General features: G+C 49.3%; 39 protein-coding genes and 1 CRISPR repeat array. Of the genes, 31 read left to right on the forward strand and 8 right to left on the reverse strand.

Going from position 1 to position 41,059, the window contains the following annotated elements; all coding sequences use genetic code 11:
• The first annotated feature begins 137 nt into the window (after positions 1-137).
• The 9 genes from BGP75_RS17370 (at position 138) to cas2e (ending at position 7,565) form a co-directional block, all read left to right on the forward strand.
• Positions 138-779 (forward strand): DUF3800 domain-containing protein, encoded by a 642-nt coding sequence (locus BGP75_RS17370; protein ID WP_076720139.1) that lies wholly within the window; start codon positions 138-140, stop codon positions 777-779.
• Positions 780-1,042: 263 nt separating this feature from the next.
• On the forward strand, positions 1,043-2,626 hold the full coding sequence (casA, locus tag BGP75_RS17375) for a type I-E CRISPR-associated protein Cse1/CasA (protein ID WP_076720140.1): 1,584 nt from the start codon (positions 1,043-1,045) through the stop codon (positions 2,624-2,626).
• The gene (casB, locus tag BGP75_RS17380; RefSeq protein WP_083704893.1) at positions 2,623-3,246 is read left to right on the forward strand and encodes a type I-E CRISPR-associated protein Cse2/CasB; all 624 of its coding nucleotides are present in this window, start codon (positions 2,623-2,625) and stop codon (positions 3,244-3,246) included. The genes casA and casB overlap by 4 nt, the downstream gene beginning before the upstream one ends.
• 10 nt (positions 3,247-3,256) lie before the next feature.
• Positions 3,257-4,441, forward strand: coding sequence for a type I-E CRISPR-associated protein Cas7/Cse4/CasC (gene cas7e / locus BGP75_RS17385; RefSeq protein WP_076720141.1), 1,185 nt, complete (start codon positions 3,257-3,259; stop codon positions 4,439-4,441).
• A gap of 9 nt (positions 4,442-4,450) precedes the next feature.
• Entirely contained in the window at positions 4,451-5,263 is an 813-nt protein-coding gene (gene cas5e / locus BGP75_RS17390) for a type I-E CRISPR-associated protein Cas5/CasD (protein WP_076720142.1), read from the forward strand.
• Positions 5,263-6,099 (forward strand): type I-E CRISPR-associated protein Cas6/Cse3/CasE, encoded by an 837-nt coding sequence (gene cas6e / locus BGP75_RS17395; RefSeq protein WP_076720143.1) that lies wholly within the window; start codon positions 5,263-5,265, stop codon positions 6,097-6,099. Before cas5e ends, cas6e begins: the two co-directional genes overlap by 1 nt.
• A 138-nt stretch (positions 6,100-6,237) precedes the next feature.
• Entirely contained in the window at positions 6,238-6,315 is a 78-nt protein-coding gene (locus BGP75_RS17400; RefSeq protein WP_143821102.1) for an SEC-C metal-binding domain-containing protein, read from the forward strand.
• Between the two features lie 26 nt (positions 6,316-6,341).
• Complete coding sequence (cas1e, locus tag BGP75_RS17405; protein ID WP_076720144.1) at positions 6,342-7,274, forward strand: type I-E CRISPR-associated endonuclease Cas1e; 933 nt, start codon at positions 6,342-6,344, stop codon at positions 7,272-7,274.
• Positions 7,275-7,565 carry a type I-E CRISPR-associated endoribonuclease Cas2e gene (gene cas2e / locus BGP75_RS17410; protein WP_076720145.1) on the forward strand — a complete coding sequence of 97 codons (291 nt, stop codon included), beginning with the start codon at positions 7,275-7,277 and terminating at the stop codon, positions 7,563-7,565.
• 85 nt (positions 7,566-7,650) lie between these two features.
• Positions 7,651-8,290: direct repeats of the CRISPR family, unit length 29 nt; unit sequence GTGTTCCCCACAGGCGTGGGGATGAACCG.
• A 162-nt stretch (positions 8,291-8,452) separates the two neighbouring features.
• Here the strand turns inward: cas2e and BGP75_RS17415 are convergent.
• The gene (locus tag BGP75_RS17415) at positions 8,453-9,508 is read right to left on the reverse strand and encodes a DUF4214 domain-containing protein (RefSeq protein ID WP_076720146.1); all 1,056 of its coding nucleotides are present in this window, start codon (positions 9,506-9,508) and stop codon (positions 8,453-8,455) included.
• Positions 9,509-9,903: 395 nt separating this feature from the next.
• Here BGP75_RS17415 and BGP75_RS17420 point away from each other — a divergent pair, with 395 nt between their 5' ends.
• Positions 9,904-10,092 carry a hypothetical protein gene (locus BGP75_RS17420; protein WP_076720147.1) on the forward strand — a complete coding sequence of 63 codons (189 nt, stop codon included), beginning with the start codon at positions 9,904-9,906 and terminating at the stop codon, positions 10,090-10,092.
• A gap of 48 nt (positions 10,093-10,140) precedes the next feature.
• Here the strand turns inward: BGP75_RS17420 and BGP75_RS17425 are convergent, their stop codons facing one another.
• Both BGP75_RS17425 and BGP75_RS17430 read right to left on the reverse strand, forming a co-directional pair.
• A complete protein-coding gene (locus tag BGP75_RS17425; protein ID WP_076720148.1) occupies positions 10,141-10,821 on the reverse strand; it encodes a response regulator transcription factor in 681 nt (226 codons plus the stop codon).
• Between the two features lie 35 nt (positions 10,822-10,856).
• Positions 10,857-12,206 (reverse strand): cache domain-containing protein, encoded by a 1,350-nt coding sequence (locus tag BGP75_RS17430; protein ID WP_076720149.1) that lies wholly within the window; start codon positions 12,204-12,206, stop codon positions 10,857-10,859.
• Positions 12,207-12,586: 380 nt separating this feature from the next.
• On the opposite strand from BGP75_RS17430, the gene BGP75_RS17435 reads away from it, so the two are divergent.
• Positions 12,587-13,633, forward strand: coding sequence for a GlxA family transcriptional regulator (locus BGP75_RS17435; RefSeq protein WP_076720172.1), 1,047 nt, complete (start codon positions 12,587-12,589; stop codon positions 13,631-13,633).
• Positions 13,634-13,773: 140 nt separating this feature from the next.
• Here BGP75_RS17435 and BGP75_RS17440 read toward each other — a convergent pair whose 3' ends face one another.
• Positions 13,774-14,904 (reverse strand): hybrid-cluster NAD(P)-dependent oxidoreductase, encoded by a 1,131-nt coding sequence (locus tag BGP75_RS17440; RefSeq protein ID WP_076720150.1) that lies wholly within the window; start codon positions 14,902-14,904, stop codon positions 13,774-13,776.
• A 526-nt stretch (positions 14,905-15,430) separates the two neighbouring features.
• On the opposite strand from BGP75_RS17440, the gene BGP75_RS17445 reads away from it, so the two are divergent.
• On the forward strand, positions 15,431-16,702 hold the full coding sequence (locus tag BGP75_RS17445; RefSeq protein ID WP_076720151.1) for an aromatic ring-hydroxylating dioxygenase subunit alpha: 1,272 nt from the start codon (positions 15,431-15,433) through the stop codon (positions 16,700-16,702).
• A gap of 121 nt (positions 16,703-16,823) precedes the next feature.
• On the opposite strand, the gene BGP75_RS17450 is transcribed toward BGP75_RS17445, so the two are convergent.
• Positions 16,824-17,453, reverse strand: a complete 630-nt coding sequence (locus BGP75_RS17450; RefSeq protein ID WP_076720152.1) for a TetR/AcrR family transcriptional regulator — start codon at positions 17,451-17,453, stop codon at positions 16,824-16,826.
• A 266-nt stretch (positions 17,454-17,719) separates the two neighbouring features.
• Between BGP75_RS17450 and BGP75_RS17455 the strand changes: the two genes are divergently transcribed.
• The 8 genes from BGP75_RS17455 (at position 17,720) to cobT (ending at position 28,538) form a co-directional block, all read left to right on the forward strand.
• The gene (locus BGP75_RS17455; RefSeq protein ID WP_083704894.1) at positions 17,720-19,453 is read left to right on the forward strand and encodes a trimethylamine methyltransferase family protein; all 1,734 of its coding nucleotides are present in this window, start codon (positions 17,720-17,722) and stop codon (positions 19,451-19,453) included.
• 109 nt (positions 19,454-19,562) lie between these two features.
• Positions 19,563-21,620, forward strand: coding sequence for an NADH:flavin oxidoreductase (locus tag BGP75_RS17460; RefSeq protein WP_076720153.1), 2,058 nt, complete (start codon positions 19,563-19,565; stop codon positions 21,618-21,620).
• 275 nt (positions 21,621-21,895) lie between these two features.
• Positions 21,896-22,897 carry a phosphotransferase gene (locus BGP75_RS17465; protein ID WP_076720154.1) on the forward strand — a complete coding sequence of 334 codons (1,002 nt, stop codon included), beginning with the start codon at positions 21,896-21,898 and terminating at the stop codon, positions 22,895-22,897.
• A 141-nt stretch (positions 22,898-23,038) separates the two neighbouring features.
• Positions 23,039-25,117, forward strand: a complete 2,079-nt coding sequence (locus tag BGP75_RS17470; protein WP_076720155.1) for a hydantoinase/oxoprolinase N-terminal domain-containing protein — start codon at positions 23,039-23,041, stop codon at positions 25,115-25,117.
• An 80-nt stretch (positions 25,118-25,197) separates the two neighbouring features.
• Positions 25,198-25,923 (forward strand): hypothetical protein, encoded by a 726-nt coding sequence (locus BGP75_RS17475; protein ID WP_076720156.1) that lies wholly within the window; start codon positions 25,198-25,200, stop codon positions 25,921-25,923.
• Positions 25,924-26,023: 100 nt separating this feature from the next.
• Positions 26,024-26,740 carry a glutathione S-transferase family protein gene (locus BGP75_RS17480; RefSeq protein ID WP_076720157.1) on the forward strand — a complete coding sequence of 239 codons (717 nt, stop codon included), beginning with the start codon at positions 26,024-26,026 and terminating at the stop codon, positions 26,738-26,740.
• Between the two features lie 209 nt (positions 26,741-26,949).
• Positions 26,950-27,471, forward strand: coding sequence for a bifunctional adenosylcobinamide kinase/adenosylcobinamide-phosphate guanylyltransferase (cobU, locus tag BGP75_RS17485; protein ID WP_076720158.1), 522 nt, complete (start codon positions 26,950-26,952; stop codon positions 27,469-27,471).
• A 17-nt stretch (positions 27,472-27,488) separates the two neighbouring features.
• Positions 27,489-28,538: a nicotinate-nucleotide--dimethylbenzimidazole phosphoribosyltransferase gene (gene cobT / locus BGP75_RS17490; protein WP_076720174.1), complete on the forward strand. Its 1,050-nt coding sequence runs from the start codon at positions 27,489-27,491 to the stop codon at positions 28,536-28,538.
• A gap of 170 nt (positions 28,539-28,708) precedes the next feature.
• On the opposite strand, the gene folD is transcribed toward cobT, so the two are convergent.
• Positions 28,709-29,602 carry a bifunctional methylenetetrahydrofolate dehydrogenase/methenyltetrahydrofolate cyclohydrolase FolD gene (gene folD, locus BGP75_RS17495; protein WP_076720159.1) on the reverse strand — a complete coding sequence of 298 codons (894 nt, stop codon included), beginning with the start codon at positions 29,600-29,602 and terminating at the stop codon, positions 28,709-28,711.
• Between the two features lie 669 nt (positions 29,603-30,271).
• Between folD and BGP75_RS17505 the strand changes: the two genes are divergently transcribed.
• The 6 genes from BGP75_RS17505 (at position 30,272) to BGP75_RS17530 (ending at position 36,426) form a co-directional block, all read left to right on the forward strand.
• Positions 30,272-30,979, forward strand: coding sequence for a B12-binding domain-containing protein (locus tag BGP75_RS17505; protein ID WP_083704895.1), 708 nt, complete (start codon positions 30,272-30,274; stop codon positions 30,977-30,979).
• 78 nt (positions 30,980-31,057) lie between these two features.
• A complete protein-coding gene (locus BGP75_RS17510; RefSeq protein WP_233152965.1) occupies positions 31,058-31,762 on the forward strand; it encodes a DUF1638 domain-containing protein in 705 nt (234 codons plus the stop codon).
• Positions 31,763-31,902: 140 nt separating this feature from the next.
• A complete protein-coding gene (locus BGP75_RS17515) occupies positions 31,903-32,376 on the forward strand; it encodes a methylenetetrahydrofolate reductase C-terminal domain-containing protein (RefSeq protein WP_076720161.1) in 474 nt (157 codons plus the stop codon).
• Positions 32,376-33,389 carry a methylenetetrahydrofolate reductase gene (locus BGP75_RS17520; RefSeq protein WP_076720162.1) on the forward strand — a complete coding sequence of 338 codons (1,014 nt, stop codon included), beginning with the start codon at positions 32,376-32,378 and terminating at the stop codon, positions 33,387-33,389. The genes BGP75_RS17515 and BGP75_RS17520 overlap by 1 nt, the downstream gene beginning before the upstream one ends.
• 2 nt (positions 33,390-33,391) lie before the next feature.
• Positions 33,392-34,294 (forward strand): dihydropteroate synthase, encoded by a 903-nt coding sequence (locus tag BGP75_RS17525; RefSeq protein WP_076720163.1) that lies wholly within the window; start codon positions 33,392-33,394, stop codon positions 34,292-34,294.
• Between the two features lie 29 nt (positions 34,295-34,323).
• Complete coding sequence (locus tag BGP75_RS17530) at positions 34,324-36,426, forward strand: ASKHA domain-containing protein (RefSeq protein ID WP_233152966.1); 2,103 nt, start codon at positions 34,324-34,326, stop codon at positions 36,424-36,426.
• A 36-nt stretch (positions 36,427-36,462) separates the two neighbouring features.
• Here the strand turns inward: BGP75_RS17530 and BGP75_RS17535 are convergent, their stop codons facing one another.
• A complete protein-coding gene (locus BGP75_RS17535) occupies positions 36,463-36,651 on the reverse strand; it encodes a hypothetical protein (RefSeq protein ID WP_076720164.1) in 189 nt (62 codons plus the stop codon).
• A gap of 759 nt (positions 36,652-37,410) precedes the next feature.
• Here BGP75_RS17535 and BGP75_RS17540 point away from each other — a divergent pair.
• The 5 genes from BGP75_RS17540 to BGP75_RS17560 all read left to right on the forward strand — a co-directional run bounded on the left by BGP75_RS17540 (position 37,411) and on the right by BGP75_RS17560 (position 40,311).
• The gene (locus BGP75_RS17540) at positions 37,411-37,983 is read left to right on the forward strand and encodes a hypothetical protein (RefSeq protein WP_076720165.1); all 573 of its coding nucleotides are present in this window, start codon (positions 37,411-37,413) and stop codon (positions 37,981-37,983) included.
• 86 nt (positions 37,984-38,069) lie between these two features.
• A complete protein-coding gene (locus tag BGP75_RS17545; RefSeq protein ID WP_076720166.1) occupies positions 38,070-38,609 on the forward strand; it encodes a nucleotidyltransferase family protein in 540 nt (179 codons plus the stop codon).
• 83 nt (positions 38,610-38,692) lie between these two features.
• The gene (locus BGP75_RS17550) at positions 38,693-39,109 is read left to right on the forward strand and encodes a hypothetical protein (RefSeq protein ID WP_076720167.1); all 417 of its coding nucleotides are present in this window, start codon (positions 38,693-38,695) and stop codon (positions 39,107-39,109) included.
• A gap of 103 nt (positions 39,110-39,212) precedes the next feature.
• The gene (locus BGP75_RS17555; RefSeq protein ID WP_076720168.1) at positions 39,213-39,845 is read left to right on the forward strand and encodes a hypothetical protein; all 633 of its coding nucleotides are present in this window, start codon (positions 39,213-39,215) and stop codon (positions 39,843-39,845) included.
• 106 nt (positions 39,846-39,951) lie between these two features.
• Positions 39,952-40,311, forward strand: a complete 360-nt coding sequence (locus tag BGP75_RS17560; RefSeq protein ID WP_076720169.1) for a hypothetical protein — start codon at positions 39,952-39,954, stop codon at positions 40,309-40,311.
• A gap of 82 nt (positions 40,312-40,393) precedes the next feature.
• Here BGP75_RS17560 and BGP75_RS17565 read toward each other — a convergent pair whose 3' ends face one another.
• The gene (locus BGP75_RS17565; protein ID WP_076720170.1) at positions 40,394-40,630 is read right to left on the reverse strand and encodes a hypothetical protein; all 237 of its coding nucleotides are present in this window, start codon (positions 40,628-40,630) and stop codon (positions 40,394-40,396) included.
• Between the last annotated feature and the right edge of the window lie 429 nt (positions 40,631-41,059).

Below are 41,059 nucleotides of genomic sequence, written 5' to 3' on the forward strand. Positions count from 1 at the left end.
TGGGACTGGCCACTTTGCTTCCACGTATCAAGATGCTGTTTCCAGGTCTCTCGAAGGGCTTTCAGTTCATTGGCAGTCATGATGATCTCCTTAATTCAGAGATCATGACCTTAGCTGGCGAGCAGCCCTGGTAACAGGTGGGGTTTATTTACCGCTTACTTTACTTCAACCGTATTACCCCCGAAATAAGAGCTTTGAAGGCTAATACCTTTGGGCATGAGCTTGTCGTTTTGCACGAGCACGACATACGAAAGAGAAACGGGCCGTTCAAAGCGCTGAATAAGGAAGCAAGAGCCCTATTTATGGCTGAGCTTGCAGGGGTAATGGAGCAGTCTGAGATGACTATTATTGCTGTGGTTATTGATAAGCCGAAGCATAAGGCGAGATATGCAGATCCCTATCATCCTTACCACCTAGCCTTACAGTTTGGCTTGGAACGTCTCGGTGATTTTTTGAAAATTCAGGACCAAGAGGAAAAAGTGACTCACATAATATGTGAGGCAAGGGGAGCGAAGGAAGACAATGAGCTGGAATTGGAGTTTCGTCGGGTCTGTGACGGCATGAATAAAGGTAGAAGAAAACTACCGTTTGAGATAGTTATTGCTCATAAGCAAACCAACTCGGAAGGGCTGCAATTGGCGGATCTTGTAGCAAGACCTATAGGGTTATCGGTCCTAAGACCTAAGCAGCCAAACAGAGCGTACGAGATTATTGAAAGAAAACTGTTTACAGGACGTAGTAATTGCATTGCTGGTAACGGACTAAAAGTTTTCCCCTAAAAGCAGAAGGGCCACCAAGAATAGTCTTAGCAGCCCCACGCCGGCCGGGTAGTCCCAACCCATTTGCCCTAATGATAAGGTTTAGGATTCATAAGATCAATAATGTTAGGTATCAATTTAAGCGCTATAGGTTCCTTAGGTTTGGTACTAATCAATTACCAGTTGTTAAGTAACCGAAACGCAGCTTAAAGACGGAATTATAGCAGTTATAACTGCATAGAAACTGATTTGGATTTAACAGGTAATCGACAAGGAGAGAAAAAGTGAACCTGATAACCGATGCTTGGCTACCAGTCATTCGCCGGGATGGACAGCGCGAACGGATTGCGCCCTGGCAGATTGCCGAGGCTGAAAACCCGATCATCGAATTGGATGCCCCGCGAGCTGACTTTCAGGGAGCGCTCTATCAATTTTTGATAGGTCTGCTGCAGACTACCTTTGCGCCGGAGGATGTTGAGGTCTGGGCAAAATTTTGGGAGGAGGGGCTTCCTTTAGATGAATTGAAAGTAGCTTTTGCTTCGGTTGGCAACGCCTTTGAACTGGATTCTCCAGATAAACCCGCCTTTTTACAAGATTATGATCTGGCCGAAGGAGAGCCTAAATCAATCTCAGCTCTGTTGATCGAAGCCCCCGGTGGAAAAACTCTCAAGGACAATCTTGATCACTTCATTAAGCGGGGTAGAGTTAAGTGCCTCTGTCCTAGCTGTACGGCTCAGGCCCTATTTACCTTGCAGACAAATGCACCTTCTGGTGGTGTCGGGCACAGGGTAGGTTTGCGTGGTGGTGGACCTTTGACCACTTTGGTGTTGCCATTGGAGGCTGATTCCAGTCTCTGGCAAAAGCTATGGTTGAACATCCTGGATCGGGAAAGCCTGTCAGTCGCTGGTGATGTAGCGTCTCCGGCGGTTTTTCCCTGGCTGGGACCTACCCGGCTATCCGATAAAAAGGGCTCGGAAACCACTCCAGAAGATGTTAGTCCTTTACAGATGTATTGGGGAATGCCACGTCGTATCCGTTTGTTGCAGCGGCGGGAAAATATCCATTGTGACCTCTGCGGTTTCGATGCCGCGTATGGTTTTGACGGCTACCGGAGCAAAAACTACGGTACCAACTACGATGGCCCTTGGTTGCATCCGTTAACTCCTTATCGATTTGACCCTAAAAAGAAAAACTTACCTCTCTCATTAAAAGGCCAGCAGGGCGGGTTGGGTTATCGGCATTGGTTGGGACTCACCCTACAAGATCGGGATAATGGAGATACCAGTGCCAAAGTTACCGAGCATTTTCGCCATGAAAAGAGTGAAGAAATAGAGGAACTGTGTTCCACCCGTCTGTGGTGTTTTGGCTATGATATGGACAATATGAAGGCCCGCTGCTGGTATGAACAGACATTCCCACTTCTTCGACTGGACAAACAGCAACAAAGCCAGTTGATGGAATCTGTTGGAGATATGTTGCGGTGCGCTCGCTTGGCTGTCTACCTTTTGAAAGCACACGTGAAGGAAGCTTGGTTCAATAGCCCAGGGGATGTCAAGGGTGATATGTCCCATGTTGAATCGCCGTTTTGGCAAGACAGTGAAGCCGATTTTTATCGTTTACTCTATGAGCTGGCAGAGCAGCCAGCTGGTGCCCCCTTTCCCTCTACTGTTTTTCAGCAATGGCCTCGTCTGCTATTCAAGCAACTAATGCTAGCATTTGATCGCTGGACGCTGGAGGCCCCGCCCGAAGACTTGGATATGAAACGTATCGTTCTGGCACGTGAGAAACTGAAAAAGCTGTTCTGGGGTAACAGAGTCATTAAATTGATGAAAAAACGGGCACTGCCCGCAGAGGAGGTGAGCCCATGATATTAAGGCTGAAAGAAAAGGATCTGTCTGTACTGGTCGACTGGTGGCAGTCTTTGGATGGTGACCGGAGGAGCAGAGCACGGTTACGCAGGGCGACAAGCCTCGATGATATTTTGTTGCAGGAGGCTTTTTTTCGATTTCTCAGCTATCGGATGGAGGTTAATGGTAAACAGATCGGACTGGGTGCAGAGTGGAGTCAGGCTGACAACCTGCATGCAGCGGCATTGATTTGTGGTCTGTTGGCACGGGTTAAGGGGCGCTCAACCGACACCATCAAATCTGAACAGCTGAATAACAACAAAGATGGTTTGGAGAAAAAAGAGAAACAGGCTACTTTTGCGGCCCAGTTGGCGATGCCCGGCAAAGGAGAACGTCCGTTGATGAACGAGCTGCGCTTTCAGCGGCTGCAAAAGAGCCACGATCTGGAGGAGTTCTTTTTACAGATGTGCCGAGCCATCGATCTGCTGAGTGGTATCGTTCACCTGGAATCGTTAATAGAAGATACATTGCACTGGCACCAAGAACATTATTATGGTGCGGATAAAAATCCACGGCGCCGGTTGGCGGTGCGTTGGGCGACTGATTATTTTTCGACCTTAAACCATTTCAAACTTGCGTGAGGGATTACCTGTGAGTCAATTTATCCAACTGCACCTGCTGACCTCCTACCCGCCAGCAAATCTCAATCGAGATGACCAGGGCCGACCCAAGACGGCTAAGATGGGGGGGGCTGATCGGTTGCGGGTCTCTTCCCAGAGCCTGAAACGGACCTGGCGGACTTCTGATTTATTTCAGTCAGCAGTTGCCGGTCATATCGGTGAAAGAACTAAGCTGTTTGGTGTAGAGGTTTTTAAGTATCTTATTGCTAAAGACCAATCCTTTAAGGATGCCTTAGCTTGGTCTACACAAATCGCGGCACAGTTTGGTAAGCCCGAAACGTTTTCTGATCTGAAGAAAAAAAGCGACGCAGATAAAGCTAAAATTCTCAATAAATTGAAGGCTCAGTGGCTGGCTTGGGATGATGAGGGGTTGGGTATTGCTGAGTACTCCCTGGAACAACTTAATAGCTTGTTGGCTGTTCAGATTTCACAACTGGCATTTATTAGCCCCGAAGAGCGTGAAGCTGCATTCTTATTGGCTGACCGCCTGGTCGCCGGTGAGGTTTCTGAGTTAAAAAACGACCTGGAGTTGTTGAGAGACACAACATCGGCTGTCGATGTGGCGCTGTTTGGACGAATGTTGGCCGATAGCCCTTCGAAAAACATCGAAGCCGCCTGTCAGGTAGCGCACGCGATCAGTGTCCATCCTGTGGTGATTGAGGATGATTATTTTACCGCAGTGGATGACCTGAATGATCGCAGCGTAGATGCCGGTGCCGCTCATATCGGTGAAACCGCTTTTGCCGCCGGTCTTTTCTATTCCTATATCTGTATCAATAAATCCCAGTTGATTGATAATCTAGGCGGTGGAGCTGAGGGTAAGAAACTGGCTGATAGAGCCGTTTCCGCGCTAGCTGAAGCTGCCATCAAAGTCGCCCCGCAAGGTAAACAGAACAGCTTTGCCAGTCGTGCTTATGCATCCTATGTGCTGGCGGAGGTTGGTGAGCAACAACCGCGCTCGCTGGCCGCTTCCTTTTTGAAGGCAATAACACAGCGCGACACGGAAGACTTTGCCGTCGCTGCCATTGCTGCCCTGAAGGCACAATATCAGGCGTTTGATCAGGTCTACGGTGACTGCGCTGATCATCGTTATGAGATTAATGTTCCTGAACGCACCGGAACGCTTAAGAATTTGTTAGCTAGTATTAGTGAATAGGGAGGCGCCATGGACTATTTGGTTTTTCGCCTCTATGGCTCAATGGCTAGTTGGGGCGAGGTGGCGGTAGGAGAATCTCGCCATAGTGCCAATCACCCCGGCAAGTCGGCATTGCTGGGACTGCTTGCTGCTGCGTTGGGGATTCGCCGCGATGATGAACGACAGCAGGCAATGCTGTCCCAGAACTACCGATTTGCTGTTAAACAACTCAGTGCTGGCCAATTGATGCGGGATTATCACACCACACAGGTACCGGACTCGGTAGGTAAGTACCGTTATCGGACCCGGCGTGATGAGGTAGTGATGGGGCGTAATCGTTTGGGGACGGTTCTCTCTACTCGCGAGTATCGCAGCGACAGTCTTGCGTTGATAGCGGTACAGGCAGATTCTGATGCTCTAGCTAGTTTACCTGAATTAGTCGAAGCGCTGCGTAAACCTGTTTTTCATCTCTATTTGGGTAGAAAATCCTGTCCCTTGGCGGCGCCGCTGGCTCCCCTGCTGATAACCGGGGTAGCGAATCTCATGGCTGCTTTTGACAGTTATCCAGTACTGCCGGTGATGCCTTCGGGTGAGCCCCTGAAAGGTTGGTCTAGTGCTATGCCTGAAAGGGATAAGCAGTGGCTCTCGTTGCCTGAACTGCAGCAGTATTATTGGGATGGAAAACTCAGTGATCTGGCTGCAGCCGGGCCAGATTTTGATCCCGACAAGGTACAGACCCTGACACGAAATGATCAACCTCGCTCACGTAAACGTTGGCAATTTAGCCCACGATTTGAGCATTTCTATCAGGTGCGGGCAGAACAGACAAAGGAGAGTGTTTGATGTATCTATCGCGTGTACGGCTGCACCCGTCAATGGACTCCACCCAGTTGGCGAGTCTGTTGCGAGATCGCAAAGGTTATGGGTTGCATAGATTATTCTGGGGACTTTTTGATAGCAAAAAACGTAACTTTCTGTTTCGTGAAGAGTTGGCTGCTGAACAGTTAACATGTCAGGGAAAACGCAGGGCAGATCCGCTCTATTATTTGCTGTCGGCTCAAGAGCCACAGCAGGATAGCCCGCTGTTACAGGTCGAGTCTAAGCGCTATGAACCAAAATTAAGTACAGGAGATCGCCTATCGTTTAAATTGCGCGTCAATGCCGTAGTCAGTCGCAACGGTAAACGCCACGACATCGTGATGGATACACAGCGAAGTTGGCTGCAGCAAGAGCTTGCCGCTCTAAATCTTTCCGGTGAAGGTGATAAGGGTTCCTGTAAACGACGCTTGCTTGAGCATGCCGATGATACTCGCCTCATAGCGTGGAAATCCCAGATTGAAAAAGGTCCATTCGGTCATCGACTGGAGTATAGGCTAAAACGCTCTGAGCTGCTGGAGTGGGCGATGAAAACGGCAGTGGAGGTAGCTATTTTTCGTTGGTGGTTACGTCAGGGAGAACGGCATGGTTTCGGCCTGCCAGAGAACGAGACATCATTGCAGGCTATGGCATACCAAAAGCATCATTTACCGGAAAAGAATCGAAATGCTGGGTTTAATTCACTGGATCTTTCAGGTGAGGTAATTGTACGGGATGTAGACAAATTCAAGGAGTTGCTATTTGATGGTACAGGTCCTGCCAAGGCCTTTGGCTGCGGTTTGATGATGATTCGTCGGGTTTAATCAGGCAGGAAAATTAAATGGTTGATTACCCTTAGGTTCTGCTGTCAGGGACGCTGAGTGTAATGAGAAAAATTCGGACTATGCGGATTGGGATGAATCAGCAACTGAATTTGTCGACGATGAGGAGCCGATAGTTCGTTGGAACCCAAAGTAGGCCGTAATGATCCATGCCCTTGCGGTAGTGGCAAAAAATATAAAAAGTGCTGTTTGAACTGAAATTTTAACGCAACCGGAGACAAGGAATGTCAACAACTCTGACGCCAAAAGCCCCTTTAAAGCCTATCCCAATCAAAGACCGTACCTCGCTGATATTTCTTCGTTATGGTCAGATCGATGTGATCGATGGGGCTTTTGTACTGTTGGACAAAAACGGTGTCCGTACTCACATCCCCGTTGGGTCAGTGGCCTGTATTATGTTGGAACCCGGTACACGTGTTTCTCATGCGGCGGCTAAACTGGCGGCCACGGTAGGAACTTTGCTGGTCTGGGTTGGAGAAGCTGGTGTCCGCTTGTACGCTTCCGGTCAACCTGGAGGAGCCCGCTCCGATAAGTTGCTTTATCAAGCGCAGTTGGCATTGGATGAGCAGCTGCGCTTAAAGGTCGTTCGAAAAATGTTTGAACTACGTTTTGGTGAAGCTGCGCCAGAACGTCGTTCTGTCGATCAGCTCCGAGGGATTGAAGGAGCGAGAGTTCGTAAAACCTATGAGCTGCTGGCGAAGCAATATGGTGTCAAATGGAGAGGGCGGCGTTATGACCCCAAAGACTGGGCTAAGGGTGATAAAACCAACCAATGCATTAGTGCTGCCACTTCCTGTCTGTACGGTATTTCAGAAGCTGCTATTTTGGCAGCGGGCTATGCGCCAGCGATAGGTTTTTTACACAGTGGGAAACCTCTCTCTTTTGTCTACGATATTGCCGATATCCTAAAGTTTGAAACCGTGGTCCCCATTGCTTTTCGAATTGCCGCCAAGAACCCTCAAAAACCCGATCAGGAAGTACGCATTGCCTGTAGAGATCTGTTTCGTAAGGATAAGGTGCTCAAACGCTTGATTCCGCTCATTGAAGAAGTACTGGCCGCGGGTGATATTGAACCACCCTTACCTCCAGAGGATGCTCAGCCACCTGCTATACCAGAGCCAGAATCGGTCGGTGATCAAGGCCATAGGAGTGGATAAATGAGCATGATTACCGTAGTCACTGAAAATGTTCCACCACGATTAAGAGGGCGCCTGGCTATCTGGCTATTAGAGGTTCGCGCCGGAGTCTATATTGGGGATGTATCCCGACGGATTCGAGAAATGATATGGGAGCAGATTACTGAATTGGCCGAAGAAGGTAATGTAGTCATGGCCTGGGCAACCAATACGGAATCAGGGTTTGATTTCCAGACTTATGGTGAAAACCGACGAATCCCAGTTGAGTATGAAGGCCTGAGACTGGTCTCTTTTTTGCCGCAAAAAGACTAATATCCGCTCTTTAAAAAAGTAGAAAATAGTTGGTAGATTTTGTGAAGGTGTTTTTTGTCTTTAAAAACAACTGTATAGTTTTAGAGTGTTCCCCACAGGCGTGGGGATGAACCGATGAGCAAACCCTTGCCCCCAGAGCTTTTCGAGTGTTCCCCACAGGCGTGGGGATGAACCGCAAACAAAGCCAAACCGCCCTCAAGGTTGTAAGTGTTCCCCACAGGCGTGGGGATGAACCGATCTGGAATTGATCGGGTTGGGGCATGATGAGGTGTTCCCCACAGGCGTGGGGATGAACCGTCGCAGCAGAGCTTGATATAACTCTACACGAGGTGTTCCCCACAGGCGTGGGGATGAACCGCCGTTATTATGGAAACCACGAATCTGGAGTTTGTGTTCCCCACAGGCGTGGGGATGAACCGATTAGTGGCAACTCGCCGTCCTGACAGTACATGTGTTCCCCACAGGCGTGTGGATGAACCGTTTTTCATGACTAGCTAGCCGCTCTTTGTTGTGTGTTCCCCACAGGCGTGGGGATGAACCGTAAGAAATTTCGAATCGCCACCGAGGGCGGTAGTGTTCCCCACAGGCGTGGGGATGAACCGAGAGACTATCCCAGCGTGTAGCAGCAATAGCCGTGTTCCCCACAGGCGTGGGGATGAACCGCAGGGCTAATCATGATGACTCATAACTCTGCTAGTGTTCCCCACAGGCGTGGGGAACTCTCGAAACCGGAATAAGTATAGATTTATATACCAAGTGTTTTAAAAAATATTAATCCCGAAGATATTTTGGAACATATCGTCTCCAGTCCCACTGCCCCCTAGCTGGCCCTCTGTTCTTTCTGTTATATAAATTTAGTCAGAAATATTATCAAATAGTGCCAAGTATTATCCGGCCCACTCGTCGTACATTATGCCATTAGCGATTAATTCAATAACGTTCTCCTGATTTTCTGCGCTCTCGCTAAATCCAGCCAATGCACCTTCACGGGTAAACGCCCCTGAGCCGAGGGAGTCTAGCCACCATAAATACCCCCCATCATCAGGGCCGCGATCAAGTACATTATTATAGAGAGCCGTCAGGAATTGCTCATCAGAAGGGTTTTCACCATACATATCTTGGAATTCAATACTGTTGATGAAGCCTGCCGCAACTTGCTCTAGAGTATGGCCATTGTCCATAACATCAATCCAATAACCTAACCCCCCTGAGTCAGGAGTTCGATCAAAGGCCGCCTTGTATATTCTATAGGCTTGACCTGCGTTTCCTTCAGTATCGAGGGCTAGGCTCTTATCAATAAAACGTAACCTTTCTACACTAACTATTTCAGCATAGCCTGCTTGCCCGCTGTTATCAGTCACGGAACCATTACTTCCGGTGGTTGTTATTGAATAATTAGCTAAGGATTTGGTATAAACCAGTGTGTCTATGCCCTCACCACCATCTATAACATCATGGCCTCCATAAGCCCCATAGTAATCAATCGAGATCAGGTCATTCCCGTTTCCACCATAAACTCTGTCGTCTCCAGAGGTATCAATGATAATGTCATCTCCTGAGTTCCCGTAGATAATATCATTTCCTTGAAAACCACTGAGGGTGTCATTCTCGTTGGAGCCGTTAATAGTATCTTCACCGGAAAAAATTACCTTGTCATATAACCCTTCTAAATCGTTATTGTTTATATATCTCTCTACTGATAGCGCCTGATACGGGCCGCCTGATGTCTTGTAGAATAACTCCCCGTATTCGTAAAACGAAGTCGCGTTTACTACTCCCCCGCTTAGCCCGTAAGAGTCATACGTAAACTGCCCTTGATAAACCTGCTCATATCGTCCATCGCTAATACGGATGGTGTTCGAGCTGGCTTCAATAACATCACCATAAAATACATTTGAATAAATCATGTCTACGGCGTGATATGCCGTTCCTATAGTAGCCATACATCCTTCTCCTTGGCTTATTTGGGTTATCGATCTTACTCCAACATCTTTTTAATTAAAACGATCGTGTATTTTTTTAGAGAATAATAACCATAAAGTAAGAAAAGTCATTTTACTTGTATGGCAGGATCTTTATATTAGAGAATTTGTGAATAATTTATTTATTAACAGGACTTTTGCAGTTATTAGTTGTTGCTGATAAATTCAGCAGTGGATTTTAGCGTTTTAGGATTTGATTGCTGGCAGGGCCAAGCGATAGTGCTACTCCCTTACTCCGCAATATTCAAACTCCTTCGGAATAGTTAGATAAATCATCTTAATAAGGATTGTTATCACCTGTGAAGAGTAGCCAATAAATGATTCAGACATCGTTGTGATTCGAGATGGGGTCGGGGATGGTAAGCAATGATGAGCTAATTAATCACATTCATGCCCATATGTTTGAGCGGGAAGTCGACCAGTCAGGCGCCCGCGAATTGCTTGACACTCTGGTAACCTCTGCGCCTCCCCGGAATCGGGAGGCTGAGGCTGTCAAAGCTAAACAGCGGTCAGTCCAGCGGTTTGGGTCAGCAGCGCCTGAGTAGAGGTCCCGATCGGTTTTGCACCTTTCAGTCCGATTAGTTGTGGGTGTTCTAAGATAACTGCACCAGGTTGTGTTCTATTGCATACTTGGCCAAACCTGCCGCGGTATGTATATCCAGCTTACCCTTGATGTTCTGTCGGTGGGTTTCCACTGTCCTGACGCTGATTTTCAATTCGTTGGCGATGCCTTTATTACTGTTCCCTTCTGCCAGTAGCTTAAGAACGGTTTCTTCTCGTTTGGTCAGGTTCTGGGTCTGAGGCTGCGCCGCTTCTGAATTGTTGAACAGGGTTTGAGAGGCGCTTTGACTGAAATAGGTGTTGCCTTGATAAACGGTTTCGATGGCTTTAATCAGTTCATCGGAGGATACATCTTTGAGTATATAGCCGCTGGCGCCGGATTGCATCAGCTGTAGAATGTACTCTTTATTGTCATGCATGGTGAGTATCAGAACCTTGATAGCGGGAAAGTCAGTTTGAAAACGTCGGGTTGCTTCCATCCCGTTCATTACAGGCATGCTGACGTCCATTAACACCACATTTGGCGATGAGTGCTTGGCGTGCTCCAGCGCTTCCAACCCATTATGTGCCTGGCCGATAACCTCGATACCGGGGACACCTTCTATACGCGCTTGAATACCGTCCAGTACCAGTGGGTGGTCATCAACCAGCAGTACTTTAATTGTGTGTTTCGGGGGCTGTTTCGGTGATTGCTGTTCTTGTTGTATTGACATCACTGCTTCCGCATTCAGGGCCGTCCACTGGCGGATTAACCATTAAGATTCATTTCCGCTTTTAGTAAGGTACCGTTCCCTGGCTCTGAGGCTGTGCTAAAGATACCACCTAATAGCTCCACTCGCTCGCGCATCGTGATTAAGCCAGCTCCCTGAGTTAACTCTCCTTCCTCAGGAGTGAATCCACAGCCATTGTCACTGATTTCCAACCGGATCATATCATCAACCTGAGTTATCACCAGTCGGATAACAGAGGCATCGGCATGCTGTTCGATATTTTTGAGAGACTCCTGCACAACACGGTAAAGTGTTATTTCAATTTGCTCCGGTAGCCGGTTGTTATCGATCTCAATCGTTCGTTGAACCCGGATATCCGTGCGTTGGGAAAACTGTTCCAGCAGGCTGTTAAGGGCGGCAGGCAGGCCCAGGTCATCAAGTACACTGGGGCGCAGATCATGGGAAATTCTACGGACTTCCTGAATAGCGTCATTCAGTACCAACTGGCCCTGCTGGAGGTCTTCAAACACTGCTGAATCGCCCTCGTCGATCCGTCGAATTGCCTGTTCAATGCGCAGTTGTACTGACACCATCAACTGGTTAATACCCTCATGCAACTCCCGTGAGAATCGACGCCGTTCTGCAATTTGGAATTGGATATAGCGTTGGGCCAGATCCCGCAGTTTGGCATCGGCCATCAGGTGACCGTGGAGGTTGAAGGCAACACCGATCAACACGATGATCACTACGGTGACCGAAGTGATAACCAGAACGGTAATAAAAGTCTCGCGAATATCCTTGTCCACCTCAGCTCTTATTTTTGCCACCTCATGGGCAATATCGTCTACATAGAGCCCGGTTCCCAGCATCCATTTCCAGTTCGGTAACTGGACTACATAGCTGAGCTTGTCGGCTTCCCCATCCAGCGAGGGTTTCCTCCAGCGGTAGCGGTGATATCCGCCACCGGCTCGGGCACTGGCCAGCAGTTTACGCATCAGGTACTCGCCGTTTTCATCGCGAATATCGATTAGGCTTCGGCCGACGATGTCTGGCTGTTGCGGATGAACCAAACCAACACCGTTATCGTCATAGACAAAAAAGTAACCGTCTTCACCAAAGGTCAGATTGTGGAGGATTGATTTTACCTGGGCCTGCGCATCTGTCGGGTCCAGCTTGGGAAGGTCGTGAACATGAGAAATGGAGGTGAGTGCCAGGTCAACATAGTGTTTCAACTCCGTTTTTTTGGAAGCCAGCAGGTTGCTCTCAAAAATCTGAATTTCCTGTTCACCTAGTTCTCGCGCCTGGTGGAGTACGATGACTGTAATCATCGCGGTGACCAGCAATAGAGGAAGTATCGCCAGCATCAGTATTTTTATTTTAAGGGACATTGGCTTGTCTGGTTGTGGTTATCGTTTTTGCGTTTGTAAATTCTGTATCCGTAACGCTGAATAAGATAATAAGAGCCAGATCCACTGATTTTTGTCTAGAACTATCCCCTGAGGTCTACGTACTTTCACGCTTTCTCTACGTACTAATTCGGAGTTTTGTCAGTGTTGTTGATTATACATCGATTAACGTATCCTAAGATGGCTATAGCGATATCAGATGCCTACAGCGGTATTCGATACTTGTAGCGCTCTACGGTGCTTATAGCGACAAAGGAAACACCTTAGCGACAAAGGTGACATTGCCGGTTCAGTCGACCTTAAAAGATCGATATTATGTATTGGGTTTGTTAGTCCGCTTATTTATTATCACGGTTGTTGTCATGAGTGAGTCCAAAGAAAAACGGCACTTCAATACGCTGATGCGTGATGCCAACAGTGCTTTTTTGCCTGCTCATGAAGGACGAGAGACGCCGGTAAAAGTCGGATTTGTCTTACTTCAGCACTTCTCGATGATGACCTTTACCGCCGCCGTTGATGCGCTGGTTACCGCCAATCTGGTGCGAACTGCTCCATTGTTCAGTTTTGCGACCTATGGACTGGACTCGAAAACGGTCAAAAGTGATCTGGCGATTGATATTTCTACCAGCGCAGTACTTGATCAGTTGCCCCTTGAAGGCGATGAGGCTGTTGAAGTTCTGATTGTTTGTGGCGGCTATCGTTGTTCACACCTGGAACACTCGCCGTTGAGTGCGCTACTGAAAAGTGCTGCCAAGCGCAATCTGGTTTTGGGCAGCCTGTGGAACGGGGCTATTGCGCTGGCTCAGGCAGGCCTCCTGGATAATCAGGAGTGTGCACTGCATCCGGACAATCATGCCTTTATGCATGAGCAGTTCGATAAAGTCCGGGTATCTGAACGGGTGCTGGTCGTGAGTGACAAGCGGGTCAGCAGTGCCGGGCCAAGCAGCGCTCTAGAAATGATGCTGGTTCTGATTGAACAAATTCGAGGTAAGGATATTGTCCGGGCTATTCGCGAAATTCTCAGCTGTGATCAGGTGGCAGAAAGCAGCGAAGCCAAATTGGTGCAGGCCACTGATGATCCCAGCTTTCCCAACAGCTTACGCAATATTTTACAGTTGATGAGCGCCAATATTGATGAGCCTCTCAGTGTTGATGAGCTTGCCTCCTATGTCGGCGTCTCGCGGCGTCGTATTGAGCGACTGTTCCAGGCTCATCTGGAAACCACACCATCGCGCTATTATCTCGAACTTCGTATTACCCATGCTCGACGGCTGTTATTACAGAGTAATGACTCTGTGGCGAATATTGCCGTGGCGTGCGGATTTCTGAGCACTACACATTTCAGCCGTTGTTTTAAGGATTATTTTGGCGCTTCTCCGAGCCTGGTGCGCCAGCGACATCGCAGTTAGGGTCGGCCTAGCAGGGCCGTGCGGGAGCAACAACGGGACAGCAACAACGGGACAACCAGCAAGGCAAACTCTTTTTCATCAGAGTCAGCCTTGCTTGATTAATAAGGGATTAGTTTTTCCGTGGTTACTTTAATAACACCTTAGCTTTCTACCGTGACATTTGTCGTGGGTACACTACAGCAGGACAGGATGTAGCCTGCTTCGAGGTCTTCATCGGTGATACCGCCATTGTGATCCATGGTCACCTCGCCACTGGTTTTTAGTACTTTACAGGTTCCACAGATACCCATACCGCAGGCTTTGGGGATATGCATGCCGAGTTTGGCAGCCGCTGCGTGTACTGTTTCTCCTGGTGCCACCTGAATGCTTTTTCCGGTATTGGTAAATTGAACTTCGAGCAGGTCTGCACTGGTTAGTGCATCGGCTTCTTCGGAGGCGATTTCCGCATGCTCCAGCGCTTCCTGTTCGATATCGTTAGGAGTGGCACCAAAAGACTCTTCATGGTAACGGCTCATATCAAAACCGTTAGCTTTCAGCAGCGCCTTGACAGCCGACATATAGGGCTCGGGGCCACAGCAAAACACTTCTCGTTCCATAAAGTCAGGAGCGATCATCTCTAATTTAGGCTGATCCAGATAACCCCGGTATCCGGCCCAGGATTGCCCGATTTCCTGACGTTCACAGATCAGGTGTAAGGAGAAATTATTAATCCGTGAACACATATGTTCCAGCTCACGATGGTAGATAATATCTCTTGGGGTACGGGCGCTGTGAACAAAGGTCATATCCACTTCGGCGTTGGTGTCAAAGAACCAGCGAGCCATCGACATAACCGGTGTGATACCAACCCCACCGGACAGCAACAAGACTTTTGTAGCTGGAAAATCGATACAGTTAAACTGCCCCACCGGGCCATGAACCGCAATCTCTTCTCCTTCGCTGAATTTGTCGTGCAGCCAATTGGATACCTCTCCACCGGGTACGCGTTTTACCGTGATGGAAAAGCTGTATGGCACTGAGGGGGAGCTGGATATGGTGTAAGAGCGCATCACCTGTTGTCCGTTTATCTCCAGTTCCAGTGTGACAAATTGCCCTGGCTTAAAGAAAAACATGACCGGCTGTTCAGCCATAAAGCAGAATGTTTTTACATCCTGAGCTTCCTCAATAATCTTTACACACCTCACGGCGTGGCGTCCGTTGGTCCAGGTATTGGTGTTGACGGCATTGAGGTATTGAGAAGTAGAAGATGTTGCTTCTGTTTGGCTGTTCATAAGTAGGAACCCCAGTCGTTATAAGGTTGGTACAACAGTGCAGGGGCCCAAAGCCGTTGCAAAACTGTCTATCTTCAAGCAATCAGAGCGGATCAACCTCTTATAGATGACATTCAGTCCGCAATCGTCAAACGGTTTAGTATCGTTCTGTCAGACTGGGTAATTGCTAAATATCAAAAAAGCCGGGAAGTTGATTTTCTATTGATGCTTCTGGGCGCCATTCTCTGCCGAGTGCTCAAGTGGTGTTTAACTGAAAACGACATCAATTTGTTCATCTGGCCCTCTGCGTGTATTCACCTGTGATGGAAAGGGTCTCTGCGTCGATAAAAACGTCGGTCTGTGTCGCAAATGGACAATTCCACTCCGGCAACTTAGTAGAGGATTGCGTCCTGTCGAGTTGCTGATAAATATCAATTAAATTTTTGGCTCCTCTGAAGATAAACACTGAATAAGATGGTTTGACTGGCGGCACCTGAAAATAAAAAGAGAAGAGCAACGCCAGCAAGCAACAATGAGGATAGGGTCGATGAACGAGCATGATCTGTTGAATATTAAATATAACAGTTACGATCAGGCGCGAAATGAAATGCACCAGTTACTGGACGAACGTGCCGGTAATTTGTCTCTTCCACAACCGTTTTATAATGATCCGCACATGTTTCGGGCAGATATGGAGGAGATTTTTCAACAGGAGTGGATTTTTGTCGGTATGAGCTCTGAAGTTCCGGCCAAGGGTGATTATTTCACTGTTGAAATCGGTCAGAATCCAGTGTTGGTAGTGAGAGATGCCGAAGGTGGTATCAAAGCATTTCACAATGTTTGTCGTCATCGTGGGTCAAAAATCTGTCGGGAGCATCGAGGTAAGGTTGCCAATCTGGTTTGCCCATATCATCAGTGGACCTATGACTTGCAGGGTAACCTGCTGTACGCCGGAACAGAAATGGGTGATGATTTTGACATGAAAGCCCATGGCCTCAAGCCTGCTCATTGCCGCACGGCCGGTGGATTTGTGTTTATCAGTCTGGCTGAAGGGGAGGCGCCGGATTTGGACCCTTTCCTGGAATCACTGGAAGCCTATATGGAGCCCTATGATATGGAGAACACCAAAGTAGCGGTGGAATCCAATATTCTGGAGGATGCAAACTGGAAGCTGGTCATTGAGAACAATCGTGAGTGCTATCACTGTGCTGGCAATCATCCTGAACTGCTGAATACTCTACTGGAGTGGGATGACACCAACGATCCCCGCGCCAGCGAAGAATTCTTGGCCCAGTACAACCGCCAGGCCGAAGCCTGGGATGCCGAAGGTATTCCTCACAAGCATGTGGAGCACGGGCTGCGTAATCGTATCGTTCGGATGCCGTTGAAAGAAGGTGCTCAGGTGATGACACTGGACGGTAGTCAGGGTTGTAAAAAGATGATGGGCCGGATTAAAAACCGGGAGCTGGGTTCCATGCGAATCCTGCACCTGCCCAACTCCTGGAATCATATGCAGGGGGATCATGCGGTGGTATTCCGAGTGCTGCCAATCTCTGCACAAAAGACACTGGTGACCACTAAATGGCTGGTCCATAAAGATGCGGTAGAAGGTGTCGATTATGATCCTGCAAAATTGCGTCAGGTTTGGGATGCCACTAATGAGCAGGATCGACGCCTGGCAGAAGAAAACCAGCAGGGTATCAACTCCATTGGTTATCAACCCGGGCCTTATTCCGAGACTTTTGAGTTTGGTGTAATTAATTTCATCGACTGGTATAGCGAAACTGTGCGCGACAATCTGAAGAAGCGTGCTTTATAAGCGTAGTGACAGTTAGTTTTCATAGAGCCTAAGGGATTGATGGCTCTTTGAGTTATAGACCGGTTCGCGCCGGTCTTTTTTTGATCAGGTCTGCTGTCTGTTTCTGTACTGTTGAGTTGTTTCAACCGGACTGCTTGGTTATGCGGCTTTGATGCCTGGATTCAAAACGGGCGATTTCTGATTCTGTTGGATAGCTGCCGGTAAAGGTTTCTATATAGGCCGGTATTCGTTTCAGGCGTCTGGACAGTGGTTCTTCCACCATCATCGAAATGTATCCGATCTGCGTATAGTAGACCGTATGGGCGCGGGTATCAGCCTGTTCTTCAGAAAAATCAAAGCGGGTAAACATGGCTCGAATGGCGTTGATTCTTTCCTGATCCGTATGTTCCAGCGTTTTTTTCAGGTCAGGAGCCTGTTGTGCCCAGTTGCGGATTGCAAAATCCATTCGGGCGTCGAAAAGATCCGGGTTTATCCAGCAATCGAAAAGATTCAGCACTGCCTCTGAGATCGATTCGGCATAGCGTTCCGTCTGGCTGATCAGATTACCGGTGTTCTTTTTTTCCCATCGTTGAATGAGGGCGTTCAGCAACGCTTCCCGGTGTTCGAAGTGCCAGTAAAAACTGGTGCGCGACATATTCAGCGCTTTCGCCAGTGGCATGACTTTTACAGACTCAACACCGGATTCCACCAGCATTTTATAGGCCTCATCAAGCCAGAGATCCTCAGATCCCCGCCAGCCACTTTGTTTCATTGCTACAACCTTTTCTATCAATTTTACAACTATTTACGCGATGCACTTTATTGGATGCGTTTTTTCGGCATCTACTTTAGCGCTTTCCATGAGTTAATTCATAGGGGTTTTATGAGGTTTTCTCGACGCCCGGCTAAAGAACCTGAACAGGACTCCCTGAGATCTTGGTTTTTAGATCTATAGTTAACACTTGTGTAATACGAGTTTGACATTAGTGTCGAGTTTGATAATCTGAGATTCGTTCACACTTGGTGATGGAGGATGAGATGTCTGTAAAACAACAATTAGAAGCATCGAATGAAAACCTGGGAAGGGCTGGTGGTAAAGCTGCCGGCACAGAAGTTGAGGGCACAGAAATTGAGGCTGTAAAAGCTGATACGGTAACGCTTGATGCTGTAAATGCTGGCAGCGCTGAAACAGAAGATGCAAAACCCGTCGGTACAGGAAAAAGTGGTGCCAGGCGTGGACGTACCTCACGAAGAGGAGCGGCCCGTCAGGACCGATCCGTGCCGAACAAACACCTTCAGGTGCCCTTTATCACCCGTCGCATACCTACTTATGATTTGCTCAGCGAAGAAAGTCTGATCAGGATTGAGCAGGCAGCAGATACTATTCTTGCAGAGATTGGTATTGAATTCCGGGAAGATCCCGTCACCGTACAACTCTTTCAGGAGGCTGGAGGGCAGGTTTCACAACTCACCGAATCCAGCTGGAATATCAAGTTTGCGCCTGGCTTGATTCGGGATATCTTAAAAACAGCACCGGCCCGATTTACCCAACATGCCCGCAATCCGGCCAGGTCGGTTGAAATTGGTGGCGATGCTATGGTTTTTGCCCCGGCCTACGGTTCGCCTTTTGTGATGGATCTGGATCAGGGACGGCGTTATGGAACCATTGCTGATTTTGAGAATTTCGTAAAGCTGGCCCAATCCAGCCCCTGGCTACACCACTCCGGCGGCACCATCTGTGAACCCACTGATATACCGGTTAATAAGCGCCATCTGGATATGGTTTATGCCCATATGCGCTATTCTGACCGACCCTTCCTGGGATCAATCACTGCGCCGGAAAGAGCGGCTGACAGCATCGAAATGTGTCGCATCCTTTTTGGCTCAGACTTTGTTAATGAAAACTGCGTGATTATGGGTAACTTTAACTCCACCTCTCCCCTGGTCTGGGATGGAGTGACGACTCAGGGAATACGCACTTATGCCGAAGCGGGGCAAGGCTCCATTCATCTGCCGTTTCTGATGGGAGGGGCGGTTTCACCGGTCACCATACCGGGTGCCATTGCTCAGAACCTGGCGGAGACCATGACCGGTTGTGCTTTAACCCAGCTTGTCCGACCGGGGGCTCCGACTGTGCTGGGATCTTTTATCGCCTCCATGTCGATGCGGACCGGCAGTCCAACCTTTGGGACGCCGGAGCCTGCGCTTGGCAGTCTCGTGATGGGGCAATTGGCGCGTCGTCTTGAAATACCGCTCCGTTGTGCGGGTAATTTTTCCACCTCCAAAATGCCGGATGCCCAGGCAATGACCCAAGGGGCTATGTCGATGATGTCGGCGATTCAATGTGGTGGAAATTTTATTCTGCACTCTGCGGGATTTCTTGACGGTCTGTTGTCCATGTCCTATGAGAAATTCATTATGGATACCGATCTTTGTGGGGCGCTCCACACCTACCTTAAAGGCTTTGACGTGAATGAGGATACGCTGGGCATTGATGCTCTGAGGGTCGGCGGTCCCGGGGAGCACTTATTTGGTACTCCGCACACTATGGCCCACTATGAGACGGCTTATTGGGACAGTGAATTCAACGACGATCAGTCTTTTGAAACCTGGTCTGAACAGGGCAGCGAAGATGCCATGACCCGGGCTAATCACAAATGGAAAAAGGTGTTGGCAGACTATCAGGCGCCGGCATTGGATGAAGTTACTGACCAACAGCTGAAAAACTTTATTGCTCAACGTAAGGCTTCTATGCCAGACAGCTGGTACTGATCGCCAGCTGTTCCATAAAGCCGGACCGTTTCTAAACAACGCTGCCCTGCTGTTGAGCTAACCTATGTAGAAAACCCAGTCAGACTGGTACAGATACACCGAGGCTATTATGTCCAACGATCCTTTACTGCAACCCTATAAATTGAAGCATCTTACGCTCAAGAATCGCATCATGACCACCAGCCATGAACCGGCCTATCCTGAAGAGGGGATGCCGAAGGATCGCTATCGGGCTTATCATGAAGAGCGGGCAAAGGCCGGAGTTGCATTGACCATGACGGCCGGGTCTGCTGCAGTGTCGAAAGACAGTCCGCCGGTATTCAATAACATTCTGGCATACAAGGATGAGGTGGTGCCCTGGATGAAGAAGGTCGTTGATGCCTGTCACCAGCATGACTGTAAAGTGATGATTCAATTGACCCACCTGGGACGTCGAACCGGTTGGAATAAGGGTGACTGGCTGCCGGTGGTTTCTCCTTCTCATCGTCGTGAAGCCTCCCATCGGGCATTTCCCAAGCAGCTTGAAGATTGGGATATTGATCGAATTGTCAGAGATTACGCCGATGCCGCAGAACGTATGTATGCTGCCGGTCTTGACGGGATAGAGCTGCAAGCCTACGGCCATCTGATGGATCAGTTCTGGTCGCAACGAACCAATACACTGGATGGGCCCTATGGAGGCTCATTAACGAACCGGCTGCGTTTTACCACCGATGTACTGCAGGCGATCCGTAAGCGGGTCGGGGATGAATTTATTGTTGGTGTTCGCTATACCGCAGACGAATGTGCTGAAGGAGGTATTTCAGCCGAAGAGGGGGTGGAGATTTCAAGACTGTTGCGTGATTCGGGAATGGTTGATTTTCTCAATGTGATTCGTGGGCATATTGATACCGATCCGGGCTTGACGGATGTAATTCCGGTGCAGGGAATGAGAAGCGCGCCTCATCTGGATTTTGCCGGTGAGATTCGTAAGGCCACCGGGATGCCTACCTTTCATGCTGCCCGAATCACAGATGTGGCAACCGCGCGCCATGCGGTGGCACAAGGGATTGTAGATATGGTGGGTATGACCCGGGCACATATGGCTGATCCACATGTTGTTCGAAAAATAATCCAGGGTCGTGAGGATGATATTCGCCCCTGTGTCGGCGCGACCTACTGTCTGGATCGCATCTATCAGGGTGGAGATGCACTTTGCATACACAATGCGGCGACCGGGCGAGAGCTGACCATGCCTCACGATATTCCGCAGGCCGATGTGAGTAAAAAAGTCGTGGTTGTAGGGGCCGGACCTGGCGGTTTGGAAGCCGCCCGTGTCGCGGCTGAACGAGGTCATTCCGTGACCGTTTTTGAGGCGGCCCCGGATCCCGGCGGGCAGGTTCGCCTATGCGCTCAAAGTGAGCGTCGGCGAGAGATGATCTCAATAATTGACTGGCGTATGTCCCAATGTGCCGCTATGGATGTGGAGTTTCGTTTTAATGCCTGGGCTGAGGTTGATGATGTACTGGCACTTAATCCGGATGTGGTCATCATTGCTACCGGAGGACTGCCTGATACCGAAGTGTTGGAGAGTGGTAATGATCTGGTGGTTTCCAGTTGGGACATTATTGCCGGAGATGTTCCGCCCGGAAAAAATGTGCTCGTATACGATGATGCCGGAGACCATGCCGGGTTGCAGGCTGCAGAAAAAATAGCCGCGACAGGGGCCAGGGTCGAAATTATGACGCCAGATCGCAGTTTTGCGCCGGATGTGATGGCCATGAACCTTGTTCCTTATATGCGCTCAATGCAGGATAAGGAGGTTACCTTCACGGTGACTTATCGATTGAAAGCGGTCACCCGTGTCAACGAATCTGTGGCAAATGGGGATGGTGGACTGAAGGCCAGTATTGGAACGGATTACAGCGATTTGCGTAAAGAGCGATGTTTTGATCAGGTGGTGGTTAACCACGGTACGATCCCGATGGATGAGCTGTACTTTGAGCTGAAACCTCAGTCGAGCAATCTGGGGGCTGTGGATCAGGCGGCGCTGATTGCTGGCCAACCACAAACCATGAACGACAACACCGAAGGGTCGTTTCAACTGTTTCGGATTGGTGATGCGGTTTCTTCTCGTAATACTCACGCCGCAATTTATGACGCACTCAGGCTGGTGAAAGAAATTTAGCCTTTTTGCGATGCTTTACTGCCGATCCTTATGGTTTGCGTACAGGGTCGGTAGGTTATTGAGTCAGCTGATTCTGGTACTGTCTGACTAATCCGACGATTCTGACTATGCCGATTGACTCGGGTGATTCCATCCCTGATATTAAGGTGTCCGCACTGGTTATCGGTACCGGTCAATAGCACTGTTAAAAAGCGTCGATAAAATACTCCGACAAGTTGTGCCGGTAAAACGAACTATCAGGCTGTTACTGATATGCTTCGACGATTAGACTTAGGGTGTCAGAGTTTCCGGCAGACTGGTCGGGAGCCGAATTCAGCGGTTGGATTTTTGCCATGCCAGAGCTTGCCTTAAGCTTCGCCAATCAATACCTGGAAACAGAAGTGGTTTGGCACAGGCTGTCGACGGGCGATACCTCTAATCGTCTTTATCGTGGGGCTTGCCTGGATCAGCAACTGGTACTGCGGGTCAATTCACCGGGATTGGCCGGTCTCGCCGTGGATCGGGTCCGTGAAGCCAGGCTTCTTGAATGGATACAGCATCAACCCTGGGCGCCGCAGCTACTGCGTAACGACTGGGAGCGTGGCTGGTGCCTGATGAGCGATGCCGGGAAGTCCATTTTTGACGAAGATCTGCATGGCGACTTGCGTAAACCACTGTTATCCATCGTTGCGGATCTTCAGCGCTTTTATAGCGCAGACCCAGCGCTGGTATGTGATTATCAGTTGCTGTGGGAGCGCTATCGCTTAATCTATGCTCACTGCTGTAAATCTGCGCCACGGTCAACGGTCAAGGCGATTGAGTTGTTCCGCGAATTGCTTGAGCTGAGCTGGGAAAAAATGCAGCTGTTGCCGAAAACCGTTCCCTGTCTGGTTCATCACAACCTCCACCCGAAAAACCTCTGTTTCAATAAGGGAAAAGAGTTTAATAACAGAGGAAGATCCAATAATGGAAAAAGAGCTAACAACGAAAGAAGATCTAATAAGGGCCAGCTGACTCTGTTGGACTGGGAGCATGCCGGTATTGGCTCGGCCTGGTTTGATGTGGCCAGTCTGCGCCGGCATTTTTCATTGACCTCCGGGCAAATCGGGACCCTTCCTGCCTTTCGTGACTATTCATCGTTGCAGCTATTGGAAGGGCTGGCGCTGGCCGACTGGATAAATGCCAGTCTGGATCTGCTTTGGCTTAGCGTTAAGGAACTTCAACAGGATAATGGGACTGGCAAACTACTGGCAATGGTCGCGAATACCGTCCGTTTGCTGGAAGAGGGTCAACGTTAAAGCGGCCGAACAGCAAGGTCGCACGTTGGACACTTTATGCCGCTGCGATACCAACAGGAGCCGTGCAAATCCTGATATTTTGTAGAATGATAGAGCTGTGCCTGCGGGCCCGAATTTGTGATTTGTTTCAAGAGGTAGGGTATGTCATTTCGACTGGGGATAGACACTGGAGGCACCTATACTGACGCTGTTCTGGTTAACGATCAGCAAAAGGTAGTTGCCACATTTAAGAGCCTAACCACCAGGCATGATTTGACTATCGGTATCGGTAATGCCCTTAAGGGGCTGCCGAATGAGCTGTTACAGAATATTACCCTGATTTCCTTATCCACCACTCTGACAACCAACTCGGTTGTAGAGGGGCAGGGAGCGCCGGTCTGTGTATTGCTGCCCGGTTACAATGAGCGACAGCTGGAACAAAGTGGGCTGTGCGATATCGTTTCGGCCGATGCCGCATTTATTCTGGCCGGTGGTCATAATGCCACTGGAGAAGAACAGGAGCCGCTGGACGAAGATGCCGCCCGTGAAGCAATTCTCAAGTTGAAGGATTCGGTATCAGCATTTGCCATCTCCAGCATGTTTGGTACGCGCAACTCCAGCCATGAATTGAAACTGCGCTCAATGGTTGAATCGTTGTCAGGAAAGCCGGTGGCATGTGGCCATGAGCTGGCCAGTAGTCTGGGGGCGCCACAGCGGGCCCTGACGGCTGTGCTCAATGCTCGTATGGTGCCCTATATTCAGCGCCTGATTACCTCCGTCAAGCAGATTCTTGTAGATCATCAAATAGACGCCCCGCTGATGATAGTGAAGGGGGATGGCTCTCTGGTGAATACCGAAACGGCACTGCAACAACCGGTTGCTACTGTGCTGTCCGGGCCTGCTGCCAGTGTTGTGGGGGCCTGTGCCCTCAGTGGCCTGAAAAATGCCATTGTTGCGGATATGGGTGGAACGACCACAGATATTGCAATCGTCACCAATGGGCAACCGGAACTCTGTTCAGAAGGTGCGAAAGTCGGTGACTGGCAACCCATGGTAGAAGCCGTGCGAGTCTATTCGGTCGGCTTGGGGGGAGACAGCGAAGTACATTTCAGCGCGGGTGGAAGCCTGGGCATAGGCCCTCGGCGGGTCGTGCCCATGTGTTTACTGGGCAATCAGTATCCCTGGATTATCGACAGGCTGAAACACCAGCTAAATGCTTTTCCCAATGCCCGCAACAATAGATTTGTGATGCGCCTGGAAAGTAATGAAGTCTTGCTTAATCAACTCAGTGAGTCAGAGGCCTACGCCTGGGAAAAGCTGGGAGATGGGCCTATAGAACTGGATGCCGCCGTAGAACAAGACCGTGAGCTTGCCCGGTCACTGGCAAAGTTGCAGCGCTCGGGACTGGCTATCTACAGTGGCTTTACACCCTCTGATGCCGCCCATGTGCTGGGGTTGAGTGACCACTGGAGTAAGGAAGCAGCTGAATTGGGGGCCAAAATATGGGCAAAACAAATTCGTCATCTGTACGGTTTGGGTAACTGGACGCTGGGGGATGCCATCGGTCCCTGTCAGCAGGTTTACGATATGGTGACCCATGAAATCAGTCGTACGCTAATAGAAGCAGGATTGCATCAGTCTGGAAAGCTCAATGAGGCAAAGGCCCAGAACCTGGCCGGATTGCTGACCGGGCTTATTTTGGAGGGGGCCGATAAGGATACTGATAAAGTGGCCAGCAACCCATTGTTCAAAATTGATTTTGCTTCTGATTACCCGGTTGTTGCGGTAGGGGCTCCGGCAGCCAGCTACTACCCAGCGGTAACCAAAAGTCTCGGTGTAGGGTTACATCTGCCGGAGAACGGTGATGTTGCCAATGCGGTTGGAGCTGTGATGGGGTCTGTGGTTCAGCGGGCTCATGTGACTATTTCCCAGCCGACATTTGGCCTGTTTTGCCTCTATCACAAAGAAGAGCCCAAGCGTTTTTATGATCTGGAAGAGGCGGTTAAATGTGCAGAAGCTATTGTTGCCGCGGATGCTCTGGAGCTGGCTCGTGCAGCCGGTGCCGTCTCAGTTGAAGTCGCCTTGTCCCGAACTGACAATCAGGTTTTGCACGATATTGATGGCGAGCTGTTTCTGGATTGTGAGATTACTGCTACCGCAACCGGGCGACCTAACTGCGGTGCGCTTAACCTGGATTCTTTTAATGCTGAAGAGGCTGATCCAGTATCCTTGCAGGCTTGAGCTGCCAAATGGAAAACCTGGGGTGCGGGCAGAAAGGGTCAGAATAGAACAGGGTGATTTGAGCGAAATAAGGAGAAGCCGTGTTTGAGCAGATCAAACAGAAAGTAGAGGCTGAAGGTCTGCTGATACGCTCAGCATTTCATACAACCCCCGATGATTCTATGCCGCGGCTGGATAATGCTGAACCAGCCGCTACCTTATTGCTTGTCGGCAATGCCGGTTCGGCCATGTGGGAAGCCTTCAGTCGTTCTACCGAATACCTTGATTCTTATCCTGATTCGTTAGATCGATGGAGCGAACGACTGGGACATCGTCTGGCTCAAGCGTTTGGCGGAACGGCGTTTTTCCCCTTTGGGGGGCCTCCATTCCATCCTTTTTTGAGCTGGGCAAAGTGCGCAGAACCCTCGGAAAGTTCGCCTTTGGGTTTGTCTCTGCATCCGGAATACGGGCTTTGGCATGCCTACCGCTTTGCGTTGGGGTTACCTCAGCGTTTAGACTTATCCCAGCAATCAGAAGGCTCGGGCGTTGTTGAAATCCAGTCTGAATCACCGGTTTCTGCTCACCCCTGTTCTGGTTGTGACGATAAGCCTTGCCTCAGTGCTTGTCCTGTTGGTGCTTTTACCGGCAGCGAGTATCGGCATGTTGAGTGTGCTCAGTTTCTGGCAGATAACGCCGGTTACGAATGCAACCAGCTGGGCTGTGGTTCCCGCCGTGCCTGCCCTGTTGGTCAGGACTACCGATATAAACCTGAGCATGCTCAATTTCATATGAATGTCTTTGTTTCTAATCATGCTCGAAAAGGCTAGAGGCTGTTGTGTCAGGGAAAGCAGAGCCGAGCCCTGTTATCAGTTGTAAGCAACTATGGCGGGTAAACGGCTATAAATTACAAACGGGTATGATGTGTGTATGAGCTATAAACTATACAGCGCTCCTGACAGCGCCAATATTGTTATCCATATGATTCTGGAGCAGCTGGAGGTTGAGTTTGATCTGCTATGGGTGGATCGAAGCCTTAAGGAGCACAAAGGGGCTCAATATCGGCAGCAGCTGAATCCGCAGGGGCTGATACCGGTTCTGGTGGATGCTGATACTGCTGTTTTTGAGACAGCAGCTATTGCCCTTTACTTGTCTGAAAAGCACCAGCAGCTTGGGCCGCAAGAGGCAGGCTCGGCAGAGCGCAGTCGATTGCTTCAATGGCTGTTCTACCTGTCTAATACCCTGCATGCTGATCTTCGGGTGCAGTTTTACCCGCATCGTCACGTCAGTGACGGGGCTGCGATAGCTGCTCTGCTGGAAGGAACTCAGAGTCGGGTTCTCAGGCATTTTGAGCTGATCGAAGCTGAATTGGAAAAAAGCGAAGCTGGGCCCTGGTTTCTGGGAGAAGACCTGTCGATACTGGATTTTTATCTTGGTGCGCTCTGTCGCTGGTCCATGCTGTACCCGACGGGGAGTGCTTTGGGAATCGGGTTTGTTAACAGCAACCCCTGTCTCCGGCGTTTACTGGCTGCTTTGGAAGAATTGCCCGGGGTTCAGCGGGCGATGGGGCTTCAAACAATTAAAGCGCCGTTTTTCCTTGCCCCGACACCACCTGATCTGCCACCGGAGCAAGTGTCTGCATCCTGATAGCGGCTTCAGTCTGTCTTTGAGAGTCGGATGAAGTCTGGATATCGATCAAAGTCGTATCCAAAGCAGTATTTTTCGCATTGTTTACTTAAGATGCTGATCTTGGCTGGATAAAGGCCTCATAATGGCCGCTGTTTCGCAATCCCGGATGTGAGCTGTTATTGAAAATTTAACTATTCAGGAAATTCTACAACTCAGGAAATTCTAACATGAAGCAACTTATTCTCGGTGGTGCCCGCTCTGGCAAGAGCGCATTAGCAGAAAAGTTGGCCGCTGACTCCAGTGACAGGGTGATCTATATTGCCACTGCTACGGTGGGGGATTCTGAAATGGCTGAGCGTGTTGATATACATCGTCAGCGACGTCCGGAGCACTGGTCTTTGGTGGAAGAGCCCTTGAGTCTGGCCAGTACATTACAAGCCCATGCAGCAGAAGGACACTGTCTGTTGGTTGATTGTCTTACGCTATGGCTTTCGAATACATTATTTACGCAAGAGGGGCGTCACTTTCAGTCAGAAATGGACGCCTTGCTGGAGGTGTTGCCTCAGTTGCCCGGAAATATATTACTGGTCAGCAATGAGGTTGGTATGGGCATCGTGCCTATGGGCGCAGTGTCCCGAAAATTTCAGGATGAGTCAGGCCGTTTGCATCAGAACGTAGCCGCACTCTGTGATCGGGTTATTCTTACTGTGGCAGGTTTGCCGCACACATTAAAAGGGGAGAAGCTGTGAACAAAAGGGGACAAGCTGTGAACTCCGAATGGCTGAACAATCGTGTAAAGTCACTGGATGAATCCGCTGAAACAAGTGCCCGGCAAAGGCAGATGCAGTTGACCAAGCCACCCGGATCTTTAGGCGGGCTGGAGAGCCTGGCAATCCGTCTGAGTGCCATGCAGGCGACAGATAAGCCGCAGGTGGATAAGGTGCATATCGCTGTATTTGCGGCTGATCATGGCGTAACCGCCTCAGGGGTCTCCGCATTTCCGCAGGAAGTTACCGTGCAGATGGTGGCTAATTTCTCCGCCGGAGGTGCGGCTATCAGTGTGCTGGCCAGGAGTTTAGGGGCTGATCTGGAAGTGGTGGATGTGGGGACTGTCCATAAGCCGGATGAGCTGCCCGGCGTGATCAGCCATCGGGCGGGTGCGGGAACAGCCAACCTGCATACGCAGGATGCCATGACGAATGAACAGCTGGCCATTGCTCTGGAGGCGGGACGAGCCTCGGTAATGCGTGCCCGGGAGAAGGGGGCTGAGCTGTTTATCGGTGGTGATATGGGGATTGGAAATACCACTCCGGCTGCGGCGATTGCCAGCGTATTGCTATCAACTGATCCGGCTATGCTGGCGGGTCCCGGCACGGGTCTGGACGCCGCCGGGGTGTCCCACAAGGCAAGTGTTTTACGGCAAGCATTGGCTCGTTATCAGGGGCTGGCAGACCAGCCGCTGGAAACATTGCGTTGCCTGGGCGGATTTGAAATTGCTGCACTTGCGGGTGCCTATATCAGCTGTGCACAACAAGGCATACCTGCATTGGTTGATGGCTATATCACCACAGCGGCAGCACTGGTTGCTGTGCGTTATCAGCCTGCAGTGAAGGACTGGTTGATCTTTTCCCACCGCTCAGCCGAGCCCGGTCATAAAGCCATGCTGGAAGCCATGGGGGCTGATCCGTTGCTGGATCTGGGGATGCGCCTGGGTGAAGGCAGTGGAGCGGCAACTACAGTGCCGCTGGTTCGACTGGCCTGTGAACTGCACAATGGTATGGCGACCTTTGCTGACGCCGGTGTTTCTGAAGGCTAACTCTCCGTGCAATCACTGACTATCGCTCTTTTGTACAGCTAAAGAAAAGGCAGTAGCTCAACTGGGTTACTGCCTCTCTTAAACTTGCCACCATTGCTTCAACAACATCAGTCTTATCTGGGACTGCTTATCCAGAATCCTGGTCCTGGAGTTGTCATTTGGAGCAATTGCTAGCCTTTTACCGGAATCCATTCAGGGATTGGCAAATCGTTTTGCCGCAATGCTGCAATAAGGGTGTTAAGCAGCAGGCAGGCAATAGTCATAGGGCCGATACCACCCGGGACTGGGGTAATGGCGCCAGCGTTTTTGGATGCTCCTGCAAAGTCGACATCACCGACCAAGCGTGTTTTTCCGTTTTCACCATCAATGCGGTTGATGCCGACATCGATTACAGTTGCTCCTGGCTTGATCCAGCTTTCCTTGACCATTTCAGGGCGGCCAACCGCAGCAACCAGAATGTCTGCTCTTCTGCACTCTTCCTCCAGATCTTTGGTGCGGGAATGAGCGATGGTGACGGTGCAGTTCTCGTTTAAAAGCAGGTTCCCCATTGGCTTACCGACAATGTTTGAGCGTCCCAGTACTAACGCGCGGGAACCGCTAAGGTCTCCCAGATGATCTTTTAACAGCATCAGGCAGCCCAGTGGGGTGCAGGGAACGGTGCCGGTGCCGCCGGTAGAAAAACGACCCACATTCATGGGGTGAAAGCCGTCAGCATCCTTTTCAGGGGCGATCGCATTGAGAACCGTATCGGCATCAATTTGCTTTGGTAGCGGCAGCTGTACCAGAATGCCGTGGACGCTGTCATCTTCATTCAGTTGTTGAATGAGGCTTAGCAAGTCCTCCTGGTTAGTCTCTGCCGGCAATTTGTGTTCGAAAGAATTCATACCTGCTTCTTTCGTCTGTTTGCCCTTATTGCGAACATAAACTTCACTGGCTGGATCTTCTCCAACCAAAATCACTGCCAGTCCTGGAGTGATCCCTTGTTTATGCAGTTTATCTACCTCCTGTGTGATGGTTTCCCGGAGCTTTCCGGCGAAGGCTTTTCCATCAAGGATTTGTGCCATGTTCGTTTGACCTTTTATGGTTGGTTGTTGATAGAGTTTTTATGGTTCGTTGTAGAATTAATACCTTTACAAAATTAACGTCTGTACCCATCAGCAGACGTTTTTGTGTATGGACTGCTCCTGTTATTCGCAAACAGCCCAATTCAGTCAGACTTTATCATTCTCCAGGTGTTCCGCAGCATCTTTATTGGCAAATATCAGACTCGCTTTGCAGCTATTGTACTCTGTACTTGGTCATTTTTTCCCCTTCGGCTCGTGTCCGAGAGTATTAATCTTACAATTTGTAAGCTTTCTTCATTTTTCTGCAACAGTGCCCGGGCTCTGATAACTGCTGGCCGAGTCTCCACAATCAGGGGGGTGAAGCTTGACCCCACTATGGCAAGCGGCGTCTGTTTGTTCTTCGAGTTGTCTAAATCTTTTGCAATACAGAAGGATAGCGATACTGATATTCGCAATATTTCATCATACAGATTATGCATACCGACTGGAGTTGCTTACCTCACAACGACGCTGTTTTTTTGTTCTGCGACGGGCTGTTTTAGGGGTGTCGCTTTCCAGTAACCCTGTGTCGCTACGATGTCAGCAGCTGAGCCCCGCTGGCAATAATCTAAAACCACATTCCGTCTAGGGAGACGGGCAGGTTTGAATTACATATTTGGGGTTTGGCTAATGACTGATGTTGATGACTTGTATGACGACGAAGAGCTTGATCTCTCGACCCTTCCAGATGATGAACTTGTCGAACAGATGTACGACGATCTGTACAACGGTCTGCGTGAAGAGATCATGGAAGGCACCGAAATTCTGCTAGAGCGGGGTTGGTCACCCGCTAAAGTGCTTAACGAAGCGCTTGTAGCAGGTATGGCTATTGTGGGTGTCGATTTCCGTGATGGCATTCTCTTTGTTCCTGAAGTTCTTTCTGCTGCTAACGCTATGAAAGGCGGAATGGAAATTCTTCGCCCTCTGCTGGCAGAAACGGGTGCAGAGTCTGTCGGTAAAATGGTCATTGGTACCGTAAAAGGTGATATCCACGATATTGGTAAGAACCTGGTTGCCATGATGATGGAAGGTGCTGGCTTCGAAGTGATCGATATTGGCATTAATATCCCCGTTGAAACCTACCTTGAAGCCCTGGAAGAGCATAAGCCTGACATCCTCGGTATGTCTGCTCTGTTGACCACAACGATGCCTTATATGAAGGTCGTTATCGATACCTTGAAAGAGAAAGGTATCCGTGACGATTACATCGTATTGGTCGGCGGTGCTCCTTTGAATGAAGAGTTTGGTGATGCGGTTGGAGCAGACGGCTACTGTCGTGATGCGGCTGTAACCGTTGACATGGCGAAGGAGCTGGTTGCCCAGCGCCGTGCTGCCTAGTGACTGAATTGCTGTTTGTAGGTAACAGCTTATAAACCAATTCAGGTTCTCCGTTTGAGTGAATGCAGGAGTTGCCAGATGCCTTCCATGGATTTTTTAGCCGAAGAGTTGGCAGATGAAGGGTTGTCAGTGACAGATCTGTTGACCCCCGGGCAACTCCGGTCGCAGCAGGGAACGGCGCCTGCTGCGGTTATTACCTGCTCTGCGATACTGCGTGAAATTGTTGCCCTGTCTCGCGCCAACGGCTGGAACCATCTTGAGCCGCTGTGCATTTCATCGGAAGTGCACAATACCCCGGAAAAGATTCCGGGAGCGGTGAAAGAACTGATTGATAAAGCGAAAGCCAAAGGACAGGACGTTTTTGTCGCCTTTGCTGACTGCGGTACGGGTGGATTGCTGGACGCTCTGCTTGAGGAAGAAGGGGTTGATCGCATCCCTGGAGCCCATTGTTATGAGTTTTACAGCGGTAAGGATCAGTTTGCCCGTTTTCACGAAGACGAGATAGGAACCTTTTACCTCACTGATTTTCTGGTACGGCATTTCGACCGGCTGGTCATTCGTGGGTTGGGGCTGGATAGAAAGCCTGAACTGGAACCGCTCTATTTTGGAAACTACCGCAAGTTACTTTATTTAGCACAATCCGAAGACGCTGTTCTGCTGGAGAAAGCTAAAGCGGCCGCCCAGAGACTAGGGTTGGAGTTCGAATATTATTTTAGTGGTAGCGGCGATTTGGGCGCTGCACTAACGGATTTCACTCGAAGGATCGCGGTTCAGCAAGAATAGGTGCGGTTATAAGCCTGAGTAAAAGCTTTTCCTAATTGGGTAGTAGCCTTTGCTGACAGTGGTTACAGCGGCTGACTTCAGGTCACTTTACCGTTTTATAGATTGATTTCACGACCTGACAGTCGTAGCAGGAGGTGTTTGTGTATTCCGTTCGTCTTTGGACTGTACGCCACGCAAGGTTTTTTGAACGTGTCTATAACATGTTTGAGCCTGTGCTGGTAAAGCTTCATCCCATTTGGAGCAAGCTGGGCTATGACCGGGCTGAAAAGCCGATGAGTAAGATTGAGCAGGCATGCAAAGGACTGTTGTTTGATTGCAAAATGTGTGGTCAGTGTGCTCTGAGTTCGACCGGTATGTCCTGCTCCATGAACTGCCCCAAGAATTTGCGTAACGGTCCTTGTGGTGGTGTTCGTCTGAACGGTAACTGCGAGGTTTATGCCGAAAAGCGTTGTGTCTGGGTCGAGGCCTGGGATGGCAGTCGCAAGATGAAAAATGGTGATCGTATTTTTGCTGTACAGAAACCGGTTAATTTCAGTCAGCAAGGCAGTTCGTCCTGGTTACGTGTTGTTCGTCAGATTGCCCAACGCGAAGAGCAGGCAGAGGAGCGTTCATAATGATATTTCCAGATGAGCCAAATCCCGGTGAAATGCTGCCGATCCTGCCAGGTCATACGACTGGTGGTCGTTTGGAACGGGTTCTGCGGGCGGGGCATTTTGCCGTAACCTCTGAATTGGCACCACCGGATTCAGCCAACCCTGAAGATGTTTATGCCCGGGCCAGAGTGTTCGATGGCTACGTTGATGGCATGAATGCCACTGACGGCTCAGGTGCAAACTGTCATATGTCCAGTGTAGGGATGTGTGCCCTGTTGACTCGCATTGGTTACGCTCCGGTGATGCAGGTCTCCTGTCGGGATAAAAACCGTATTGCTATCCAGGGTGATGTTCTCGGCGGGGCTGCAATGGGGGTCACCAATATCCTCTGTCTGAGTGGTGACGGTGTTCAGTCAGGCGATCATCCAGAAGCCAAACCGGTCTTTGATCTGGACAGTATGTCGCTGTTGGAAACCATCCGTACCATGCGGGACAAAAGCGAGTTTCTCAGTGGTCGTAAGATCACCGACCCGCCAAAAGTATTTTTAGGCGCCGCAGCTAACCCTTTTGCACCGCCCTATGATTTTCGCCCCCACCGAATGGCTAAGAAGATAGCCGCGGGTGCGCAGTTTATTCAAACGCAGTACTGTTTTGATATTCCCAGGTTTAAGGAATTTATGGCGCGCTCAAGAGATCTTGGGCTGCTGGAAAAAGTGTTTGTCTTACCCGGTGTTGGCCCGATGGCATCTGCCAGAACAGCGACCTGGATTCGCAACAATGTACCGGGAATTCACATTCCTGATGCTGTGATCAAACGCCTTGCTGGTGCGCAAGATCAAAAGAAAGAAGGCCAGCAAATCTGTATCGACCTGATTCAGGAGCTTCGAGAAATCGAGGGTGTGAGTGGGGTTCACGTGATGGCTTACCGTCAAGAAGAGTCGGTAGCTGAAATTATTGATCGTTCCGGTGTACTGGAGGGCCGTGTGCCATGGTATCCCGGTCGTGACCAAGAATTACAGAAGGAGAGAGCATAACCATGACTGACACTATTCTCAGCTCAGACACTAAAGAAGTTGTTATCGGCTTTGAGCGCCCGTTTACTATTATCGGTGAACGCATCAACCCGACCGGTCGTAAAGTCCTGGCCGCTGAAATGAAGGAAGGGGACTACAGCCGGGTAGAAGCAGATGCCCGCGCCCAGATTGAAGCGGGTGCTCACATTCTGGATGTGAACGCCGGTATTCCACTCGCCGATGAGCCTCGGATTCTGGCAGAAGTGATTCAATTGATTCAGTCATTTACTGATATGCCTCTGTGTATTGATTCCTCCATTGTTGCTGCATTGCAAGCAGGACTGGAAGTGTACAAGGGTAAAGCCCTGGTCAATTCCGTTACCGGTGAAGATGAGCAAATGGAGCAGGTGCTGCCTTTGGTTAAGAAATACGGTGCGGCAGTGGTCGCGATTTCTAACGACGAAAGCGGTATTTCTCAGGATCCGGATGTGCGATTTGAGGTGGCTAAGAAAATCGTAGAGCGTGCCTCGGATTATGGTATTCCGGCCTGTGACGTTGTTGTCGATCCATTGGTTATGCCTGTTGGTGCGGTCAATACAGCCGGTCTGCAAGTGATGAAACTGATCCATCGTCTGCGTACCGAGCTGAAGGTGAATACCACCTGTGGTGCATCAAACATCAGCTTTGGTCTACCTAACCGGGATGGCGTCAATGGCGCATTCCTGAGCATGGCTATTCAGGCGGGTATGACTTCCGCTATTGCCAACCCTTTGCATAAGGAAATTATCGCAGCGACCCTTGGGGCCGATGTGATGATGGGCCGCGACCCTGACTGCATGAACTGGATCCAACGTTTCCGTGAAGCGCCAGCCGAGGGTGAAGGTCGTGGTCGTCGTGCGACGAGTGGACGTCGTCGCCGTGCTTAACTTTGTATGTTACAACTGAGGTCGTTGTTATGACTGAGACCGTTGCTATGAGTGATATTGATATAGCTATTAATGATGCTGCTGGGCTCGATACCGTTATTCAGCCTGAAATGGCAACGGTCGTTTTTACCCCCTCCGGGTTACGGGGGGAGTTTCCTGTCGGGACCTCGGTACTACAGGCCGCCCAGCAGTTAGGGGTGGATCTGGAGTCCAGTTGTGGTGGACGGGGAATCTGTGGCCGTTGTCAGGTTACTCCCGGTGTGGGGGAGTTTTCAAAACACCGGATCAGTTCCCGCATTGAGCACCTGACGCCTCCTTCTGAACTTGAAATAAGTAACAAAGACCGGGTTCTCGAACAAGGTCGACGGTTAGGCTGTGCCGCCCAGATTCTCGGGGATATGGTTGTTGATGTACCTTCGGACAGCCAGATTCACAAACAGCATATCGTTAAAGAGGCGACCACTGTTGAGATTAATCAGGATCCGGCTATCAAGCTCTTTACCGTCACCGTAACAGAGCCGGATATGCATGAGCCCGCATCGGATTTTCGACGCCTGCAATGGGCTATCGAAGAGAAAATGCAAACAGAACAGGCCCTTGATCTGGGCTGTGACCTGGCTGTTATGCAGCAATTACAGCCGGCGCTGAAGGCTGCTGCAAGAGAAGTCTCTGTTGCTGTTTACCACCCAACAAATGCCAGATCTGAAGTGATCGCCATTTGGCCGGGAGTGAAAGAAAGTCTCTACGGGATGGCGGTAGACCTGGGCTCTACCACCGTTGCTGCGCATCTTTGTGATTTAACTACGGGAGATATCGTTGCCTCCGCTTCAGTCATGAATCCGCAGATTCGCTTTGGTGAAGATCTGATGAGCCGTGTCTCCTACGTTATGATGAATGACGGCGGCGACAAGGAAATGACTGATGCCGTACAGGGGGCGTTGGCAGAACTGGCCAAAGATGCTGCTGCCAAAGCGGATATTGCGATCGATGACATTCTCGAAATGACCATCGTCTGTAATCCTATTATGCACCATCTGCTATTGGGTATTGATCCAACGCCACTGGGATCTGCCCCCTTTGCCCTGGCAACAGATCGTTCTGTTTCTCTCAAGGCATCGGAGCTTAATCTAAACCTCAACCCACAGGCGCGAGCCTTTATATTGCCCTGTATCGCCGGCCACATAGGAGCGGATACCGCTGGTGTTATCCTGGCCGAACGTCCCGATCTGGCAGAAGAAGTCACTTTGCTGGTGGATGTAGGCACCAATGCTGAAATCGTATTAGGCAATCGTGACCGTCTGTTAGCTGCTTCCAGCCCGACAGGACCTGCCTTTGAAGGCGCTCAGATCAGCTGTGGACAACGAGCCGCATCTGGCGCGATCGAACGGGTTCGAATCGATCCTGATACCCTGGAACCGCGCTTTAAAGTCATCGGCTGTGATCTCTGGTCTGACGATATCGATTTCGCCCGGCAAACCAGAAAAATTGACATCAGTGGTGTCTGTGGATCAGGCATCATCGAAGTTATCGCAGAGCTATTCCTGGCCGGAGTTATCAACTCCGATGGTGTAATCGACCCCGCCATGGCCGTCAAAAGCTCGCGAATCGTGGCCGAAGGGCGTACCTACGCCTACGTATTACATGACGGTGCCAAAACTTTGCGCATCACCCAAAATGATGTTCGTGCCATCCAGTTGGCCAAGGCAGCACTATACGCCGGTATACGCCTGCTGATGGATCACCTGGGAATCAGCTCAGTGGGACGAGTGGGACTGGCCGGCGCTTTCGGTAGCCATATCGACGTGAAATACGCCATGGTACTGGGACTGATACCGGACTGTAACCTGGATCTGGTGGGCCCTGTCGGCAACGCAGCCGGAACCGGTGCACGAATAGCACTGCTGGATCGAGCTAAGCGGGATGAAATTGAAAGAGTTCTGCGAACCGTCGAGAAAATCGAAACAGCCATCGAAGCAAAGTTCCAGGACCACTTCGTCGAAGCGATGGCACTGCCACACCTGACCGATGAATTTGTCGAATTAGGCAAAGCCGTGAAACTGCCAGAGAAAAAAGCAGCAGACCCGGCCGCAGCAACCGCAGGACGGGGCAGGCGTCGACGTCGCAGTCGTTAAGCTATTCGTCACGGTCTTTAAATAGAAAAGCCATGCTTAGTTTGCTAAGCATGGCTTTTCTGGTTTTTGCTTATCGGTATTTTCCGGAGAACCAGGTTTTTTGGTTTGGTTTTGCCCCTGATTGTGGGTAAGTATCTTTTGCTCATGGCTAAAACAGCCTTTTTTATGGGTGTGGTTTGTTGGTATGGATACTTTGGCTGTTTTAGAGCGAATCAGTTTATCCATATGGGATTTTGTTGCTCCCCTGTTCAGTGTCAGACTGAGTCAGCTTCAAAAACAACCTCGCCATGGAGCAGGGTCTCACATATTACGGCTCGCTTTTCCGTTTCCTTCACTTGCTTTGCTCTAGACCCAAAGAACAAATTGGTGCAATATCAAAGACATCTGAATGCGTAGATGGAGATACGGCGCATATCAAAGAGTGAAAGCGAGCATGCGTGTTTCCTTGCAGAATGGAGGCTGTAGATGTCTAATAAAACACCATTACTATCAGTTTCTTACAATAAAATAGGTCGATTTGTTGAATTGACAAACCGAGCGTGCGCGATATACAAATGTTGAGATAGACACCTTACCCTTTATATATAGAAAACATAGCTGCTTGAGGTTTATGTTAAAAAGGATAGTACGTCATAAGCTATAAGTCGTTAAATTCGAAGTAAAAATCAGAAAATGTCCTATATCTGAGATTTACTAATCATGCTACCGTGAACCGCAGTCCGCGCGGTTGAACGAGTTCAAGCGGCACGAACAGACGAGTTCACGGGGAGGAGTATTCTCGATGTGGGCTATTTTTTTCTGGTTTGTAGCGAGGAGAAAGTTGATCGCAGGGAGTGAAATCGGTGACATTCAAAAATAGGTACTTTCCCAGATCATTAGTTATGGAGCGATCGGCACGTCCCAATCATACACTGCACGAGACACCGCTTCCGCTTCGCGAAACCGGTACTCGTGAGTTAAATCGTTAGAAATCAGGAGACAGTTTTGCCTCACGATAATCATGGGTCACAAAGCGGTGACAACAGTCTTAACGTCGGCGTTGGCGACTTTCGTGACGCAAACGTAAACGTCGGCGGCAATGGGCGGCCAACGTTTACTCCCGAGCAAATGGGAATCCGGCGACACCAAGCATTAGGAGGGCATAGCGTAAAGAGTGAGAACCTGAGCACCTTTGGCATCGTTACGGGTATAGCTAGCGTTGCTGGTCTTTACTTCACTCTCTTTCAGGCTTTTCCCCGTTCGCAACACTCATCTTGGTCGACGGCCTTTATATTTATGTTTGCCATTGCCATCTTCTCTGTTTCTGTGGCAGCCGTCATACGCAAGCGCAAATTTGAACATTTTCTATTTCGCAAGTACTACATCGAAGCAGGCAATCATAATGGGCTCTACTTGAGCAGTTTTACCGCCACCTGTCCTTGGTGTCAGTCGAAGATGCACTTACGTAACATTGGCCCAAAAGACGGCCCTTGCTATGATCGTTTCATCTGTGAACGCAATCCACGACAACACACAGTAGACCTTGATCCAACCGTTTTGCCGGAGATTGAGGAGTGATTTCTAACAATCGCTTCGAGAGGGGCCGTCCTACAGCAGGCTTTGCCCGCTTCCGTCCGGCCCCTCAAGCTAAACGTTAAGTTCCTATGAGCTACGAACAACGCATTATCAAACTAATAGAATCCGACGAGCTACGTATGAGTGCTTTGCGTGCGGCGAGAGCTCTCGGCTTACCGGGTTGGCTCATCGCGGCAGGCTTCGTCAGAAACCTAGTTTGGGGTCGTCTATTTGATAATGAAGTAGATCTTGGCGATATAGATGTTGTTTATTTCTGTACAGCTGACACTTCAAAAGAGCGAGATCAAATTTTAGAGAGGCGCCTCTGTGAACTTGAGCCTGGTTTGCCTTGGTCAGTAAAAAACCAAGCCAGGATGCACCTCAAGCATGGTGATACTCCATACAAAAGTACATTGGATGCAATGAGATATTGGCCAGAAAAACAAACAAGTATTGGTGTAATGCTTGATCGAAACGACGATATTGTAGTACAGCACTGTTTTGATTTAGGCTTCCAATTCAATGGCAACGTAGACCATAACCCAGCAAGAACAGTCGATGTATTCAAAAAAAGGGTGTCAGGCAAAGGGTGGCTAAAATTATGGCCTGCACTGCAAATCAAAACTTAACAAGGCCAGTCAGAAAGGACCGCCTACTCGGCGCTTCGCTCTGTTCCGGCGGCCTCTATTGGCGACGTTAGGTATAAAAAAAAATGGAAGCTCAGAACATGATTAAACACATTTTATCATTCTGGATCATTTTCATTTTACTCGCAGGGAAAGCTGTTGCAGCAGATAGCAACGGAACTGCATGGTACGGAGGAGGTGCGGGAGCTATAGCGTGTGGTGATTTCCGTTATGAATTCAGAAAGGCAAAGCAAAAGGGAATAAATAGCATCCCGTATGCAAACGATATGCAGAGCTACGTAATGTATGTTCTCGGTTTCAGAACAGGCTTTAACCATCTCGCTGAAAATACCTGTGATGTATTCGGCGGAGAAACGGAAATCAACAATATTCTCGAGCAGGTATCTGTATATTGTCTAAGTAACCCAGATGTAAAATTTAGTTCTGCTTTGGTCAGTGTGGCTCAGCAAAGTATGAGTACGAGTCTTCGCAAGTGCAATTAATACCTAACAATCACATCAGGTTCGCTCACTATCGTTCGCTGGGACGCTCCGCTTCGTTGCGCGCCCCTTATGTGTGGCGTTATAAGGCAGGATGATTCGTTCTTTGACCAATAAATCCACAAAGTTTGGTATTGCTCTTTTAGTCTTCGTTTCTAGTTCAACCGTATACGGAGCATGTGAAAACAAGGCAGGCCTTCTCACAAAACCCCAGGCAGAAGAAACCGTACAATGCATTCATTCGATTCACTTTAGCCTGGGACGAAAACAAGAAATCGACGAGGAGTTCACGCACGAATTCATTAAAACGTTATTGCCGATAGGAACTACGGCAGGGGAGAAGCTCGGGGATCTTAGTTACTTTGACGTCCGATACGGCACGATATCAGAGATCATAAGTCTACTAGACTCACAAGAACTTATCGCTGCTTACATTGATTTTGTTATAGATTCATCTGGCTCAGCGGATGAGAATATTTCATTTGGCATAGCACGCCTATACACATTACAGGCACCAGCATTTCTAGAAAATTTGAAAATGCGAACAGATAAAGAGCAGTCACTTGTTATCGGGAGTCTTGCGTGGGGACTAGCAAACAACTTTTACCCCCATATTGAATCTGAAAACTACCAAAGGTTAATAGTTGGAGAGCATTGGGAATTAATAAACTCTAACCCTAGATCACCCATACAGCTTCGAATTGAGTCAGCAGTGCTGGATATAATAAATGCTTACTAGCCAACTGCCTTATAACAAACGCATGCAGTCCGACAAAATTGCCGGGCTTCGCTTGCAATTTTGCAGCTGGTGCGGGCATTAAGTGACTACAATAGAGTGAGGCAACATGAATTTCTTTGGAACATTTGGGTCAACTGACGCAGAGGCGCTTCAGCTTCTGCTGCCTGTTGTTGACCGTGCTCTCTATGCCCATCAAGCTGGAGATTACCAAGAATATTTATCTGTAATAACGAGCAATCTGGCCGCAAAGATTACGCAGGAAGACTTCATGCGAGCGCATCGAGAGGTGGCGCCGCAACTCGGTACACTTCAATCGAAATTGCTCTTAGCAGCTCTCAGGAGAGGTGAGAATCCAATGCTACTGTTCTCTGCGAAATTCTCGGGCACGGAAGACGATATAGTAATCAATATCACGTTTAAGAATGGGACAAAACCTCCCTTGATCGAGTGGCTATGGATCGAATGATAATGTAGGGTCAGATACAACTATGATAATGTAGGGTCAGATACAACTAGATATAGGGCCAGGTTCTATTTGATTTAAGCTATTATTTTCTTCGGAATATTCTAATAAATAATAATAGTGTGAATGAAAATACATAGGCAGGAATAAACCATGATAGTCCAACCCCAAGTGTGAAGGGCCAGTCAATAATACATTCAATTTCTCCGGGGTTTAACCAGAATTCTTCCATTGCATTATGATTAAACCCTACATAAAGCATAACGGCCGAAACTAATAAGGCTGGAATAATTGAATAGACTGCAACCTTCTTAGCTTTCACTTGCTATTCCAAGGTTCATTCTTATATATTTTTGCAACCCTTGCTCCATAGTCATTGACGATCTATCTGCCTAAAACATTACACACAGATGCTACCTTTGCTACTGACGGATCGGGGTAAAACCACTGTTTTTCAGAGACATCAAAACAACCTCGCCATGGAGTAGGGTCTCACATATTATGGCTCGCTTTTTCCGTTTCCTTCACTTGCTTTGCTCTAGACCCAAAGAACAGATTGGTGCAATATCAAAGACATCTGAACGGGTAGTATGTAAGCGGTAAATAAACCCCACCTGTTACCAGGGCTGCTCGCCAGCTAAGGTCATGATCTCTGAATTAAGGAGATCATCATGACTGCCAATGAACTGAAAGCCCTTCGAGAGACCTGGAAACAGCATCTTGATACGTGGAAGCAAAGCGGCCAGTCCCA

It is taken from the genome of Motiliproteus sp. MSK22-1 (assembly GCF_001968815.1).
Classification (GTDB): Bacteria; Pseudomonadota; Gammaproteobacteria; order Pseudomonadales; family Balneatricaceae; genus Motiliproteus.

Bases quoted from the DNA above. Each gene is read 5' to 3' on its own strand.
- BGP75_RS17560 (WP_076720169.1), top strand. From the start codon at position 39,952: ATGAATTTCTTTGGAACATTTGGGTCAACTGACGCAGAGGCGCTTCAG.
- BGP75_RS17440 (WP_076720150.1), bottom strand. From the start codon at position 14,904: ATGAACAGCCAAACAGAAGCAACATCTTCTACTTCTCAATACCTCAAT.
- BGP75_RS17470 (WP_076720155.1), top strand. From the start codon at position 23,039: ATGTCATTTCGACTGGGGATAGACACTGGAGGCACCTATACTGACGCT.
- cas6e (WP_076720143.1), top strand. From the start codon at position 5,263: ATGTATCTATCGCGTGTACGGCTGCACCCGTCAATGGACTCCACCCAG.
- BGP75_RS17425 (WP_076720148.1), bottom strand. From the start codon at position 10,821: ATGTCAATACAACAAGAACAGCAATCACCGAAACAGCCCCCGAAACAC.
- BGP75_RS17530 (WP_233152966.1), top strand. From the start codon at position 34,324: ATGACTGAGACCGTTGCTATGAGTGATATTGATATAGCTATTAATGAT.
- BGP75_RS17435 (WP_076720172.1), top strand. From the start codon at position 12,587: ATGAGTGAGTCCAAAGAAAAACGGCACTTCAATACGCTGATGCGTGAT.
- BGP75_RS17415 (WP_076720146.1), bottom strand. From the start codon at position 9,508: ATGGCTACTATAGGAACGGCATATCACGCCGTAGACATGATTTATTCA.
- BGP75_RS17445 (WP_076720151.1), top strand. From the start codon at position 15,431: ATGAACGAGCATGATCTGTTGAATATTAAATATAACAGTTACGATCAG.
- BGP75_RS17430 (WP_076720149.1), bottom strand. From the start codon at position 12,206: ATGTCCCTTAAAATAAAAATACTGATGCTGGCGATACTTCCTCTATTG.
- folD (WP_076720159.1), bottom strand. From the start codon at position 29,602: ATGGCACAAATCCTTGATGGAAAAGCCTTCGCCGGAAAGCTCCGGGAA.
- BGP75_RS17550 (WP_076720167.1), top strand. From the start codon at position 38,693: ATGGAAGCTCAGAACATGATTAAACACATTTTATCATTCTGGATCATT.
- BGP75_RS17510 (WP_233152965.1), top strand. From the start codon at position 31,058: ATGCCTTCCATGGATTTTTTAGCCGAAGAGTTGGCAGATGAAGGGTTG.
- BGP75_RS17460 (WP_076720153.1), top strand. From the start codon at position 19,563: ATGTCCAACGATCCTTTACTGCAACCCTATAAATTGAAGCATCTTACG.
- BGP75_RS17450 (WP_076720152.1), bottom strand. From the start codon at position 17,453: ATGAAACAAAGTGGCTGGCGGGGATCTGAGGATCTCTGGCTTGATGAG.
- BGP75_RS17520 (WP_076720162.1), top strand. From the start codon at position 32,376: ATGATATTTCCAGATGAGCCAAATCCCGGTGAAATGCTGCCGATCCTG.
- BGP75_RS17525 (WP_076720163.1), top strand. From the start codon at position 33,392: ATGACTGACACTATTCTCAGCTCAGACACTAAAGAAGTTGTTATCGGC.
- cas2e (WP_076720145.1), top strand. From the start codon at position 7,275: ATGAGCATGATTACCGTAGTCACTGAAAATGTTCCACCACGATTAAGA.
- cobU (WP_076720158.1), top strand. From the start codon at position 26,950: ATGAAGCAACTTATTCTCGGTGGTGCCCGCTCTGGCAAGAGCGCATTA.
- BGP75_RS17420 (WP_076720147.1), top strand. From the start codon at position 9,904: ATGGTAAGCAATGATGAGCTAATTAATCACATTCATGCCCATATGTTT.
- BGP75_RS17545 (WP_076720166.1), top strand. From the start codon at position 38,070: ATGAGCTACGAACAACGCATTATCAAACTAATAGAATCCGACGAGCTA.
- cas1e (WP_076720144.1), top strand. From the start codon at position 6,342: ATGTCAACAACTCTGACGCCAAAAGCCCCTTTAAAGCCTATCCCAATC.
- casB (WP_083704893.1), top strand. From the start codon at position 2,623: ATGATATTAAGGCTGAAAGAAAAGGATCTGTCTGTACTGGTCGACTGG.
- cas5e (WP_076720142.1), top strand. From the start codon at position 4,451: ATGGACTATTTGGTTTTTCGCCTCTATGGCTCAATGGCTAGTTGGGGC.
- BGP75_RS17505 (WP_083704895.1), top strand. From the start codon at position 30,272: ATGACTGATGTTGATGACTTGTATGACGACGAAGAGCTTGATCTCTCG.
- BGP75_RS17480 (WP_076720157.1), top strand. From the start codon at position 26,024: ATGAGCTATAAACTATACAGCGCTCCTGACAGCGCCAATATTGTTATC.
- BGP75_RS17455 (WP_083704894.1), top strand. From the start codon at position 17,720: ATGTCTGTAAAACAACAATTAGAAGCATCGAATGAAAACCTGGGAAGG.
- BGP75_RS17535 (WP_076720164.1), bottom strand. From the start codon at position 36,651: ATGGATAAACTGATTCGCTCTAAAACAGCCAAAGTATCCATACCAACA.